The 50,145-nt window shown below is 42.8% G+C and carries 46 protein-coding genes and 2 rRNA genes (1 of these 48 running past the window's edge); 31 read left to right on the forward strand and 17 right to left on the reverse strand.

Features of this window, described 5'->3' with window-relative positions; genetic code table 11:
• The first annotated feature begins 59 nt into the window (after nucleotides 1–59).
• The 3 genes from IGJ74_RS08255 to IGJ74_RS08265 all read left to right on the forward strand — a co-directional run bounded on the left by IGJ74_RS08255 (nucleotide 60) and on the right by IGJ74_RS08265 (nucleotide 2,383).
• Nucleotides 60–1,157 carry an alpha/beta hydrolase gene (locus tag IGJ74_RS08255; RefSeq protein ID WP_430608751.1) on the forward strand — a complete coding sequence of 366 codons (1,098 nt, stop codon included), beginning with the start codon at nucleotides 60–62 and terminating at the stop codon, nucleotides 1,155–1,157.
• Nucleotides 1,158–1,281: 124 nt separating this feature from the next.
• Nucleotides 1,282–1,791 carry a cyclophilin-like fold protein gene (locus IGJ74_RS08260; protein ID WP_008381393.1) on the forward strand — a complete coding sequence of 170 codons (510 nt, stop codon included), beginning with the start codon at nucleotides 1,282–1,284 and terminating at the stop codon, nucleotides 1,789–1,791.
• A 22-nt stretch (nucleotides 1,792–1,813) separates the two neighbouring features.
• The gene (locus IGJ74_RS08265; protein ID WP_005236324.1) at nucleotides 1,814–2,383 is read left to right on the forward strand and encodes a sugar O-acetyltransferase; all 570 of its coding nucleotides are present in this window, start codon (nucleotides 1,814–1,816) and stop codon (nucleotides 2,381–2,383) included.
• A gap of 78 nt (nucleotides 2,384–2,461) precedes the next feature.
• Here IGJ74_RS08265 and IGJ74_RS08270 read toward each other — a convergent pair whose 3' ends face one another.
• Together IGJ74_RS08270 and IGJ74_RS08275 are read right to left on the reverse strand one after the other, a co-directional pair.
• Nucleotides 2,462–3,916: a flotillin family protein gene (locus IGJ74_RS08270; RefSeq protein ID WP_086372845.1), complete on the reverse strand. Its 1,455-nt coding sequence runs from the start codon at nucleotides 3,914–3,916 to the stop codon at nucleotides 2,462–2,464.
• 25 nt (nucleotides 3,917–3,941) lie between these two features.
• A complete protein-coding gene (locus IGJ74_RS08275; RefSeq protein WP_218193115.1) occupies nucleotides 3,942–4,487 on the reverse strand; it encodes an NfeD family protein in 546 nt (181 codons plus the stop codon).
• A gap of 411 nt (nucleotides 4,488–4,898) precedes the next feature.
• Here IGJ74_RS08275 and IGJ74_RS08280 point away from each other — a divergent pair, with 411 nt between their 5' ends.
• Entirely contained in the window at nucleotides 4,899–5,027 is a 129-nt protein-coding gene (locus IGJ74_RS08280; RefSeq protein WP_005236316.1) for a hypothetical protein, read from the forward strand.
• 76 nt (nucleotides 5,028–5,103) lie between these two features.
• On the opposite strand, the gene spxB is transcribed toward IGJ74_RS08280, so the two are convergent.
• The 4 genes from spxB to IGJ74_RS08300 form a co-directional block, all read right to left on the reverse strand.
• Nucleotides 5,104–6,837, reverse strand: a complete 1,734-nt coding sequence (spxB, locus tag IGJ74_RS08285; protein WP_218193114.1) for a pyruvate oxidase — start codon at nucleotides 6,835–6,837, stop codon at nucleotides 5,104–5,106.
• 127 nt (nucleotides 6,838–6,964) lie between these two features.
• Nucleotides 6,965–7,657, reverse strand: a complete 693-nt coding sequence (locus IGJ74_RS08290; protein WP_218193113.1) for an N-acetylmannosamine-6-phosphate 2-epimerase — start codon at nucleotides 7,655–7,657, stop codon at nucleotides 6,965–6,967.
• A complete protein-coding gene (locus tag IGJ74_RS08295) occupies nucleotides 7,615–7,857 on the reverse strand; it encodes a hypothetical protein (RefSeq protein ID WP_430608763.1) in 243 nt (80 codons plus the stop codon). The genes IGJ74_RS08290 and IGJ74_RS08295 overlap by 43 nt, the downstream gene beginning before the upstream one ends.
• A complete protein-coding gene (locus tag IGJ74_RS08300; protein WP_016620848.1) occupies nucleotides 7,833–8,318 on the reverse strand; it encodes a MerR family transcriptional regulator in 486 nt (161 codons plus the stop codon). Before IGJ74_RS08300 ends, IGJ74_RS08295 begins: the two co-directional genes overlap by 25 nt.
• 137 nt (nucleotides 8,319–8,455) lie before the next feature.
• Between IGJ74_RS08300 and IGJ74_RS08305 the strand changes: the two genes are divergently transcribed.
• Both IGJ74_RS08305 and IGJ74_RS08310 read left to right on the forward strand, forming a co-directional pair.
• Nucleotides 8,456–9,934 carry an MDR family MFS transporter gene (locus IGJ74_RS08305; protein ID WP_218193112.1) on the forward strand — a complete coding sequence of 493 codons (1,479 nt, stop codon included), beginning with the start codon at nucleotides 8,456–8,458 and terminating at the stop codon, nucleotides 9,932–9,934.
• Entirely contained in the window at nucleotides 9,931–10,647 is a 717-nt protein-coding gene (locus IGJ74_RS08310) for a DUF4811 domain-containing protein (protein WP_218193111.1), read from the forward strand. Before IGJ74_RS08305 ends, IGJ74_RS08310 begins: the two co-directional genes overlap by 4 nt.
• 144 nt (nucleotides 10,648–10,791) lie before the next feature.
• Here the strand turns inward: IGJ74_RS08310 and IGJ74_RS08315 are convergent, their stop codons facing one another.
• Genes IGJ74_RS08315 through IGJ74_RS08325 form a run of 3 tightly spaced genes read right to left on the reverse strand, consistent with a single transcriptional unit; the run spans nucleotide 10,792 to nucleotide 14,160 of the window.
• Nucleotides 10,792–11,946: a pyridoxal phosphate-dependent aminotransferase gene (locus IGJ74_RS08315; RefSeq protein WP_016613369.1), complete on the reverse strand. Its 1,155-nt coding sequence runs from the start codon at nucleotides 11,944–11,946 to the stop codon at nucleotides 10,792–10,794.
• 17 nt (nucleotides 11,947–11,963) lie between these two features.
• Complete coding sequence (locus IGJ74_RS08320) at nucleotides 11,964–12,686, reverse strand: amino acid ABC transporter ATP-binding protein (RefSeq protein WP_016620845.1); 723 nt, start codon at nucleotides 12,684–12,686, stop codon at nucleotides 11,964–11,966.
• Complete coding sequence (locus IGJ74_RS08325) at nucleotides 12,679–14,160, reverse strand: ABC transporter permease subunit (RefSeq protein ID WP_005236308.1); 1,482 nt, start codon at nucleotides 14,158–14,160, stop codon at nucleotides 12,679–12,681. Before IGJ74_RS08325 ends, IGJ74_RS08320 begins: the two co-directional genes overlap by 8 nt.
• Before the next feature lie 393 nt (nucleotides 14,161–14,553).
• On the opposite strand from IGJ74_RS08325, the gene IGJ74_RS08330 reads away from it, so the two are divergent.
• The 5 genes from IGJ74_RS08330 to IGJ74_RS08350 all read left to right on the forward strand — a co-directional run bounded on the left by IGJ74_RS08330 (nucleotide 14,554) and on the right by IGJ74_RS08350 (nucleotide 19,512).
• Complete coding sequence (locus IGJ74_RS08330) at nucleotides 14,554–15,216, forward strand: 2,3-bisphosphoglycerate-dependent phosphoglycerate mutase (RefSeq protein ID WP_008381373.1); 663 nt, start codon at nucleotides 14,554–14,556, stop codon at nucleotides 15,214–15,216.
• Between the two features lie 103 nt (nucleotides 15,217–15,319).
• Nucleotides 15,320–15,586 (forward strand): ACT domain-containing protein, encoded by a 267-nt coding sequence (locus IGJ74_RS08335; RefSeq protein WP_005236306.1) that lies wholly within the window; start codon nucleotides 15,320–15,322, stop codon nucleotides 15,584–15,586.
• Nucleotides 15,587–15,594: 8 nt separating this feature from the next.
• Entirely contained in the window at nucleotides 15,595–16,944 is a 1,350-nt protein-coding gene (locus tag IGJ74_RS08340) for a PFL family protein (protein ID WP_008381372.1), read from the forward strand.
• Nucleotides 16,945–17,084: 140 nt separating this feature from the next.
• Nucleotides 17,085–18,677: a TPM domain-containing protein gene (locus tag IGJ74_RS08345; RefSeq protein ID WP_430608752.1), complete on the forward strand. Its 1,593-nt coding sequence runs from the start codon at nucleotides 17,085–17,087 to the stop codon at nucleotides 18,675–18,677.
• 217 nt (nucleotides 18,678–18,894) lie between these two features.
• On the forward strand, nucleotides 18,895–19,512 hold the full coding sequence (locus tag IGJ74_RS08350) for an HAD-IA family hydrolase (protein ID WP_016613374.1): 618 nt from the start codon (nucleotides 18,895–18,897) through the stop codon (nucleotides 19,510–19,512).
• 72 nt (nucleotides 19,513–19,584) lie between these two features.
• Here the strand turns inward: IGJ74_RS08350 and IGJ74_RS08355 are convergent, their stop codons facing one another.
• Nucleotides 19,585–21,027 (reverse strand): sensor histidine kinase, encoded by a 1,443-nt coding sequence (locus tag IGJ74_RS08355; RefSeq protein WP_086317345.1) that lies wholly within the window; start codon nucleotides 21,025–21,027, stop codon nucleotides 19,585–19,587.
• Nucleotides 21,017–21,685 carry a response regulator transcription factor gene (locus IGJ74_RS08360; RefSeq protein ID WP_005236299.1) on the reverse strand — a complete coding sequence of 223 codons (669 nt, stop codon included), beginning with the start codon at nucleotides 21,683–21,685 and terminating at the stop codon, nucleotides 21,017–21,019. The genes IGJ74_RS08355 and IGJ74_RS08360 overlap by 11 nt, the downstream gene beginning before the upstream one ends.
• Before the next feature lie 170 nt (nucleotides 21,686–21,855).
• On the opposite strand from IGJ74_RS08360, the gene IGJ74_RS08365 reads away from it, so the two are divergent.
• The gene (locus IGJ74_RS08365; protein WP_144330386.1) at nucleotides 21,856–23,655 is read left to right on the forward strand and encodes a penicillin-binding transpeptidase domain-containing protein; all 1,800 of its coding nucleotides are present in this window, start codon (nucleotides 21,856–21,858) and stop codon (nucleotides 23,653–23,655) included.
• Between the two features lie 196 nt (nucleotides 23,656–23,851).
• Complete coding sequence (locus tag IGJ74_RS08370; protein WP_218193110.1) at nucleotides 23,852–24,892, forward strand: CAP-associated domain-containing protein; 1,041 nt, start codon at nucleotides 23,852–23,854, stop codon at nucleotides 24,890–24,892.
• 118 nt (nucleotides 24,893–25,010) lie between these two features.
• Here IGJ74_RS08370 and IGJ74_RS08375 read toward each other — a convergent pair whose 3' ends face one another.
• Nucleotides 25,011–26,036, reverse strand: coding sequence for an AraC family transcriptional regulator (locus IGJ74_RS08375; RefSeq protein WP_155115770.1), 1,026 nt, complete (start codon nucleotides 26,034–26,036; stop codon nucleotides 25,011–25,013).
• Between the two features lie 167 nt (nucleotides 26,037–26,203).
• Here IGJ74_RS08375 and IGJ74_RS08380 point away from each other — a divergent pair, with 167 nt between their 5' ends.
• From IGJ74_RS08380 to holA, 6 genes are all read left to right on the forward strand, one after another.
• Nucleotides 26,204–27,493: a PTS transporter subunit EIIC gene (locus IGJ74_RS08380; protein WP_218193109.1), complete on the forward strand. Its 1,290-nt coding sequence runs from the start codon at nucleotides 26,204–26,206 to the stop codon at nucleotides 27,491–27,493.
• A gap of 19 nt (nucleotides 27,494–27,512) precedes the next feature.
• Entirely contained in the window at nucleotides 27,513–30,107 is a 2,595-nt protein-coding gene (locus IGJ74_RS08385; RefSeq protein ID WP_218193108.1) for a family 78 glycoside hydrolase catalytic domain, read from the forward strand.
• 87 nt (nucleotides 30,108–30,194) lie between these two features.
• On the forward strand, nucleotides 30,195–30,836 hold the full coding sequence (locus tag IGJ74_RS08390; RefSeq protein WP_008381358.1) for a helix-hairpin-helix domain-containing protein: 642 nt from the start codon (nucleotides 30,195–30,197) through the stop codon (nucleotides 30,834–30,836).
• Between the two features lie 93 nt (nucleotides 30,837–30,929).
• Complete coding sequence (locus tag IGJ74_RS08395) at nucleotides 30,930–31,427, forward strand: ComE operon protein 2 (protein WP_218193107.1); 498 nt, start codon at nucleotides 30,930–30,932, stop codon at nucleotides 31,425–31,427.
• Complete coding sequence (locus IGJ74_RS08400) at nucleotides 31,399–33,642, forward strand: DNA internalization-related competence protein ComEC/Rec2 (RefSeq protein ID WP_218193106.1); 2,244 nt, start codon at nucleotides 31,399–31,401, stop codon at nucleotides 33,640–33,642. The genes IGJ74_RS08395 and IGJ74_RS08400 overlap by 29 nt, the downstream gene beginning before the upstream one ends.
• A 31-nt stretch (nucleotides 33,643–33,673) precedes the next feature.
• Nucleotides 33,674–34,693, forward strand: coding sequence for a DNA polymerase III subunit delta (gene holA / locus IGJ74_RS08405; RefSeq protein WP_301389368.1), 1,020 nt, complete (start codon nucleotides 33,674–33,676; stop codon nucleotides 34,691–34,693).
• Between the two features lie 52 nt (nucleotides 34,694–34,745).
• Here holA and rpsT read toward each other — a convergent pair whose 3' ends face one another.
• Nucleotides 34,746–35,000 (reverse strand): 30S ribosomal protein S20, encoded by a 255-nt coding sequence (gene rpsT / locus IGJ74_RS08410; protein WP_005230162.1) that lies wholly within the window; start codon nucleotides 34,998–35,000, stop codon nucleotides 34,746–34,748.
• A 236-nt stretch (nucleotides 35,001–35,236) separates the two neighbouring features.
• Between rpsT and IGJ74_RS08415 the strand changes: the two genes are divergently transcribed.
• Both IGJ74_RS08415 and IGJ74_RS08420 read left to right on the forward strand, forming a co-directional pair.
• Nucleotides 35,237–36,292 (forward strand): inorganic phosphate transporter, encoded by a 1,056-nt coding sequence (locus tag IGJ74_RS08415; RefSeq protein WP_218193105.1) that lies wholly within the window; start codon nucleotides 35,237–35,239, stop codon nucleotides 36,290–36,292.
• Nucleotides 36,293–36,304: 12 nt separating this feature from the next.
• Nucleotides 36,305–36,928 carry a DUF47 family protein gene (locus tag IGJ74_RS08420; protein ID WP_218193104.1) on the forward strand — a complete coding sequence of 208 codons (624 nt, stop codon included), beginning with the start codon at nucleotides 36,305–36,307 and terminating at the stop codon, nucleotides 36,926–36,928.
• Nucleotides 36,929–37,002: 74 nt separating this feature from the next.
• Here the strand turns inward: IGJ74_RS08420 and IGJ74_RS08425 are convergent, their stop codons facing one another.
• From IGJ74_RS08425 to IGJ74_RS08435, 3 genes are all read right to left on the reverse strand, one after another.
• The gene (locus IGJ74_RS08425) at nucleotides 37,003–37,836 is read right to left on the reverse strand and encodes an undecaprenyl-diphosphate phosphatase (RefSeq protein ID WP_005236259.1); all 834 of its coding nucleotides are present in this window, start codon (nucleotides 37,834–37,836) and stop codon (nucleotides 37,003–37,005) included.
• Nucleotides 37,837–37,984: 148 nt separating this feature from the next.
• A complete protein-coding gene (locus IGJ74_RS08430) occupies nucleotides 37,985–38,689 on the reverse strand; it encodes a histidine phosphatase family protein (RefSeq protein WP_005236258.1) in 705 nt (234 codons plus the stop codon).
• A gap of 34 nt (nucleotides 38,690–38,723) precedes the next feature.
• Nucleotides 38,724–39,344, reverse strand: coding sequence for an MBL fold metallo-hydrolase (locus IGJ74_RS08435; RefSeq protein ID WP_005236256.1), 621 nt, complete (start codon nucleotides 39,342–39,344; stop codon nucleotides 38,724–38,726).
• A 98-nt stretch (nucleotides 39,345–39,442) separates the two neighbouring features.
• On the opposite strand from IGJ74_RS08435, the gene IGJ74_RS08440 reads away from it, so the two are divergent.
• The 3 genes from IGJ74_RS08440 (at nucleotide 39,443) to IGJ74_RS08450 (ending at nucleotide 43,421) form a co-directional block, all read left to right on the forward strand.
• Nucleotides 39,443–39,856: a GNAT family N-acetyltransferase gene (locus IGJ74_RS08440; RefSeq protein WP_008381348.1), complete on the forward strand. Its 414-nt coding sequence runs from the start codon at nucleotides 39,443–39,445 to the stop codon at nucleotides 39,854–39,856.
• Nucleotides 39,857–40,135: 279 nt separating this feature from the next.
• A complete protein-coding gene (locus tag IGJ74_RS08445) occupies nucleotides 40,136–40,672 on the forward strand; it encodes a hypothetical protein (protein ID WP_016613385.1) in 537 nt (178 codons plus the stop codon).
• Nucleotides 40,673–40,931: 259 nt separating this feature from the next.
• A complete protein-coding gene (locus tag IGJ74_RS08450; protein ID WP_008381346.1) occupies nucleotides 40,932–43,421 on the forward strand; it encodes an ATP-dependent DNA helicase in 2,490 nt (829 codons plus the stop codon).
• A 90-nt stretch (nucleotides 43,422–43,511) separates the two neighbouring features.
• Here IGJ74_RS08450 and IGJ74_RS08455 read toward each other — a convergent pair whose 3' ends face one another.
• On the reverse strand, nucleotides 43,512–44,003 hold the full coding sequence (locus IGJ74_RS08455; RefSeq protein WP_005230187.1) for a YajQ family cyclic di-GMP-binding protein: 492 nt from the start codon (nucleotides 44,001–44,003) through the stop codon (nucleotides 43,512–43,514).
• A gap of 153 nt (nucleotides 44,004–44,156) precedes the next feature.
• Here IGJ74_RS08455 and IGJ74_RS08460 point away from each other — a divergent pair, with 153 nt between their 5' ends.
• From IGJ74_RS08460 to IGJ74_RS08490, 7 genes are all read left to right on the forward strand, one after another.
• Nucleotides 44,157–45,092 carry a YitT family protein gene (locus IGJ74_RS08460; RefSeq protein WP_005236241.1) on the forward strand — a complete coding sequence of 312 codons (936 nt, stop codon included), beginning with the start codon at nucleotides 44,157–44,159 and terminating at the stop codon, nucleotides 45,090–45,092.
• Between the two features lie 74 nt (nucleotides 45,093–45,166).
• Complete coding sequence (locus IGJ74_RS08465) at nucleotides 45,167–45,496, forward strand: metal-sulfur cluster assembly factor (RefSeq protein WP_005231940.1); 330 nt, start codon at nucleotides 45,167–45,169, stop codon at nucleotides 45,494–45,496.
• Nucleotides 45,497–45,698: 202 nt separating this feature from the next.
• On the forward strand, nucleotides 45,699–46,637 hold the full coding sequence (locus IGJ74_RS08470) for a dihydroorotate oxidase (RefSeq protein ID WP_005236221.1): 939 nt from the start codon (nucleotides 45,699–45,701) through the stop codon (nucleotides 46,635–46,637).
• A 57-nt stretch (nucleotides 46,638–46,694) separates the two neighbouring features.
• Nucleotides 46,695–47,216 carry a GNAT family N-acetyltransferase gene (locus tag IGJ74_RS08475; RefSeq protein ID WP_034872232.1) on the forward strand — a complete coding sequence of 174 codons (522 nt, stop codon included), beginning with the start codon at nucleotides 46,695–46,697 and terminating at the stop codon, nucleotides 47,214–47,216.
• Nucleotides 47,217–47,354: 138 nt separating this feature from the next.
• Nucleotides 47,355–47,540: a hypothetical protein gene (locus tag IGJ74_RS08480; protein ID WP_086299482.1), complete on the forward strand. Its 186-nt coding sequence runs from the start codon at nucleotides 47,355–47,357 to the stop codon at nucleotides 47,538–47,540.
• A gap of 542 nt (nucleotides 47,541–48,082) precedes the next feature.
• Nucleotides 48,083–49,642, forward strand: a 16S ribosomal RNA gene (locus tag IGJ74_RS08485).
• Between the two features lie 229 nt (nucleotides 49,643–49,871).
• Nucleotides 49,872–50,145: ribosomal RNA gene (locus IGJ74_RS08490) — 23S ribosomal RNA — on the forward strand (it continues 2,641 nt past the right edge of the window).
• The 16S and 23S rRNA genes sit together here, the layout of an rRNA operon.

A 50,145-nucleotide genomic window follows, 5' to 3' on the forward strand; every position in this document is an offset into this window, starting at 1 on the left:
GGAGTTGTATATGTCGCCCTAAGGTACAGGATGATTGACCATGAAAGAAGGCGAATGAAATGAAAAATTGGCAAAAAAAGGCACTTGTATCACTATTGATGCTAGCACCACTTATTTTAGGTGCTTGCAGCAGCAATAACGAGGCGGCAAACGAAGCAACACAAGCCAGTTCAGGAGGAGAAACGATGACAGAAAATGTTTCATTTACAGATGAATGGGACAAAGTTTTCCCAGAAAGTGACACGGTGAATCACCGAAAAGTAACTTTTGAAAATCGGTACGGCATCACTTTAGTTGCTGATCTTTATGAACCAATTGATGCGCAAGGACCACTTCCAGCAATCGCGGTTAGCGGACCCTTTGGGGCAGTCAAAGAACAGACATCTGGTCTATATGCCCAAACGATGGCTGAACGAGGTTTTGTTACGATCGCTTTTGATCCTTCATACACAGGCGAAAGCGGTGGGGAACCACGCTATGTGGCATCACCAGATATCAATACAGAAGACTTTCAGGCAGCAGTCGATTTTTTGTCAGTCCAAGAAAATGTAGATGAAGAAAGAATCGGCTTGATCGGAATTTGCGGTTGGGGCGGGATGGCATTGAATGCCGCAGCCATTGATACCCGTGTGAGAGCGACGGTTTCCGCCACGATGTATGACATGTCGAGAGTCAATGCTCAGGGGTATTTTGATGAGATGGGGGCTGAAGGACGTCATGAATTGCGCCAACAGCTGAACGCCCAGCGGACAGTCGATTTTGCTAACGGTAGCTACGAAAGAGCAGGTGGAGTGCCAGATACACTACCGGAGGATGCACCGGTCTTTATGCAAGATTATTTCGATTACTACAAAACGGAACGCGGCTATCATGAACGTTCGTTAAATTCCAATGACGGTTGGAACGTGACATCATCGCTGTCGTTCTTAAATATGCCGCTCTTGTCGTATATCGATGAGATCCAAAGCGCCGTTTTATTACTCCATGGAGAAGAAGCCCACTCTCTTTACTTCAGTCAAGACGCCTTTGAGCAATTACAAGGCGATAACAAAGAGGTGACGGTCATTCCTAATGCTTCGCACGTTGATCTATATGATCAAACAGACGTAATTCCTTTTGATCAAATGACCCAATTCTTCCAAGAACATTTGAACTAAATAGCCACAACGATCTTCACGACTGTTCGGTCACTCTGCCTCTGCTGAGCAGTCGTGTTTTTTTGAAAATACGCATTCAGTTGCCCGCTTCTACATAGAATCATCACCAGAAAGGAGCGAAGAGATGCTTATAAAATTGATATCCGCTATTTTGCTGTTCTTATTAAGTGCCTGTGGGACAAGCGAAACAGAGAGAACCAATATGCAATCCGCTAACGAAACTTCATCGGAAGCTAGCCAAGAGAATGTCCAGCAGTTTTCAGCAGCAACAGCTGTCGTCATTACGGTTGGTCAACAGGATTTTCTAGCGAAGTTTTATGAAAATGAGGTGTCTGAGCACCTAATGAATCAAATGCCCTTTACGGTGACAATGAGTGATTTGAACAACAACGAGAAATATTATCGTTTTTCTGAGAATTTACCAGAAATGACTACAGAACGGCCGGAGATCATTCACGAAGGAGAAATCATGAGCTGGAATAGTCATACGTTGGTGCTGTTTTATCAGACCTTTACCAATTCTTATGGTGGTTATAATCGTATCGGTGTCATTGAAGATCCGACGGGGTTAAAAGAAGTACTTGGGGCGGAAGACGTAGAGGTTATTTTTTCGTTAAGAAATCCTCGTGAATAACAAATGAATAGGAGAAAAACACATGACGATCGATCAATTAAACAAACTCATGGCAAGTGGCGAACCCTTACTTGCCGGTTCGCAAGCTTCCAAACAAATGGTAGCTCTGAGTGCTAAGGCGAGAAAAATCACGATGAAAATCAATACAGTCTACCATGAGTCTGATGAGTTACAAGAACTTTTTGCCCAATTAACAGGAAAACCAGTTGAGCCGACTTTTTCGCTGTTTCCACCCTTTTATACAGATTATGGTAAGAATATCAGCATTGGCAAAGATGTCTTTATCAATGCGGGTTGTCATTTTCAAGACCAAGGAGGGATCACGATCGGTGATGATACCCTAATTGGGCATAACGTTGTTCTAGCTACCTTGAATCATGGCCTTCACCCTGAAGATCGTAGCACGCTTTATCCAGCCCCCATTACGATTGGGAAGAATGTCTGGATTGGCTCAAATGCAACGATCGTTGCCGGTGTGACCATCGGTGACCATGCGATCATTGCTGCTGGGTCGGTGGTGACCAAAGATGTCGCTGAGCGCACGATCGTGGCTGGTGTACCTGCAAAATATGTCAAAGAGGTTACTGAGTAAGCATAATAGCAATGAGTAAGAAAAAAACTGCTGTTCGCCTTGTCGCTTGTAAAGCGATGAAGACTAACAGCAGTTTTCTTATTCTTGAGGCGGCTCGCTCGTAGTGGAACCGGCGAAGTTTTCAATCAACGATTTCACATCAAGACCGAGGGTTTCTTTCAACGTTTCTTGTGTGGTCGATAAGAGATTGGTGGCGTAATTGGTGACACGATTGGCACCGCCACCTTCACCTGATCCTGTATCAACGACTGAAATTTTATCGATATTGCCTAATGGTGCGGCTGCTTCTTTGACTAATTGTGGCAGGATCTCGACGATCATGCTCAGAATGGCTGCTTCATCGTATTTCTTGAAGGCTTCAGCGACTTTTTCTTTCGTTTCGGCTTCTGCCGTTCCTTTCGCCAAAGTGGTTTCGGCTTCTGCCAAACCGATCAAACGAATCTTATCGGCTTCGGCTTTTGCCAAGGACTCTGTTCGAAATTGCTCGGCTTCAGTGGTAGCTAAGGCAGATGCTTTTTTGGCTAGCGCTTCTTGTTCAAGCGCATAACGATCCGCATCGGCTTTTTTCTTGATCTCTGAATCAAATTGCTTCTCACGACGCAAGATTTCTTTTTCTTCCAATTCGATTTGTTTTTGTCGTTCAACGACTTCGACTTCAATCTCTTGTTCTCGGACTTTTTGTTTCATGATGGCACTTTGTAGATGATAGGCTTGATCGGCATCGGCTTTGGCGATGTCTTGTTCTTTCTTATAAAGCGCCAGCTTCAATTCTTTTTCCTTCAATGCTTCAGCGATTTCGGTCATGCGTTTTGATTCCGCTGTTTGCGATTCTTGTTCCGATTGGGCTTTTTTGATGCGGGTTTCTTTCAGTGCTTCAGCTTCCGCAATTTCAGCATCCCGTTTGACTTGGGCGATTCTAGGCTTTCCAAGAGAATCCAAATAGCCGTTTTTGTCTCGTACTTCTTTGATCGTAAAGGAGACAATGATCAAGCCCATTTTCGCTAGATCGACAGAGGCTACTTCTTGCACACTTTGGCTGAATTTGTCGCGATTTTGATAAATTTCTTCCACAGTCATCGAACCAAGGATCGAACGCAAATGGCCTTCTAACACTTCCCGCGCTTCATTTTCTAATTCTTCACGGGTTTTTCCTAGAAATTGTTCCGCTGCCGTTGCAATTTCTTCCACGGATGAGCCGATCTTAATAATGGAAGTTCCGTCACACATCACGGGAACCCCTTGTTCAGTGTAGACTTCCGGCGTTGAGACATCCAGCTTGCTGGAGAGCAAACTGATTCGATTCGATCGTTGAAACACTGGCAAAACAAAGGCTCCGCCACCACGCACGATTTTGATTTTGTTGTTGCTTTCATCGGCGTGTACATTTTTGCTACCTAGATAGCTTCCGCTGATGATCAATGCTTCATCGGGCTTGGCTGTTTGATATTTCGTGACAAAGACGATCAAAAGCATTAATAAAATGAATGCCACGATGGCGATCGCGAAAACGATTGGTGATAATAGAATATCCATAGATACACCTCTTTAGTGATTTAGTTTAGTTATCCAAAAATTTTTTTGTGTAAGGAACGACGTAGCAAACTCGTTCTTTGACTTCAATAATCAAAACCTTCGATCCAGCTGCTAATAGTTCATCGATTGGTTGGAAAGCCGTAGCTGGTCGATTGCTTGAACCAGTGACACTTGTGAGTTGAATTTCGCCCATTCCTTCACAAGGAATCGGCGTCAGCACCGTTGCGATGCGACCTTCAAAATCTTTCTCAGAACTTGACAGTGTCGCTTCCGCATTTCGCATGGGAATCAGCACGTAAAAATTCAAGAGAAAAACGAGCCCTGTAGCAAGGCAGCCGCTAATGACGAAAAGTAGGAGCGAATAGCTAGACAGAAAAGTTTCTCCTAAGTAACCGAAGAGACTTGTAAAGGCAAACCATGGAATAATTAACATCGGATCGACTGGTCCGTCGAAATCGAAGATATCCCCAAACAGAAGCAGCAAAAAGGCTAAAATAGCACAGCCAATCAAAACATACAAATAAATTTGCTCAGGTGCATAAGTGTGCAGCACATATCCACCTCCTTTCAAATAGCGTGATTTGTGAGAGCGACGAAAGTTAGGAGACAATCGGAAGAAGAACGAAGGAAACAAAAGAAAGGAACAGAGATTCTATTATAATTATACCAATAAATAATAAAAATATTCGATTTAATTAGATAAAATGATAAAATAATATAATAAATGGTGGTTTGTTATTTGGGAGAAGGCAACAAAAGCACATGGTTTTTTCAAGAGCCATTGACAAACAATCAAAATCAAAGTAGATTAAATCAGGGTAGTAAAAATGTCAAAAGGAACTGCTGACTCTAGACACGAAAATAGGCAGCGTTTGTTTTCTAACCCAATCGAAATAAAGTAGTTGTTCGCAAACATAAAAGAAGTCAGGAACACTTCTTTTCAACCGACAGATCGTATTGCTAAGAAATAGAGGTGGAATCGATGGATCAAAAAGAAAAAATGTTAGAACTAATCAAGAAAAAACAAGGCGGCGGACGTTCAAAAAAGATGGAATCCCCAAAAAATGATCGGAAAAACATGCGTAAAGGCCCGAAAATTTATAATAAGTAAGGCGATGGATTATTAATACGAAATGAGCGATTAAAAAAAGAGAAAAGGACAGGGTTGCTGTCTTTCTCTCTTTTTTTTATTCCTCAGAATTCACGTACAACTCACTCAAAGCTGGCAGATCATGGACTTGGTATTTTGCTTTAAACGTTGCGATTTCTTCAGCACTGAAGCGTTTAGGATCCAGTTTCAATTCTTCGACGGGAAGAGGTCGTTCGTTAGCGATCTTGACATCGATCACGACGGGGCCGTGGCTTTCTTTAGCTTGTGTAAAGACGGATGCTAATTCTTCTTCCTTCGTTACCGTGAAGCCTTTCGCACCTAATGCTTCCCCAACTTTACCAAAATCAGCACCGGCTAGTTGCACACCGAACTTGGTTTGCTCGGTATCTTCTTGCTCCGCTTCGATGAAGCCGAATGAGTCATTGGAAAAGACCACGTTGATGATTGGCAAATCATATTTCACTTGAGTAAGGATGTCTTGCATTTGCATCGCAAAACCGCCATCCCCACTAAAGGTAAATACTTGGCGATTCGGATAGCTCAATTGAGCGGCGATCCCACCAGGTACACCATTGCCCATTGTCGCAAACCAGCCAGACGTTGTGAAACGCTGTTCACCCGTCATTTCTAAATGACGGATACTGTGGATCGTCACATTACCAACATCTGTGACAAACAGGGCATCAGGAGCTGCGATACGGTTGATTTCTCGATAGACAGGTTCAGGACGCAAAGGTTCTTGCGCATCATGGTCAAAACTATGGCGCCATGCATGCCAATTCCGAGCGTTTTCTTGATTGGCTTTTATCCAGGCATCTGCAGGACGAGGGGCTGCCATCTCTGTCCATTTTCTAAGAGCGGTCGCACCATCTCCTAAAACGGAGACATCCGTCTGATGACGACGACCAAATTTCGAGGCGTCGATATCAACTTGGACAAAGTTGGCATCAGGATTGAAAAAGCGGCGTCCAAAAGGGAAGTCACTGCCGACAAAAACGATGAGATCAGCTTCTGCCAAAGCTTCATTGGCTGGTTTTGTCGCAACCCGTCCGGCAAATCCAAGAAAGTTTTCATAAAGATCAGGCACGATGCCTTTGGCTAAGACAGAAGCCGCTACAGGCATTGAGAAATGCTTCGAGAAAGCATCGATGGCATCAAAATGACCAAAGAGACCTTGTCCGATATAAAGGACAGGTTTTTTTGCTTGTTCAAAATAAGAAAGGGCAGCTCGTAAATCGTCTTCATCCGGCTGGAGAACACCCGTCTTATGATTTTTGGCGGTTGCAATCTCCTGTTCGTCGATTTCTGCAAACCCGTAATCGACCGGGATCGTTACTACAGCAACGCCTTTAAATTTATAGGCGGCTTTAATGGCTTCATCCACCACGTGGGGCAAACTTTCAGGGGACATGACCGTGCGATTGTAAATACTGACATCTGCAAACATCGGATTTTCATTCATTTCTTGAAAATCATTGTAGTTCATCGAACTTGAAGCCACTTGTCCTAATAAGGCAACGACAGGCACATTATCCATTTGGGCATCATATAAGCCATTGATCAAGTGGGTGGCACCTGGACCAGCAGAACCGAAAACCGCACCGACTTTTCCCGTTAGTTTGGCATCAGCCGCCGCTGCCAGCGCACCCGCTTCTTCATGACGTACTTGAACATATTTGACCGATTGCCGTTCATGGTACAAAGCATCCATCGTTGAGTTGAAAGATCCACCGGGGATTCCATAGATATGGTCGATGCCCCACGCTTCAAAAATCTTGATCATTGCTGTACCAGCATTGATTTTTGTCATTTTCTTCACTCGCTTTCTCTGTTGTCATTCGTTCTCTTTTAAGTATAAACGTTTCTCAAAAAGACAACAAAGAATGCGCCTTCTGTCACAAGGCGCATAGAAAGACTTATTTTAGGAAATGAACGACTCAGTTGCGAAGCTCTTGCACGAATCGACTGGCGATCTCTTTTGGTCGGGTGATGGCACCACCAACCACGATACCGGTCACACCCATATCCTGAATTTTTTTTGCTTGTTCCGGGGTGTGGATCTTGCCTTCGGCTATTACTGGAACCTTCGCCGCAACCAATTGCTGGATCAACTGATAATCCGGTTCCTCATTGGTAGGACTATTCGCCGTGTAGCCGGACAAAGTTGTACCAACAAAATCGACACCCGCTTCAAAGGCATTGATGCCTTCCTCATAGGTGGCGATATCTGCCATGAGTAGTTGATGGGGGTAAAGAGCTTTGATTTGCTTGATAAAGGCATTGATCGTCAAGCCATCATGACGTTTGCGCAAGGTGCAGTCCAAGGCGATCACCGCAATATGTAAAGCTGCTAATTCGTGTACCTCTTTGATGGTTGCTGTGATAAATGGTTCTTCCGGTGGATAGTCTTTTTTGATGATTCCGATGATCGGCAAATCAACAGCTGCTTGGATCTCGCGAATATCGCGAACGGAATTGGCACGGATGCCAACAGCACCAGCTTCTTGAGCTGCTTTTGCCAATAGGGGCATGACACCGCCGTTTTCGGTATATAGGGGTTCTCCAGGCAATGCTTGACAAGAAACGATCACTCCGTCCTTGATTTGTTGGATAAAAACTTCTTTTTCCATGTATATGACACTTCCCATTCTTTTAAAGGTTCGTTTCTCCCTTCGACTATATCATGAGGCTTTTTCCATGTAAATGAAACGACACCTTCTTTAAAAGGAAAGCGAACACCAAAAAAGAAGCAAGCACCGTCATCAAGGGTGCTTGCTTCATTAGGAGGTGAGGATAGGGAATCCTTTATTCCGCTTGTTTTGACGTGCATTGCTTGAACTTCTCAAAATCGATCGTTTGATTAGCCGGCAGCACTTCGTATTGCAATCGGTCTGTTTCTTCATCGTGAATGATATGGAGGATTTTTCCGTCTTCGTCTACTGGTCCCAGACTGATGATCGTAAACCGTTCATTGATGACTTCTAAATTCTGTAAAACCCCAGAAAACACTTTGCGAATATGATGGGCGGTCTTGATTTTTTTGTCTGCTTTTTCAACAGCCTTGGCTAACGTAAAGCCTTCATCTAAAAACGTTTTGATCATTTCCACTTTGACGACCGTGGGCAGTCGGTATTTTCGTGGGGCATTTTCTTCTTGTGGGACCGATTGAATAAATCCTTTTTGTTCCCAATAACGCAATTGGCGAGGGGAGATATCACACATTTGGCTAAGTTCGCTGATGCCGACCAACAAGTTTTCATTATCAACGAGTTTTCGAAAAAGATGAGACATACGGACTCCATTCTTGTAAAGGTATTTGTTAACATTGTAACTTGTTTTACTTTTATGTCAAGTAGGTTGACAAATGTTAGGGAAAGATTTAAAGTAAAGAAGGTTTTATGAAAAATATACTGAAAAGAGTGTGAAATATGTCAACGAGTCGTCCTTTAGATATCTACGGCAAACCTTACAATCGTTCCTTACTGGTTATGGTTTTGCTGATCGGTACGTTTTGTACTGTTTTGAACCAAACATTGTTAACAACGGCTTTTCCAACCTTGATGGATGCCTTTGACATCTCTGCATCTGATGTCCAATGGCTAACCACCGGTTTCTTGCTGGTCAATGGGATCATGATCCCGATCACCGCATGGCTGATCAACAAGTTCAGCTCAAGAAATCTTTACTTAACGGCAATGAGCATCTTCCTGGCTGGAACGATCGCTTGTTTTGCAGCACCGAACTTTTCTACATTATTGATTGGCCGCTTAGTGCAAGCTGCTGGTGTAGGGATCTCCATGCCGCTTTTGCAAAATATCATGTTGTCGATCTTCCCACCAGAAAAACGCGGTTCAGCTATGGGCATGTCCGGAATCGTTATTGGGTTGGCACCAGCCTTAGGCCCAACGTTATCTGGTTGGATCATTGATCATTATGACTGGCGTTATTTATTCGGAATGGTCATTCCGATCGTCGTTTTAGTCTTAGTCTTAGCGCTCTTTCTAATGAAGAGTGTGATTGAATTGTCGCATCCGAAAATCGATCTGTTCTCAGCGATTTTATCAACGCTTGGTTTTGGTACATTGCTCTATGGCTTTTCAAGCGTCGGTGACAAAGGGTGGGGCAGTATTGAAGTAATCGGTTTTCTTGCAGCCGGTGTCTTTTTCATTGCTTTCTTTGCATGGCGTCAATTGCACATTGAGCATCCGTTCTTAGAGTTGCGCGTGTTCAAATCAACGACCTTTACCTTGGCGTCGATCCTTTCAGGGGTCACGAATATGGCGATGATCGGTGCTGAAATGGTACTCCCATTGTATATCCAAAACATTCGTGGTGAATCAGCGTTCCATTCAGGATTGATGTTATTACCAGGTGCGTTGATCATGGGGATCATGATGCCAATCACTGGTGTGATCTTTGATAAGTATGGTGCAAAACGTTTAGCTATCACCGGGATGTTTATCTTGACCGCCGCAACCTTACCATTTGCTTTCTTAACAAAAGATACACCGATTTTGCATATCATCATTCTTTATGGGATTCGGATGTTCGGGATCTCAATGGTGATGATGCCAGTAACGACTTCAGGAATGAATGCCTTGCCTGGTAATCTGATCAGTCACGGTACCGCAGTAAACAATACCTTCCGTCAAGTAGCCAGCTCAATTGGTACGGCTATCTTGATCAGTGTCTTGACAAACGTCACCAAAGGCAACTTGCCAAGTGATTCTTTGCTGGATAAAACGCCTTTGGCCTACAAAGACCAAGCAATCGAAGCGACTTTATCCGGCTACCATGCCGCCTTTTATGTGGCAGCGGTCTTTAGTTTCTTAGGTTTCTTGATCGCCTTCTCCTTAAAGAAAAAAGAACCACGATTGACGGTTCTTGAAGGAGGTGCGGACAAATGATCTTGCTTTTGATCGTTCTTAGCGTGTTAGGGTTTGCGGTACTGAATGTTTTTGCCAAAAACAAGCGGCAAACAGGTTTATCATTGGTCTTAGGTCTAGTCTTCGTAGCAAGTGTCGTCGCATTGATGGCCAATTTGACTTACCATTTTGGAATGGAAAAAGAAACGACTGCTAAAACAACAGCACTGGTTTCTAGTGCCGATAATGAGAATTTTGATTTACTATTGTATCAGCCATTAGGAGATGGTACGGAAAAAATCTACCTGTATAAAACGGATACTGATCAAGAGGAACCAAAACAAACCGGTACTGATAAAGTGACCAATGTCGTGGAAACAGGGGCTGAGTCAGCTCAATTAGAAACAAAAACGACGCGCTGGGTTTATAAAAGTGACCTATCACGCTTCTTGTTCGGAATCGCTGATAACGATGGCCAATATGTCAGCCGTACCAATACGTTCTCATTACCAGATTCATGGGAAGTCTTGAGTGTGGATCAAGCAAAAAAACTGGCTTCTTTAGCGAAAGAACAAGCGGACACCATGAAAACACAAGGACAAGCGTATGTCCAAGAAAAAATGCAAGCTGCATTAATGGCTGATCCAACTATGGACGAGGCAGCCCAAAAAGCAAAAATCGCTGAATTGACAGAAGCTTATCAAAAAGAAGCGATGGCAAAACTGCTTGAAGAAGCAAAAAGTAAAAACGAGTAGATAGTCATGGGATGGAAGAATCAAATCGGATTCTTCTGTCCCTTTTTCTACATGAAACTTGTGATTTAGCGAAACAGCTGCTAAATGTTGGTCGTGTCCATCAACAATAAAAATCCCACTCACTACTAGTGTGTGGGATTTTCTTTATTCAAATGAGCACGCGGCAATCCGGTCGAAAGCTTCTTTTAACAAGTCCAACGATTGGGTGGCAGCTAAGCGAACATAGCCATCGCCGGTCGTTTCTCCAAAGGCTTTCCCAGGGATCATCAGCACACTGGTTTCCTTTAATAATTTCTCTACAAAGCTGACAGAGTCCAACCCTGTTTGTTCAATGTTGATGAAGGCATACATGCTTCCTTTGACAGGGGATAAGGAAAGGAATGGGATCTCAGCAACCCGTTGTTCAATGTAAGTCAGTCGTTCCTTAAAGACAGCAACCACTTGCGGCACGAGGGTATCATAGTGATTCAATGCGTAAATACCTGCCCGTTGTGAAGGGGTTGGTGCCGAATAGGCGATCGCCTCATTGATCAGTTTTGCCGTAAGATTGATCGATTCAGGTGCGATCATGTAGCCGATCCGCCAGCCAGTCATGGCAAAGGCTTTTGAGAAACTGCTGAATGTGATGGTGTTCTCAGGTGCGAAGGCTGCCATCGGTACAAAGGTATCATCAAAGCAAAAGGCTTCATAGACTTCATCCGAGAGGATCAGCAAGTCATGTTCAATGGCAACTGCTGCGATTTTTTCAAAAGTTTCTGGAGAAAAAACAGCACCAGTAGGATTGTTTGGTGAATTGATGATGATCGCCCGAGTTTTTTCAGTGATGGCGGATTTTAAGACCTCGACATCGATTTGAAAGCCATCTTTTTCAAAGGTCGGGATAAAGACCGGCACACCACCGACTAGTTCGACTTGTTGTTTATAAGGTGAAAAGTATGGTTCATGAATAATCACTTCATCACCAGGATCAATGATGGCAGCCAAAGCTAAGTACATGCCATGCAATGCACCGACAGTTCCTCGTACTTGGCTAGGAGAAAAAGTAAGCTGGTATTGCTTTTGATAAAAATCAACGACAGTTTGGATAAAATCAGCACTGCCGTCTGAAGCGGTGTATTTTGTATGACCCGCTTTGACGTCAGCAAAAGCTGCTTCAATGATCGTCGCATCTGTAATCAAATCAGGATCACCAATCGACAAATCAATCAAATTTGGGGTTTTCTTCGCAAGAGTGGCGATCTCCATTAAAAGATTTTCCTCTGGTTGTAAAAAACGTTCTGCAATCAACGGACGGTTCATTTTGTCATCTCCAATTTCTATAAAACTTTGCTTAAAAAATCCTGCGTCCGCGCATTTTGCGGATGCTCAAAGATTTGTTCTGGTGTTCCTTGTTCTTGAATGATACCGTCAGCCATAAAGATGACACGATCGGCAACTTCTTTAGCGAAGCCCATTTCGTGGGTAACGACCACCATCGTCATGCCTTTTTCTGCTAAAGCTTGCATGACCGTCAACACTTCTCCGACCATTTCTGGGTCCAAAGCCGATGTTGGTTCGTCAAAGAGCATTACATCAGGATCCATTGCCAACGCTCTAGCAATAGCGACCCGTTGCTGCTGCCCGCCAGAAAGGCTAGAGGGGTAACTATCCGCTTTTTCAGCTAAGCCAACTTGCTCCAGCAATCCTTTCGCTGTCTCTTCGGCAGCGGCTTGCCCTTGCTGTTTGACTTTGATCGGGCTGATAGTCAGATTTTCTAACACCGTTTTATGAGGGAATAGATTGAAGCTTTGAAAAACCATTCCCATTTTTTGACGAATCTGATCGATTTTCACACCTTTTGCCAATAAATCATTGCCTTCGAAGGTGATTTTCCCACCGGTCGGCTGTTCAAGAAGGTTCAAGCAGCGTAAGAAAGTACTTTTTCCACTTCCTGATGGTCCGATGATCACAACGACTTCACCAGGTGTCACTTCAAGATCGATTTCTTTTAAGACGGTATTCTCGCCAAATATTTTCACTAATTTTTCAACTTTAATCACTAGTTTTCATTCTCCTTTCAGCAACACCCAAGAGACGTGAGAGGGCGAAGGTCAATACAAAGTAGATCAATGATACGATAACGTATGGTAAAAACGGTTTGAAGCTGGCCCCTTGAACGACGCCTGTTTGGAAAATCAGTTCAGACACACCGATCACCGATACGACCGAAGACTCTTTAATGACCGTGACAAATTCATTTCCTAGAGCAGGCAAGATGTTTTTGATGGCTTGCGGGAAAATGATGAAGCGCATCGCTTGGATCTGATTCATTCCTAATGAACGAGCGGCTTCCAGCTGTCCTTTGTTGACGGCATTGATCCCGGCACGAATGATTTCTGCCACATAGGCGGCACTGTTTAGTGCTAAGGCAATACAGCCGGCAGCTAATTTCGAAAGCTCTAAGCCTAACACGCCTGTTCCAAAGTATACAATAAATATTTGTACTAACAAAGGTGTTCCTCGAACATATTCAATATAGACAGCGGCAATGACTTTCAGTGCTTTTGATTTAGAAAGCTTCATAAAGGCTAACAAACTGCCACCGATAGAGCCGAATAATACCCCAACCAAGGCTAGGAAGATGGTATAGCCAGTTCCGGTGATGTAAAAAGGCAGATATTTTTCCCAAAAGCTTTGCTCTTCATCGATCGTGCCATCTTCGGTAAACATCAATCGATAGGCATCTTCTTTGTATTGGCTTAAAAGATCATTACTAATAATGGTTTCAATGGAGGAATTGAGTTTTTCCAGTAAAACCGGCGCTTCTTTCGAGATGGCGATGGCGGTTTCCTTCACACCGTTTTCAAACGTGACATTTTCGGCTAATGCCAATGTATCATTCGCCGTCACATATGCTTCGGCAACGGGACCTTCCATCACGATCGCATCGATCTTGCGTGATTTTAGATTGGTTATCAAATCAGGCACCCTTTGCAAAGAGGTGACAGTCGCGCCAGTCAATTCTGTATTTGCCAGCTCTTCTTGGGTGGTTTGTCGTTGTGCACCGACAGCCACACCATCAAAATCAGCCGTCGATTGGAAACGATCCGCGTCTTCCGCTCGAACCAGAACAGTTTGTTGGACTTCCATATAGGTGTCAGTGAAATTGACTTCTTTGCGGCGCTCATCCGTAGCAGCCATCCCAGAGATGACGACATCGATTTTACCCGTTTTTAACGCCCCTAACAACGCATCAAACCCAAGTTCCTCGATTTTCAGATCGACCCCTAAGTCATCTGCAATCTTTTGGGCAATGGAAATATCGATTCCCACGATTTCATTTTTTCCGTCAACATTGGCACGGAATTCATAAGGTGCATAATCGGCAGATAAACCCACGACTAATACACCATTTTCTTTGACTTTTTCATAGATTGGATCAGTTTCTTCTGCATGTGCTTGTCCGACAAAGAAAAACGGCAGCAATGCTGTGATGATCCCTAATAAAACAGTACCCTTACTAAACCTTTTCATGTAAACGCCCCTTTAACTTTTTCTGCGCATCTATTAAAAATGCAAATAATAACTAATAAATGTATAAAAATACATATAAGTGATAGAAACTATCATAGCATAACATCAGTTGAAGTCAATAAGTCAGAGAAAAAAAGTCAAAAAATGTTGTAGAGCGTAAAACCATTTATTCAATTTTTTTGCAATCCAACCAAGAGCAATGTGAAGAAGGCACAGCGTCTTTTTTCTAAACATATATATTCGATCTTTCACTTTGAAAATAACCGATAATAAAGAAATGTGACCACACTGAATGAACAAATGGAAAATGGTCTCAGAAGAAGCCAAAAAAAACGAAACATAAGACATTTTTTTGATTTCTTGCGATAATAAAAGTGAAGAGGAGGCGGTAGGATGAAGGTCGTATTGATTCGACACGGAGAAAGTGAAGCAAATTTCGAAAATTATTGGACAGGATGGCTGGATGTTTCGCTGACCGAGAAAGGCCGGCAACAAGCATGGGTAGCAGGGGAACAGATCAAAGCAATGGGGATTACTTTTGATTTTGCCTTTGCATCTGTGCTTCAACGAACGATCATCACGTGTGATGCCGTTTTGGAAGCTAGCAATCAGCTTTGGGTCCCTGTACACAAAACATGGCGCTTAAACGAGCGTCATTATGGGCAACTGGTTGGGGTCAATAAAGATGTGATGGTGGCACAATATGGAAAAGAACAGGTGCAAAAATGGCGTCGTGGATATGATGAACCGCCTTTATATGTGGAGGAAAATGATTTCGATCGACGCTACGATTCTTTGGATCCTCGCTTGATTCCTAAGGGAGAAAATCTGGGAATGGTCGTGGCCCGAGTGGTTCCATTTTGGCAAGATCAGGTGGTTCCGTTACTTAAAGATCATAAGAATATTCTCATTACTGGTCATGGGAACAGTTTGCGGGCGTTAGTCAAATACTTAGAGGACGTGCCCAAAGATGACATGGATACGATCGATATTCCTAACGCACAGCCGATCATTTATGAGTTTGATAGCCAAGCAAACTTGATTGAACGGGCGTAATAACGAACATTTAAAGAATAAACCACATTTTCGTTTGATGTTACATCGAAAATGTGGTTTTGTTGTGCTATAATAAGAAAAATTTAATGAAAGGCGGGAGAATATGAAAGCCGTATTAACCGTTATTGGAAAAGACAAGGTTGGGATCATCGCCGGTGTCAGCCAGAAATTAGCAGAATTAGAAATCAATATTTTAGATGTGTCCCAAACGATCATGGAAGATTACTTCACGATGATGATGCTTTTAAACATGGATGCCAATCAGGATTTTGACGGTGTTCGTGAGGAGCTTCACCAAATAGGTCAGGCATTAGGTGTGAAAATCAGCATTCAAAATCAAGAGATTTTTGATACCATGCATAAATTATAGGAGGCACTATGGAGACAAATCAAATACTTGAAACCATTCGCATGGTGGAAGAAGAAAACTTAGATATTCGTACGATCACGATGGGGATTTCATTATTGGATTGTATCGACGCCGATATTGATCGTACCTGTGAGAAAATTTTTCAAAAAATTACAACAAAAGCGAAAGATCTTGTCAAAGTCGGCGAAGAGATCGAAAGTGAATATGGCATTCCGATTATTAACAAGCGGATTTCGGTTACCCCTGTAGCGATCGTAGTGGCAGCTTGCCAGCCGACACCCGCAGACTGTATCAAAGTTGCGAAGACCTTGGATCGAGCGGCGCAAGAAGTCGGAGTAAATTTCATCGGCGGCTATAGCGCACTAGTAGAAAAAGGCTATCAAGGCGGCGACCTTGCATTGATCGAATCGATTCCAGAAGCCTTGGCTCAAACCAATTTTGTCTGTTCGTCGGTCAATATTGGATCAACGAAAGCTGGGATCAACATGGATGCAGTACGTCTGATGGGAGAAACAGTCAAGAAGACGGCTGAGGCATCAGATATGGGCTGTGCGAAGCTCGTCGTCTTTGCGAATGCAGTGGAAGACAATCCCTTTATGGCGGGGGCTTTTCATGGGGTCGGTGAAGCTGATGTGGAAATCAACGTCGGTGTCAGCGGACCTGGTGTCGTCAAACGTGCCTTGGAAAAAGTCAAAGGCGAGTCCTTTGATGTCGTGGCGGAAACAGTCAAAAAAACAGCTTTCAAGATCACGCGGATGGGGCAATTGGTCGGGCGCGTGGCTTCAGAGCGCTTGGGCGTTCCATTCGGGATCGTCGATCTTTCGCTGGCGCCAACTCCTGCTGTTGGTGATAGTGTGGCATTGATTTTAGAAGAAATGGGCTTAGAATCTGTCGGTACCCACGGAACGACAGCTGCTTTGGCATTGTTAAATGATGCAGTCAAAAAAGGCGGCGTAATGGCCTGCAACCATGTTGGTGGTCTGTCGGGTGCTTTTATCCCCGTTTCTGAAGATGCAGGAATGATCAAAGCAGTAGAAGCTGGTTTATTGAATTTAGAAAAACTTGAAGCCATGACGGCGATCTGCTCTGTCGGCTTAGATATGATTGCGATTCCGGGAGATACTTCGGCTGAGACGATTGCCGCAATGATCGCGGATGAAGCAGCGATCGGTGTCATCAACCACAAGACGACAGCTGTCCGAATCATTCCAGCGAAAGGCAAAGAAATCGGCGATCGCATCGAGTTTGGTGGGTTATTAGGGACAGCGCCAGTGATGAAAACCAATCCTGCGAAGTCTACTGATTTCATTTTGCGTGGCGGCCGTATTCCCGCACCGATCCATTCATTTAAAAACTAGCTCGTGTTCATTTTGTAAGAAAATATGATAAAGTGACCTTTAAAAGACTAATCAGAATGCTGTCTTTTAAAGGTTTTTTGGTCCTGTTACTATTTTTTTCATTCCTAAGGCGGATGTTTTTTTGTTTGGAATCGAATACAATGAAAGATAACACGATAAAAAGGGGTGGTAAAATGAAGAAAATCTTCCAACTTGGGATGTTGGTTTTTGTTGGTTTGATGGGATTTTTTGTCCTTCAACCATCAATTGCATTCGGACAGACATTTGTTCGCGATGATGCCGGGGTCCTTTCACAAGAGACGATCGAACAGATCGATGCCTTGAATAAAGAGGGGTTCCAATCATTGACTGGCGCGCCAGAATATGCTGTGATCACGATCCCTTCCTTAGATGGGCAATCGATTGAAGAGCGTAATTTGGAACTGTTCAATGAATATGGTTTAGGAAATCCAGAGGACAATAATGGACTATTGTTTCTCTTTGCCATTGATGATCGTGAATTTCGTCTGGGTTATGGCGATGGACTATCCTATGTCTTCAGTGAGCTATCGGAAGATGATTTAGTGGATGAAGATGCCAAAGACGCATTACGAGATGAAGATTATGATACAGCGATATTGGCAGCTTCTAATGAAGTCTATCAGCGAATGAAAGAAGCGGATGAAACGATTGGATTAGGGACGATTTATCAAGATGGCAATCAAATGTTAGCAGAAAAACAGGCACAAGAAGCAGAATCCACTAAGCAAATGTGGTTCACTATTGGAAAAATCGTCAGTGGTGTTTTAGCGGCAGCAGCTGCAAGCCTTGTCGGGTTCATCAGTTTTCGCCATCTTAAAACCAAACGGCGATTTGAAGAGCACCTGCCGTTGCCGAAACATCTGTTAGAAGATAGTCACTTCCAACAGAAAGATTTCTTGAAATGGGCTAGCAATAGAAAGAACTATCAGCGTTACCATCAGTATCAGACAGCAAAAGATTGTCAACAAGCATTTACGCAGTATGTGACGAGTACTTACGTGCCAGCGAAATTGAGCTCGATCACCGGATTGTCGACTGCGGATAAACGAGTTATCCAACATGCCTTGACGAATCCAGCAATTGGCTCTTATTTTTCAAACTTGCTGATGAAGAAAAAAACCACGGTCAAACATTTCGGTCAGGTGATCCTTACACAACATGACACCTTAAAAACCTATGAAGCCCAATTAGGCAGGGAAGTGACTGAACGGATGGCAGACTACGATTTGACTGATGCGGTGTTACCCGAAAATCTGCCTTTAGCAGATGCTTATCGAGCAGAAATAGCCAAGCAAGCTAAAGAAGAGATCAGAAGACGCAATGAGCAAGGGCGATACTTAGCTCAACTTGTGACGGAAAAAGCGACCTATCCTGAGATGGTACAAGCCATTCCGAAAGAAGTTTCTAATGTTCTAGCGGAAGTGAAAACAGATGCCTTGTTCCAAGTTGACTTGAAACAGGTTTATCAAAATCACCCAGATTTAGCAAACAAATTATCCTCATTTGATGCTTCTGATCGAGCAGCAGTTTTAAATAATGCTCGCCAAGAGTATGACCCGCATGGGATGAATATGGCGTTGTTCTTTGTGATGATGAATAATCACGTGTCCCATCAAGAACAAGTCATTGCCGATACACAAAGTTCTTCGAATGATTTTGGCGGTTTTAGCGGAGGAAGTAGCAGCGGTGGCGGTGTTTCTGGTAGCTGGTAATTTTTTCGTAAGGAGGAACGTTCATTGTTCTGCAATACATTCGCTTGCATGTAGGTTTGTGCAAGCGGAAGGATTGTATAGTCAATGGCGTTTTTTCTTGTGGAGGAAATCCCTTGATAAATAAGACAAACCAAACAAAGTGTGGTAAACTTTTTAGAGTTACAGAAAATGAATGGAACTTTCATTCATTTGAAAAAGGGAGAAAACGAGGGATATCATGTACCAATCTTACATATGGGATTTTGACGGAACACTTTACGACAGCTACCCAATCATGTTAAAAGCTTTTATTAAGACATTGAAGGAGTATGGCTTCGATCCAGATCCAGCGGAGATTTATTATATATTGAAAGATTCATCTTCCAAAAAAGTTGCTGAAAAATACAACTTAGATTTTCAAGAGTTCACTAAAGCATTCAAAGCAAATGAAGCGCTGGATGATCGTTTGCCGCTTTCCTTTGTAGGAACCAAAGAAACATTAGAAGCCGTGGTTGCTGCTGGTGGCAAGAACTACATTTTGACCCACCGCGATGTCGTTTCAACAAAAGAGCTGTTAGAAAAAGAACAGATGGCAGACCTGATCGTTGAGATCGTAGGACCGGAAAACAACTTTCCCCGTAAACCTGATCCAACTTCATTGATTTATCTTGTCGAAAAATATCATTTAGACAAAGATCAGACCGTCATGATCGGCGATCGTACGATGGATGTTTTTGCAGGACAAGGAGCAGGTGTCAAGACGATATTTTATGATATAGAAGGTCTCTTAAAAGATGTATCCGCCGACCATACCGTCCAATCCATGGCTGAAATACAAGAAATCATTAAGTCTTGAGAAATCAAGGCTTTTTTTGTGCAAAGAAAGTAAGACATTCATTACTTATGATGAACGGTATAAACGTGGTTCTCATTGGTCTTCTAGTCTCGGCACAACAAACCAAAAAGAAGTCACGCCATTTTTCGACTCAGCGCCATAATCGAAGGCGTGAGAAGTCAAAATGGTTTTCACGATCGCTAAGCCGATGCCGGTTCCTTCTTTATGTCCTGCTTGATGTTGGACGCGTTGGTATCTTTCCCAAATGAGTTCGAGTTGTTCTGGAGGGATATCTTTTCCGGGATTGATGACAGCAACTTTTGTTCTTGTAGATGTATTCGTTAATTTGATCAAAAGACGCTCGTTTTTAGGTGTATGGTTGATGCCATTGTTTATTAAATTACGCAAAACCTGTTCCATTTTGATGCGATCAAAAAGAGCAATTCCATTCTTACTATCTGCTTCAAAATCGACAGTGATGTCATATTGATTGGCGATCCCTCTTGCGTAGGCAACGACGGAGGAAACCACCTCGTATGTATTCCAGATTTCATTTTTAAGTTGTGTGTAGCCTGCTTGCATGATAGAGAAATCCATGATGTCATCAACCATGGCACTCATACGGTGGGCTTCGCTGATAATTAGTTCCATATGTTCTTTTCGAAGGCGTTCGTCACTTCCAGAAACATCACGTACCATCTCCCCATAACCCGTGATCAACGCGAGGGGGGATCGTAGTTCATGAGAAACATTGGCAATCACTTCTTTTCGCAACACGTCTACTCGCTGAAGTTCTGTGCTTAAGTCCGCAACAGATTCAGAAAGTGTACCTAATTCATCGCCACGGTTTAGTTTGGGTACGGAATAAAGCTCTCCGTTGGTTAAGCGGATGATGGCTTCTTTGATGGTTTTGATCGGGCGAATAAAATGCTGTGCTAAAAAAAAGGAGATCGTTGATGCAAAAATTGTTAATATGATGGTGAATAGAAAGAGTTGCTGTCGATTCATGCTTTGAAGCGCTTCGATTTGAGTGATCGTATTGGAGAGCAAAAGGGCAGCTGGGCGTTGGAAAAGAGTCGTAGGAACGCCAATAAGAATGGCAGAAGACTTTTCAAAGTCTTCTACAGCACTAAGGCTCTCACCGTTAAGGACAGTGGGTGCATGAGATAACAACCAGCTGTATTCGTTGCTCAACCCATCTATGTTTAATTGTTGTCCATTGTTAAATGCCGCCAGAATTTCGCCATACTCGTCGACTAAAAAAAGAGTCCCAACGATCGTTTTACTGAGGAAAAGCAATGGATCTTCTGGTAAATCATCTGGATCTACTGCCATTTCTTCAACAGCGGCAGCTGTTTCTTGAACTGTTTCTAAAAGTGATTCTTTTGTTACATTGATATAATTTGGTTCAAAGAGCAAAATTTGAACAGTCCATAAAAAAGCAATGCCAATGACGACCAGCAGCATATTGGCGGACCAAAGCCGCACGAGTAATTTACTTTTGATGTAAGTAAAACCTAACCGACTAGTCTTCATAATCAAATTTATACCCAACGCCCCAAACCGTTTGGATCAACTCTCGGTAATCCCCTAGACGCTCTCGCAAGGACTTGATGTGTGTATCCACTGTTCTGGTATCACCGAAATAATCGAAGCCCCAGACACCTTCTAAAATTGATTCTCGGCTCAAAGCAATATGATTATTTTTTGTCAAATAGACCAGCAGATCGAATTCTTTTGGCGTAAGCGGCAGAGGATTCCCTTTGATCGTTACAGTATGAGAAAAAACATTGACTTCGAGATCGCCATAAACGATCTTTTCGAACTGAAATTGACTACTTCGTTTCAACACAGCTTTGATGCGAGCCATCAGCTCTTTAGGGCTAAATGGCTTGGCGATGTAATCATCGGCACCAAGATTGAAGCCAAAGAGTTTGTCATACTCTTCCTTTCGAGCGGTAATCATGATGACTGGCGTGTTACAGCTACCTCTGATTTCCGAAAGCGTCTGAAAGCCATCTTTTCCCGGCATCATGACATCTAGGAGAATCAAATCGAATGAATGATTGGTTAATTTTTCCAAAGTTTCTTTTCCATCTGATGCTTCAAAACATAGATACCCTTCGATCTCCGCATAAGTTTTCACTAGGGCACGCATATGAGTGTCATCATCGACAATCAATATTTTTTGCAATTTTATTCACATCCTTAAAAATAATTTATATTTTTTAAAGTATATCACAGCATAATCGCTGAATTAATAAGAAAATGACTCTTTGAAAAATAATTGTTCTTTCCCTCACAAGATCATCACAAATACCCAATACTATAGAGGTATATTCGATCGAAAGGGGCGCTTTGGCGATGTATGACTATCATATAGTCAAAAAGAAAAAAGCGAAGAAAAATCGTAAGCTAGTCGGTCATTGGTTATACATAATCAGTCTTGCGCTTTTTATGGGGTTTTCTGCACGTTTGATTTACATTGTTCAAGTCGGCGTGATTGCTGGCGTCTCTTTGTCTGAAAGAATAGAAAGTTTGTATTATAGTTCACGATCCATCGAAACAAGTCGAGGGGCGATTTTTGATCGGCAGGGGACAGTGATCGCACAAGATATTCTTTCCTATACTGTTCGAGCGGTTCTTTCTGAAGATTACATTGATAATGGCCGACCCATGTATTTAGACAGAGCGCGCTTTGAGGAGACCGCAACGATTCTTTCGGAGTATTTACCTATTTCTAACGAGCAAGTTTTGTCTATCTTGACAGACGGTGCGAATCAAATAGACCCGCCTGTCTTTCAAGTGGAATTTGGCAATGTTGGCAGTGGTCTAAGTGTGACCACTCGAAATCAAATCGAAGCGGCGTTTGATGCAGCTGGAATCAATGGTATCTATTTCGATGCTCGTTCAAGTCGCAGCTATCCGAATGGCATCTTTTCTTCACATTTGATAGGGACAACGTCAGATGATGATGAAATTCGAGTCGGAGTTTCTGGATTAGAATATGTACTGAACGACTTTTTGAAGAATCAAAATGGGCGAGAGTCTTTTCAAGTCAATGCTTCAGGGAATCCTGTTCCTGCAACCAATCAAATGGTAGAAGAAGGCGTAGATGGGAACGATGTTTGGACGACATTAGATGCTCATCTGCAGTTATTCACTGAATCAGTGATGGATGAGGTTATGGAACAAACACGACCAGAGAATCTGACGGCTTTATTAATGGATGCGAAAACTGGAGAGATTTTAACGATGGCTCAAAGACCTAGTTTTCATCCAGAGACCCAAGAAGGAATTGCGGATGAGCACTTTATTTGGCGTAATCTTTTTACGGAAGAGATGTATGAACCAGGTTCGACCTTGAAGCTGGCAACCGTTGCGGCAGCGATTGATGAAGGTGTTTTTGATCCGACGGAACGCTACAATCCTGTGAGTATGCAGATTGAAGATCGAGTCATCAACGACCACGACTCAGGAGCAAATGGTGAGTTGACGATGCGGCAAGCGTTAGCTTGGTCAAGCAACACTGGGATGGTTCGACTTCAGCAACGGATCGGTTTTGATGCATGGGCGCAGTATTTAACTGATTTTGGACTAGGGAAAGTTACAGGAAGTGAGCTTCCCGGTGAGGTGCCTGGTATCTTACCTTCAAGAAATCGGGTGGATTATGCCATGAGTTCTTATGGCCATGCGATTGGGGTCAATCAGATGCAGATGATGCAGTTATTTAGCGCATTTGCCAATGGTGGCGAGATGATTCGTCCGCAATTGATTCGGCAAGTGGGAGAAGAGACCCAAGTTTTTCCAGAAGTCGTTTCTCAGCCTATTTCACAAACAGCGGCTGATGCTGTATTGGAATACATGACCGATGTAGTGACGGATGAACGCTATGGCACCGCTTATGATGTATACCAACTGACGAACCATGAGATTTCTGTCAAAACTGGGACTGCTCAGATCGCCAATGAGAATGGTCAAGGTTACATGACAGGAGAGTTTGATTATATTTATTCGGCGGTCTCGATCTATCCAACGGATGATCCACAGTTTATTCTTTACCTCACTATCAAGCGACCAGAGGAATACGATCGTCATACCTTAGCTAAAATTGCCAATCCATTGATGGAGCGTTCGATGGCGCTGCAAAGTTTTCGTGAGTAAAAAAGTTTCTTAACAGGAGCTTAAAAAGACATAGACCATCTAAGAAGTTTCATGCTGCAGCTGGTCAATTTTCCACAGGAATGATAGTCTTTAGAAAAGGCAGGACGGTTTATCAGCGATCCAATCTAGGGATGAATGAGTGGATAAACGATCGCGCTACAGCTAACACATAATGATTCATTGACGGAGGTGTCATATGAAAAAAATAAAATTCTTAATCAAAAGCATTTTTCTCATCGGGCTTCTTTATTTTGTAAGCCAGATGATTACATGGCAAGACGGGCGCTTGGCATTTTGGGATGCTCGACTCAACGAGATCACTCAATCTCTCTCGTCCCAATTTTCTCCTTCACAAGACACTTCAGCCAGGCCATCGGCAGAAACACCTGCCCAGACATATTTATATAATGAATCACGACAAGTGATCGAAGAAACCTTTGGAGAAGCGATCAATGAATCAGCGAATCGATATGGACTGAACTGGACTTCCTATCACGATGATTTTCGTAACTTCATGATGGTGATGTACGATGAACATGATATTGCGCAAGGGATCTATACGAATCAAGACACGATTCTTATCGATGACACGCTAGGTATCGGGTCTTCAAAAGCCAGCGTTCGTAATCAGATGGGTACGAGCCAAGAAAGTCTACAACGAGGATCAAGACGGTATCGCATCGATTCCGATGCCGACTATGATCTGTTCCTACAAGACGATCAATTGATTACTTTTTTCTATGATGTTCATGCCGAAGATACAGTGACTGCGATTCAAATCATCAATCGCTCGTTAGAAACACGCCATGCGAATGATTTTCGCCAAAATCAAGCCGCCATTTTAAGCGGCTTACGAACACAGTTATTTGAATTAACGAATGCCACCCGAGTGAAATTTGGTTTGTCGCCCCTTGGATTCAGTGAAGCAACCAGTGAGACTGCCGTGAAGCATAGCCAAGACATGGCAGAACATCGATATTTTGACCATATTGGGTTAGATGGATCGACTCCATTTGATCGGATGCAAGAAGACGGGATCAGCTTCACTGCTGCAGGGGAGAATTTGGCATTTGGCCAAGCCAGCAGTATTTACGCCCATCAAGGTTTAATGAATTCAGAGGGACATCGGGCAACGATTCTAAACGATGAGTATCAATTTCTCGGGATCGGTATTGCGATCGATACCAGCGAACAGCCATATTATACAACGTTGTATCACCGAGGATCGGCGTCGTGAATTCCTGAATTGCTTGAAACTGATTAGTTAAAAAACACTGCTCATTTGAGATTGTTGCGTTAGCAGCATCAAGTGAGTAGTGTTTTTTTGTCGATAAAATGGTGTGCAGCAGTATTGTTTAGTTTTGACGGTAGGCATGAGGAGAGCACTGATACTTCTTTTGAAATAGCTTATAGAAGAATGAGACATTTTTATAACCGACTTGGTGTGCGATTTGTTCCACAGGAAGAGAAGAGCTTCTCAACAATAAACTGGCTTGATTGAGTTTTAATTCTTGAAGGATCGTCACAAAGGATCGACCAAGCTGCTGACTGATACGGCGACTCAAATAGCTCGGGTTGTATCCAAATGCCTCCGCAACCGAAGCTAGTGTGCAAGTAGCGAAATGTTTCTCCAGATAGTCCAACACTTCTCCGAGGTACAGTTGGTCACTTTTTTGCGACTCGATCCGTTGTTTTTCTTGGAAGTTACGAACGAGTTCGGAAAAAATAATGATCATATAGGAATGGATGACCTCATGAGAACCGAAGGAGGGATTGAAGAACTGGGCCAAGACCCCAAAAATCGCATCAATCAAATAGTCGTTGTTACTCGTTTCAAACACTAGGTATTGATTGTGCTTTTGGCTTTCAGATAACGCATTGATGGCAAAATCGGCGATCATGCTATTGGATGCCAACCGACTGAGCATCTGGGTGGAAAAGTACTCTTTGCTGATCAAAAAGTTAATAACAATGTCGTCTTGATTTGTTTCGATAATTTGGTGGATCACCCCTGTATCTAGTAAGCAAAAGTCACCTGCCTTTAGGATCACTTTTCTCTCATTGATCATAATCGTGACTGTTCCAGAAAAAACATAATTCATTTCGATAAAATCATGCTGATGTAGTGGCGTAGAAGAAAAGCGTGCATGTTTTAAAATTAAGAGCTGGCTTGTCTTAAGAAATCCGCTATCTTGCGGCCGTTTTCGTATGAGACGAGAAAGGTGTTTTTCGAATGTATATTGGTAGATTGGCTCATTTTTTTCAGTGTAGACTTTCTTAAAATCCTCATAATTGTATGGAAGGGATTGCGTCTTTTTAAGGGCTATTTCTTCGGTAGTCGTCAATTGTTGTAACTGCTGCAGAATGTTCTGTTTATCCATCGCTTTCTCCTTAGGTAAAAAATAGTCAATGAAATAGTAGAGTATCGTCATTGAAGACAGGTAGAGATAGTATATAATACTTGTATGATAGCGTTATCAATTATCATAATCCGGATGATAATAATAGTCAATAGTACCAGCAAATTCGAAAGAAATGGGGAATCACCATGAACCACGACAAACCATCATTAGGGGATAAGATCCAAAGTACCCTTGGTCCATTTGCAAGTAAAGTTAATGGGAATATTTATATTACTTCAGTTAGGGATGCAATGTTAGCTTACATGCCATTCACCTTTATTGCGTCGATCTTTTTAATTATTGCTTTTTTTCCGATCCAACAAGTGACCGATTTTATTACTATGGTGTTGCGAACAGAAGATGCTAGTGTCTGGCAAGAGAAATTGCTCTATGTCAACAATGCCACACTCGCAATCGGTGGTTTGCTAGTTGTCATTTCCCTCGCAAAATCACTCGCAGAAAAACTTGAAACAAACGTTTTGCAATGTGTCTTAACTGCTTTTGTTTCCTTTTTACTATTAACACCGTTTGATGCAATGGAAGCAGGGACTTTTTTAGATATCACCCGCGTTAGCGCGCAATCGATGTTTTTAGCGATTATTGTCGGTATTTTTAGTACAGTTCTTTATAAAAAAATTGAGGGTAAAGGAATCAAAATCAAAATGCCAGCAGCGGTACCACCAGCTGTTTCTGGTCCATTCGAATCGGTGATTCCATCTTTTCTTGTCATCACGACGATTTGGGTCATCCGACTCATCATCGAAGCCTTATTTAACAGTGATGCCATGACGTTGATCAATGGGACCCTTGGTATTCCATTAACTATGTTAGGTGGCTCCCTAGTTGGAATGGTCGTTGTGAAAATTTTCGAGCAATTCCTATGGTTTTTTGGCCTTCATGGAACCTCGATCATTCAAGCAGTGATGGACCCAATCCATCAAGTCCTTGAAGACCAAAATCGTGTGGCATCAGTGGCGGGAGAGATTCCAACGAATATTATCAGTATGAGTTTTCGGAATCATTTTGCTTCGATTGGCGTCGTTGGTGCGATCATTGCTATTTTGATCGTAGCAAAAAGTAAACAGTACAAAGAGGTTGGAAAAATTGCTAGTGTTCCTTATATTTTCAATATCGGTGAACCAGCGTTGTTCGGGATACCGTTGATGTTGAATTTCAGTTTTATCATTCCTTTTGTTTTTGCAAATGCCGTCACAACGATCGTCGCTTACTTTGCTTTTTATTTCGGGCTAGTCCCGATCCCAACTGGGCTTGCGCAAATTCCGTGGACGACTCCGCCGATCATTAGCGGCTATTTTGTCACTGGTAGTATCATGGGCGCATTGTTACAAATCGTCTTGATCGTGATCGCAACGATGATTTGGTTGCCATTTATCAAAGTTGCTGATAAGCAGATCTGTGTTGAAGAAGCACAATAACCCACGAAAGGAGCAGCTTATGAAAGAAACGATAACCATCAACGGAATGACAAAGCCATTAACAGTGGATTTAAATGATCCGATCCTTATTGAATGGTCGATGACCAATCACCAAGGCTACCGATTGCAAATTTTCAATGAACAGCAGCAAGCAGTGTATGACGTTTCCAACATAGCCGCTTCTGAGAATAAAATGGCGGTCCACTTGCCACAGCATCCGCAGCGAAAAAAATATCAAGTCAAATTGACCGCCGGAGCAGGAAACGATGTCACCAGTTACAGTAGTGTGTTTTTCACGATAGCAAAGCGTGAGAAACCTAAAGAAACTATGGGCAAGTGGATCACTCGCTTAGATGATCCTATTAAAAAAGAACGTTTTTACTTTTCAGAAGAGAAAAATAGCTGCTTGTCTCGCTCTTTCACACTGGAAAAGTGTCCTTCCTATGCAGTGATTGATTGCTGCGGGCTTGGTTTTTATCGCTTGTCTGTTAATGGAAAAACGGTATCAGATGTTTATTTAAACAGTGATGTAACGAACTATGATCGAGTCGTCTACTATGATACTTATGAGTTAACTGATTTTTTACAGGAGGGAGACAATCGGATCGAAGTTGAACTTGCGAATGGCTGGTACAACCCTGCTCCGATTGAGATTTTAGGTCGGTATAACATCCGCAAACAACTAGCGATCGGCAAACCCTGTTTCTGGGGGGAGCTTCAGTTAAATGATGGAGGAGAGAATCGCTACATTTACTCAGACAATCAGTGGCAAAGTAGTTTTGGGCCTTATTTGCAAAACAATCTTTATATAGGAGAAATCGTTACCGATGTACCTGATCCTCGTCCAGAAGGAAAAACGGTACAAATTGCTGGACCCGCGGGACGTTTTAAGCCAAGCTTTATTCCAAAAATCAAGCGCACACAATCGATCGTTCCCCAAAAAATGACCGAAACTGCAGCGGGACTGCTCATTGACTTCGGTCAAATCATCAGCGGTCAATTTACTTGTACTCTTGAGGAAGATTTCATTGGTCAGATCAGAATCAGCTATGCAGAAACATTAGACGAGCAAGGCAGCCCTGATTATACGTCTACGATCAGTGGAACTTATGGCGTCTACAATCCCTATGAAGGGAAGCAGCCAGATGATCCTATCGTTCAACGAGACATCATTGAGAAAACGGCAGCGAAGACGTTCGTTTTTGAAAACCGTTACACGTATCATTCCTTTCGCTATGCGTTGATCGAGACGAAACCTGCTGACAACCTTCAAGCGATTGTAGGAGCAATCAAAGCCTATCGCTTGCATACGGATGTGAAATCGTTGGTGACACTTGAAACCTCCGATCCTTTCTTGGATCAGTTATGGGCGGTTGGACAAGCCACGCGGTTGAACAACATCCACTCGTATTTTGAGGACTGCACTCGTGAGCGCTTTGGTTATGGTGGGGACATCGTTGCGTTACTACCAACGCAGATGGCAGATCTGGCGATTGAGCCGTTGTTGGAAAAAGTGTTGCGGGATTTTGCCAACGACCAACGATCGGATGGTGCAATGACTGCAACTGCGCCATTTGTAGGAATCATGACAAATGGTCCATCAAATGGTGGTGGTGCGTTAGGGTGGCAATTGGTAGTTCCAGAGCTTGCTTTGGCCTTGGTGAAGACCTATGGGAAACAAGCAGCGGTTGCCAAGCTGCGTCCACAGTTGGAAAGGCATCTCAACTATTTACTCGCTTTTGATTTTGATTATATCGCCCAGTGCTGTCTCGGCGATTGGGGAGCAATTGATGAAACTCAGCAAAACGGGGTTATTACTTCGCCAGATCAGTCCTTTTGCTCTGCCTGCATGTATCTGCTTCTACTACAGCGTTACCAAGAATTGATCGACTTGAGGATCATTGGTAACGAGGACTATTGTCAGCGAGTGACAGCAGCGATCCAGTACGCGACACTGCAAATCAAACAGAAGTTTTCTAAAGGAAATGAGCAATACGGTGCGGGCACCTTGTCTAGTATGGTCTTTGCAATGAAGACAGGACTCAGTGAGAAAAAACGAATATTGCCAAAACTAGTACAACGGATCAAGCAGCAAGAGGGTATTTTCTCTTTCGGCATCTTCGGGATGGCATGGAGTTATCAGTTGCTGGCTGAAGCTGGCTATAATGATATTATTTTTGATTGGTTAACGAGGAAATCTGCGCCTAGTTATGCAGCAATGCTGGCAAGCGGAAACGGCACTTTGATGGAACATTTTCCAACGCCGCAACATTCAGCCACTTACGAGGGTTCGTTGAATCATGCCATGTTTGCTTCTTATGGGTATTGGTTTGTCCGTCATTTATTAGGCATTCAGATGACAAGCGCTGGGATACTGATACAACCAGCCTTCGATGTACCTATAGCCCATGTCAAAGGCTCCTTACAAAGTACGTTTGGATTAGTAGCTTTAAGCTGGGAAAAGACTGATCGTACCGTTCGCTTAACGGTGGAGTTGCCACGAACATGTGGCTATGAAATCAGTCAGATGAAAGGTTTTAGAATAGTCAGTGAGAAAATAGAAGATGAGGGGGGGCGAAAAAAAGTTTCCTGCTTATATACGATTACTACTTAGCTAGTGAAAAAGTCGACACGTGGAAAGTGTTGACTTTTTTTCTGTCGTTTACTATCTTTTGCGTATTTCATCTATGAGGTGGTGAAAATGGATCGATGGAAGCTGTTCAAAGACTATTGGCGATTTGCAGTTGGTGGTGCTGTTTTGATGGTGTTGCTGATCATCTGGTTTGTACCGTTCTCGCAAAAAAAAGAAACAAACTGGCATTCAATGGCAGATGCAGCAGGTCAATCGTCTGAAATGGGGGAAGGTGGAGCCCTTCAAGAAGATAGTCTTCACGATGAAGAGTATGAGATCGTTATAGATGTCAAAGGGGAAGTGCACCAACCGGGAATTTATCGCTTGAAATCAGGTGCGCGGATGTATGAATTGATCGAACAAGCAGGTGGTCTGACAGAAGAGGCGTTAGAAACAGCCATAAACTTAGCACAAGTGCTGCAAGATCAACAGATGGTGATCGTCCCTCATAAAGAGGATCAAGCGTTTATGGAGATGAATGCTTCAGGAGTAGGTGGCAGCCAAACAGCAGTGACACAAATCAATCTGAATCAAGCCAATGCGCAGCAACTGCAAGAACTGCCAGGTGTGGGTGCCAAAAAAGCAGAAGCAATCATCGCTTACCGAGAAGAATATGGCTTTTTTAAACAGATTGATGACCTAAAAAAGATCACAGGCATCGGAGAGAAGACCTTTGAGTCCTTGAAAGAGATGATTACAGTGGCGGACTGAACCAAATAAATGTAAGAAATACTAAGAAATGACGGTTGAAAATTCAAGAAATTCGATTAGAATAGAACTAATCAATGACAAAGGAGCAAACGAATGAGCAATACGAGAATCCCATGGGACCAGTATTTTATGGCACAAGCTGTATTACTGTCTTTACGCAGTACGTGTTCCCGACTTGAAGTCGGCGCTACATTAGTCAAAGATCGCCGAATCATCGCTGGAGGCTACAATGGGTCCGTCAGTGGCGATGTACACTGCATTGACGATGGCTGTTATGTTGTCGATGACCATTGTATTCGGACGATTCATGCAGAAATGAATGCCTTATTGCAATGTGCAAAATTAGGGGTTTCAACAGACAATGCGGAAATCTATGTGACGCATTTTCCCTGTCTTCCCTGTACGAAAGCAATTTTGCAAGCAGGGGTCAAAAAGATCCATTATTTGAATGACTATCGCAACAATCAGTATGCAATGGAACTGATTCAACAAGTAGGTGCTTCCGTCCACCAAGTTGAACTCGATCAGGTGTATTTTGAAAAACTTTCGTTTGGTGTGCTGAATGATGCACAACCAACAAAAAAGAACTGATTCATTTTTATTTCTTAGTATTATTTTTGCTTGTTCGGTGACTGCTTACTATCGGCAGTCCATCTTACTGGGACTCATTGCACTTTATTATTTCGGGATGCTTGTCTTAAAACGACAAGCATTTTTGTGCATGATTTGTTTTGTCGGACTGTTGCTGTTAAGTGTCCGCGTTTCTCTTTCTCGGACTGGGAACATACAAGAAGGTGAGTATCAAGGGGTAGTCAATGTGCTGCCAGACACGATCAAAGTCAATGGCGATCTACTTACATTTGAAGCAAAATCCTCTGCAGGTAAAGTGATTGGCCGTTACACAATTTCTTCAGAGACTGAAAAACAGCAATGGCAGGATCGATCCGATTGGGGGAGAAAGCTGCTGGTGAAAGGATTTTTTTCTCTTCCTGAAAAACCACGAAACCGCCATGGATTTGACTATTCTGCTTATCTGGCTAGTCGATCAATTATTGGCACAGTCCATATCGAGCAAATGGTAGGGATGGAAGAAGCAGATGCAGGCTTTTCACTTGCAAAAGTTCGAGCAGATGTTATTTCTTCTGTTCAACGAATCTTTCCTGAACGCTCTGCTGCCTATATCAATGCGTTGCTCTTTGGTTTTAAAGACCATGGCTTTCAAGAAGTACGTCAAATGTATCATGCTAGTGGCTTATTGCATTTCTTTACGATCTCAGGAATGCATGTCGTCTTATTTTTCAAATGGTTTCGCGGATGCTTCTGCCGATTGGGGTTTACGCAAAAAGAAATGCTGTTGCCAATGGGGATCTTTTTCTTAGCCGTAATTGGTCTTTGTGGCGGCGGCATTAGTGTCTGGCGTGCTGTCTTGGCATTATCGGTTACTCAAGTAACAACTCTTTATCAACAACGGCTATCGGCAAGTGATCATTATGGAATCGTCTTAACGGCTCTTTTATTCGTTGATCCCAAAGTATTGCTTCAAACATCGGGGCAACTAAGTCTTTTGATGACCTTCCTGATAGTAATGCAGCGACCGATCAAATTGACGTGGTTTTGGCGTAGTCAGTTCCTCACGGTGCTGGCTGCGCCTGTCATTGCCTCGCTCTTTTATGAATTCCCATTATTTGGGGGCTTTTTGACGTTTGTCTTTTTACCATTTTTTCAAATGGTTTTGCTGCCAGCCTGTTTCTTAATGTTCGTTGCTGGGACTCTGTTTCCAACCATCAGTGGGCTGATTGCCCTTTTTGAAGGGCTTTTGCTGCTTGTGGAAGTTGTCGTGGGCGCTGTAGGAGGCGTATCGATAACGGTGGGTGCCGTTCCTGCAGGATTGGCTGGCAGTTGTTGTTTATTCAGCATGCTCTTTTACCAAAAGAAAAGGTGGCTGCTGGTGATCTGTTTTTCGCTTGTTGTACCAATCGTCTTTCAGCAGAATCGCGTTTTATCCACCATTAGTTATGTCGATGTTGGTCAAGGCGATAGTATCGTTTTGCAGGCAGAAAAAAATCGCGAAGTTTATGTGATCGATACTGGAGGTTCACTGTCTTTTCCGAAAGAAAACTGGCAAGAGCGCAATCGACAAGCTGCCGCGGAATTTACATTGATTCCTTTTTTGAAAGGGGAGGGAGTCAGGAAGATTACTGGTTTGTTTCTAACTCATGGGGACACGGACCATATGGGGGACGCACTAGCCTTGATGAAGGTGATCCCCGTTGAAACGTTATATCTCGTGCCAGGAAGTGAACAAGATCACCGCATCGCCAAGCTATTAAACGAACTGCCTAAGCAGACAAGTGTTGTTTGGACGACGGTTGGCCAAGTGGTGGGTGATTTCCTTCAGTTGCAAGTATTGGCACCAGATTCAGGTGCAGGACAAAACGAAGATTCGATGGTGATTAAAACCAAGGTAGGGGATAAAACATTTTTGTTTACTGGCGATCTCGAACAAGCAGGGGAAAGAAAGTTGATTCATGATTATCCGAATTTAAAAGTCGATGTATTGAAATTAGGGCATCATGGCAGTCGAACCTCGACGGCACCTGAGTTTGTTGCGGCAATAGATCCCCAATTCGGGATCGTTTCAAGTGGACGGAACAATCGGTACGGGCATCCTCACGAAGAGGTGCTTCAAACATTGGCAAATCAGACCGTTTTGCGAACGGATCAGCAGGGCATGATCCAATTTATTTGGTCTGAAAAACAACAAACATTTTTGATAAAAACGCTGCTAGACTATCCGATAGACTAATGGTAGGATAAGAATGAAAGCGGGGGGGACGATGGAATTACAAAAAGCGTTGCAAGCAATTCGAACCAAGGAGTTGCAATCGATTTATCTAGTCATCGGCAGTGAAATGTTTTTACAAGAGCAAGTTCGCACGGCCTTTTTGGAGCGTTTTTCCGTTGGGAAAGATGATCTGAATTTTGCTTCCTTTGACATGGAGAAAGATCCCCTTGATATGGTGATCCAAGAAGCTCAATCGTTGCCTTTTTTTGGCGATCAGCGATTACTTTTCGTTGAGCGGCCATTTTTCTTAACGGCTGAAAAAAAGAGCAATGCACCTGAGCATGACCTAGATGATTTTTTGAATTACATCAAAGACCCATTGGAATCATCGGTAATGGTGATTTTTGCAGATGTCGATAAATTAGATGAACGGAAAAAAATTACTAAGCAGCTGAAGAAAGCCGCAGTTGTGATTGATGTCGCACCTATGAAAGAAGCCGACGTGCGTCAGTATCTCCAACAGTCGTTGGCCAATGATGGCATCGAGATGAGCCGAGAGGCGTTTGATTTGTTTTTACGGTTAACGGATCTGCAACTATCAAAAGCGATGCAGGAGTTACAGAAACTACGATTGTATGCAGGAAACGGCAATAAAATCACGAAAGAGATCGTCTTGCAGTTGATCCCTAAGACGTTGGAACACAATGTCTTTGAATTAACCAGTGATGTCTTAAAAGGGAACGTATCGGATGCGTTGCGCTTGTATGACGATCTATTATTGCAAGGGGAAGAGACGATCAAGATCAATGCTATTTTGATCAGCCAAGTCCGTCTACTGTTACAGGCAGCGATTTTGATGAAAATTGGCTACCAGCAAGCCAATATCGCAGAAACGTTGGGGATTCATCCGTACCGAGTGAAGTTAGCGATGCAGCAAGCGCGAGGCTTTGGAGAAAAGCAATTAGCGGCGCTCTATAACGAATTGATCGAAAATGATTACTTAGTAAAAAGTGGCCAGATGGACAAAGAGTATTTGTTCCAGCTATTTGTTTTAAAACATGGCAAACAGTAAGTCAAAAAGAAAGGCGCAGCAATCGATGATTGCTGCGCCTTTCTTAATTTGCTTATTTTGCAATTTTTTTACTTAAACGAGATTTGTCGCGACTAGCTTTGTTCTTGTGGATCAATCCTTTAGTCTCAGCCATATCGATTGCTTTAACAGCATCTTTATATAACGCATCTACGTTATCAGCACCAGCTTCAACAGCTTGATCAAATTTTTTGATTGCTGTACGCATTGTGCTTACTTGAGATGAATTCTTAGCATTAGCCGCTTCGCTTGTGCGAACACGTTTGATTGCAGATTCAATGTTTGGCATGTATTTCACCTCCGAAAAAAAAGTTCAATTACGTTTAGAAAACGTATAAATCAACACTAGTCATTATACCTAATGCCAAGAGTGATTGCAATAAAAGTTGTAAAGAAATTTTACTTAACACAAAAATTTGTTTTTTGGCCGTGCTATTTTTTGCTTTATGGATTTTAAAAATGCTTCTTTACACATTTTTTACTGAATAGTTATAAAAAGTTTACACAGAAAGAGCTTTCTATGCTATGATTACTTCGGAATTTTTAAATGGGGGAATCTATGTGAATATCGCTTTGTTTCTAACGATTGTGTTGTCATTAGGGGTGATTTTCGTCAACGGCTGGACGGATGCGCCGAATGCTATTGCAACCGCTGTCTCCACGAGAGTCTTACGCCCGAATATCGCCATTGGCATGGCTGTCGTCATGAATTTCTTAGGTGTGTTAGTGATGACGTATTTTAATGCGCAAGTTGCAGAAACCATCAGCAACATTGTGACTTTTGATTCAGGCGGGAGTTTTCGGGTCTCACAGATCGCATTAGCCGCTGCCTTATTTTCAATTGTTGTTTGGACGGTCGCAGCTTGGTATTTTGGGATCCCAACCAGTGAATCCCACGCGTTGATCGCAGGACTGACTGGTGCAGCCATGGCCCTTGGTGGGTTACATGCAGTCAATGGCGAGGAGTGGCTGAAAGTTTTGATCGGTCTTGTCGTTTCTACGTTGATGGGCTTCATTGGCGGCTTTCTGATCACGAAACTGATCGTATGGCTCTTTCGCGATACCCAACGGCGAAAAGCCAACAAAATTTTTACAGTTGGTCAAGCCATTGCGGCTGGTGCCAATGCCTTCTTGCATGGTGCCCAAGATGGACAAAAATTCATGGGTGTGTTCATGTTAGGCCTTTTCTACAACAATCTTGCTGAAAAGACCGGCAATGGCTTTTCGATCCCACTCTGGGTGATGGTTCTTTGTTCCTTGACCATGGGGATCGGTACTTCTGTCGGTGGGATGAAAATCATTAAATCAGTAGGGATGGATATGGTACAACTGGAAAAATACCAAGGCTTTTCTGCAGATGTTACTGCAGCAATCTGTTTGTTCTTGTCTTCCGTATTTGGTATCCCAGTTTCAACAACGCACACGAAAACGACCGCTATCATGGGCGTTGGAGCGTCTCGGCGTTTTTCTAGCGTTGATTGGCGCATTGTAAAAGAAATGATCTATGCTTGGATTTTAACCTTTCCTGGCTGTGGATTGATTGCGTTTCTAATGGTCAAATTTTTATTGCTAATTTTGTGAGGAGAGAAAGTAATGGCACGAAAAAAAGGATTCGATTATTTTGCAGCAATGGAGCAGTTGGCGACGAACGGCCATTTAGCTGCCAAACGTTTTTCGCTTTTGATCAACGATTATTCTGAACGAGCATTGACCGAAGCAGCAGCTGAGATTCATGCTTTGGAAAAAGAAGGGGATAAAGTGATCGCTGAGCTAACCAATGAGTTATATGATTCATTTATCACCCCTATCGATCGCGAGGACATCCTAGTCATTTCAGAGCGTCTAGATGATATTTTGGATGGCATTATGGGACTGACTTATTTATTTGAGAATTTGGTCATTACGAAGATCCGCCCTGAAACCAACTTATTTGCTGGAATGATCGTTCAAGCGACACAAGGCGTTGAAACGGCCTTAAAAGAATTTCCTAAGTTCAAAAATTCAAAAACATTGCGTCAAATGATCAATGATGTGAATACGATTGAATCAGAAGCAGACCGTTTGTATTCAAAAATGAAAAAAGCGTTATTCACAGACGAAACGGACGTTCTTGAAATCATTAAATGGAAAGATGTTTTTGATCGTTTTGAATCAATTATCAACGACACCGAAAGTGCGGTTGATATTATCGATGGTATGGTAATCAAAAACACGTGAGGAACTAGAGACCTTTCAAACAAAAAAAGAGCAACTCTTGGGCAGGTAAGTGCCACAAGAGTTGCTCTTTTTGCTTATAATTGGATCAGCCAATAGCCGATCAAAATGATTCCTAATACGATACGATACCATCCAAATACGGTAAAATCGTTACGCTTGATGTAGTTCATCAAGAAACGGATCGCGATGATCGAAACGATGAATGAGACGATGGTTCCTGTTAATAAGATGACGGTTCCTTGGAAATCAAAGGCATTGCCATCTTTCAAAAACTTGAAGATTTTCAAGGCACTGGCACCAAACATGGTTGGAATACCTAAGAAAAATGAAAATTCAGCAGCAACATAACGAGAAGCGCCGATCATGATAGCACCTAAGATAGTAGCACCAGAGCGAGAAGTTCCTGGGATCAATGCCAATACCTGGAACATGCCGACAATCAAGGCCGCTTTGTAGGTGAATTTGTTCAAATCGGTACATTTCGGTGCTTTATTCTTGTTTCGTTTTTCAACTACGATAAAGCCGATCCCATAAACGATCAAGACGATCGAAACGGAGAAAAAGTTGTAGAAGTGCGCATCTAACCAATCATCTAACGGCAATCCGATAATAACCGATGGCAAGACCGCAACAATAACTTTAAACCATAACGTCCACGTATCTTTTTTCTCTATTTCATTTTTTTGTGGGGAAAAAGGGTTCAGTTTATGGAAATATAAGTAGACGACCGCTAGTATCGCGCCCAATTGAATGACAACATTGAACATCGTCATAAATTCGGGGGTAACATTCAAACCGATAAATTCGTCGGCAAGAATCAAGTGACCAGTGCTGCTAATTGGCAGCCATTCCGTGATCCCTTCAATGATCCCAAATAAAATCGCCTTTATAAAATTTGTAAAAAACATTGGTCCAGTCCTTTCTATGACAAAATACAACTCTTAGTATACCGTTTCCTGATTCGAATACCAATCTTTTTCCTAAAAAAAGAGGGCAGTTTTTAAAACAAAAACTGCTCCTTTCTTGAAGAAATTGATTAGCCGTCAGAGGTTTCTCTTAGGACAAAAGCTCTTGAGAGAGCGCTAAGCCTTTTTTGATGTATTCTGTGTTACCAACTTCGGCGATGGTAAAGCTGCCGTCTTCGTAGATCAGTCGAGTGACCGAACCATTTTCAATATCCATACGAACATTGTTCTCATCATTGATCAGATGCAAAAGAAAAGCGATCGTTAAGCCGTGAGACACAACTAACGCATTGCCGCCGCCTTTTTTCTCAACGCGATAGGCGATATCTTCAAACCCTGTTTTGACACGTTCGGTCAAAACATCAAAGGTTTCCGCCCAATTGGCTGTATCGGCGTGGTAGATCGCATTGGCGATCGCCTCAAACGTGACATGATTAGCAATCATCTCATCATAATCAGGAAAATCAAGAATCCGCGGCAGAACGCCCCACATTTCTGCATCATAGGCCCCTTCAAGTGAGCCAAAGCACCATTCACGAATCCGTTTGTCGATGTGATAAGGGATCTCCGGTCCTCTGACATGTTCACCCAGTATCAGACGCATGGTTTCAATCGCGCGACCGCTGTCACTGGATACTGCTTCTACAAAATCCACATCGCGTAACCCAAGGCCTAAATAGTGGATGCCTTGTTCACCGGTTCGAGTCAATGGTGTGTCACACCAGCCTTGCACCCGCTGCAATGTGTTAAACATTGTTTTTCCGTGACGCACGACATACAATTCCGTCTTTGCCATAACTAGTTATTCCTCCTTTTGATTCGTCATACGTTTATGCGTTAAAAAACGGATTGGTCCGTTTCTCAATTTCGATCGTTGTTGGTTCTCCGTGGCCAGGATAGACCGCCATTTGATTCGGTAAAACAAAGAGTTGCGTTTGGATGCTGGTCAGCAATTGTTCCAAATTTCCGGTTGGCAGGTCTGTCCGACCAATGCTACCTTTAAATAAGGCGTCTCCGGAAACGACAAAATTGTCAAAAATAAAACTGACGCTGCCAATGGAATGACCCGGGGTTGCAACAACCTTAAAGGACATGCCAGCTATCTCGTACTCTTTCAACTCTAGCTCGAATTCAGCTGGACGTGCGGTGATGGTTCCTAATTCAGGATGACGGCCAGAAAGGTTTTTCATAGGATCACTTAGCCATCCTTGCTCAAGCGGACTCACGTAAACGGGGATCTGATAATAATCCCGCAAATGGTCAACTGCGCCGATATGGTCATAATGAGTGTGGGTCAATAAAATCGCTGCTGGTTTTGCGCCTGTTTTTTCGATCTCAGCGATCAATCTCGCTGCTTCTGCTCCAGGATCAATAATCAACAAAACATCTTCTTTCCAAATTAGGTAACAATTTTCTTGAACGGGTCCTGTCACTAAACCAATGATTTTCATGCTAAAACCTCCTAGGATCACAAATACTTGTGTCTGACTATAAGTATAGCTTAAAGTATAAGAGGAAACAAAGAAAGGTTTTTAGGAGTGAAAAATTAATGATAAAAACGATAAACGCAGAAGACAATCGTCAGGCAGTCTGTCAATGGCTAAATCATTCAACGAAAAAAACAGAGGCAGTGAGTGCCTTTTCCGATCAAGAGCAGCTTTCATTTGCTTTTTTTGACAATCAGGATCAACTTGGTGGGGTGATTGGAAAACGGACAGGCAATACGATCCATATTCAATTGTTAGCAGTTGATCCAAGCCATCAGAATCAGGGGATCGGGAAACAATTGATAAAAGCACTTTTTGATCACGGTAAAAAAGCGGGGTGTCGTTCCGTGACGGTTACCACCCAAGACTACCAAGCGCCGCAATTCTACCAAGCAGTCGGCTTCGAACCGTTTGCTGTGCTTACGGATACACCTGTGCTTGGCACGGATAGGCTTTACTTCGTGAAGATGCTGTGATCAACCTTTGGCAGGCAGGTGATAAGGCTAACCAATAGTTTGATGAGAGAAAAGCTTAGAATTATTGTGGGAATTCGAAAATTTTTCTAAGAAACCGCATTAGCAAAAAACTGCTGTTATACTAATTAAAATAAGAAAGCGTTGATTCGTTTGAAACGGGTCTAGTTTTTGACAAAAGCATGAACATTCTTCGTGACCAACTTCGAGGAAAGTGTGTGATCTGTATCTTGCGTTAGTTTTGATTGGTATACCTCAACTTTTTGTAAGAAGGTGTTTTTTATGAAAAAATCCCTGCAATTTTTTTTCACTCTATGCTTCGCCGCGCTCGCTTTAGTGAGCTGTGGCCAAGAGGAGCTAACCATCAACGATTCGAAAGAAGTTTCTGAAACTGTTACTTCCGCCTCAAAAACGGTTGAAAATGGCGACCTTGATTTGATGCTGATCCAAGATGAGAGTGTCATCTTTCCGCAAAGCCAAGGGGTTTATGATTTTCATGAGAATGAGTTGACGATCGTTAAGCAGTATTTGCCGATGGCAGATTTAGAAGATAGTTCAGCCAGCTCTAGCGATGTTGCCTTGTATGAAGGACAAATCGAAAGTGATTTTCAGCGTCATTTTTCCCATTCAGAGGTACAGTTGTCCAACGACCCTTATCAAATTTATGAGATCACCTATCAAGATGCATCATACACGGTTGAAGGGAAGCATTTGACGATCAAAGCAGATGGACGGACCTTTGAGTTCACCTTAGATCTAGATAATCAACAAGCTTTTGACCAAAATGGTGTCAGTTATGATATTCAAGTCGATCAATAAATATCTTTCAAAAAATAGCGCTGCTTTACTTGCTTAGGTGAGTAGAGTAGGCTTTTTTGTAAATCCTTCGCCAAACCCATTTTCTGGAAGAAAAAATGAAGTCAATTATCTGATGAGTAGGTGTTTTGTTGCAAGTGGTTTTTTCATGGTGATAAAACCTGTTTGGATAGGATACTCTCCGCAGAGGATGAAAAGCTGTTTCTGTTCGCTTTTCCAAAAGTAATCTATCCGCTATAATGGCAAACGAGAAGGTGAACACGTGTATAAAGGAAAAGTTGCGGTTAGAAAAATCGTAGAATTTATTTTGCGCCGAGGCGATATTGATAGCCGCAAAGTCAGTAATCATACCGCGCAAGAAGGCGCCCGTATCCATCGCCAACTACAAAAAGAGGCTGGGGATGCGTATCAAAAAGAAGTCTTTTTCAAACGAGAAAGCCAAATTGAGAAAGATTCGATCACTGTCGAAGGACGTGCCGATGGTCTCTTTTTTGATGCAACTCTTAATTCTTGGGTGATCGATGAGATCAAAACTTCAGAACCAGCGTTCGAAGATATCCCTGAAGATCAAATCGATTTGTTTTTTGCCCAGGGAATGGTTTATGCTTATTTGTTTTTACTACAAGAAAATGAACAAGCAGCGCTTAGTGACAGTGAAAATCAAGAGAAACCAGAAGCGGAACCTATTGCTGAAGGTAATGATCCGAAGAGACCCATCGATCGAATCGCCGTACAATTGACTTATTATCAAACCACTGAAAAGCTGACCACCCGTACGAGAAGAACATTTCAGTTTTCAGAATTAGCTGTTTTTTATGAAGAATTACTTCAGGAATATCATAAATGGTTAGTTTTTCAAGAGAATTGGCGCCGTGTCCGCAATACGTCTTTGCAGCTGCTGTCTTTTCCCTTTGAAACCTTTCGCAAAGGGCAGCGAGAGTTAGCAGCAGCGGCGTATAAAACACTAAAAAATGGCAAGCGACTTTTTGCGGAAGCGCCAACTGGAACTGGAAAAACCATGTCAACGCTGTTTCCCGCATTAAAAGTGCTAGGGGAAGAAGGGGCTGATCGGGTCTTTTATCTGACGGCGAAGACGATCACCAGACAAGTGGCCGAAGATGCACTGAGCAAGTTAGCAGACAACGGTAGTGAAACCAAAAGTGTCACGATTACCGCCAAAGACAAAATCTGTTTTTTAGATGAACGAAACTGTACGCCAGAACACTGTGCGTATGCGCAAGGCTATTACAATCGAATCAACGAAGCATTATGGGATCTGTTGCATCACGAGAACCAAATAACCCGAGAAGTGATCGAGACCTACGGAAAGAAACATACGGTCTGTCCCTTCGAGCTTTCACTGGATGTCAGTGTCTTTTGCGATGTCATTATTGGTGATTATAATTATTTGTTTGATCCCACCGTTTATTTGCGAAGATTTTTTGAGGAGCCGGATGAAGAATATTTCTTTCTAGTGGATGAGGCCCATAACTTAGTCAACCGTTCCAAAGAAATGTATTCGGCAACCATTACCCGGCAGCCATTTAAGGAATTAAAGAAGAAACTATCCAATGACCAGCAAAAATTAAAACGCGCCCTAAACAAAGTTGACAAAGAATTTGCGGCTATTGCTCAAATAGCAAAAGAGGAAGAGTGGGAATATCACCATCAAGCAGCTCCCCATGAAACGATGGTCAATCAGCTCTACAAAGTAGCTGAATTGATGAAGGAATGGTTGCCGGCAAATCCTGAGCATGAATTGCAAGAAGAAGTGCTGCAAGTGTATTTTGAAGCTAACCATTATTTGAAGATCAGTGAATTTTATGATGATCACTACGAAACGACGGTGGAGATCGACCGCTATGATATCAAACTACGGCAATTTTGCATCGAACCAGCGCCGTTTTTGGAATCTGTGTTAGATAAGGGCAAGGCCAGCCTGTTGTTTTCTGCGAGCTTTACTCCTTTGTCCTATTATCAAGAGGTGTTAGGAGGCGGCAATGAAGCTTTGCGCTATCGCCTGCCAAGTCCTTTTGATCCGAAAAATCAGGGGATTTTTATTGCAGACTATATCCAAACAACGTATCGCCAACGTGAAGCCAGCATTCCTGCAATCGTTGATGCAATCCAGCAAATGACCGCAGCGAAAGCGGGAAACTATATGGTCTTTTTCCCTTCTTATCGTTACTTGGATGATGTGGCGGCAGCATTTTCCCAACAGGCGCCAGAGGTGGAGGTCTTGATTCAGGGGACAGCCATGAACGAAGTAGAGCGCGAGGCGTTTCTTGCACAGTTTCAATCTCTTGAGCGGCAACGGTCATCCTTGCTAGAAACAAGTCAAGACGGACAAGAGAGCCAGCCAAAAACATTAGTGGCATTTTGTGTCCTTGGTGGAATTTTTTCTGAAGGGATCGACTTGAAAGGCGATCGCTTGATCGGTGCGGCAGTGGTAGGAGTCGGACTGCCGCAAATCAATCACGAGCAAGAATTGATTCGGGAATATTACGATGAGAAAAAGGCAGCTGGCTTTGCGTATGCCTATCAGCTGCCCGGGATGAATAAAGTCCTGCAAGCAGCCGGTCGAGTGATCCGGGATGTCAGCGATCGCGGCGTGGTGTTATTGCTGGATCAACGCTTTCGGACACCGCGTTACCAAGAACTTTTCCCACTGCACTGGCAGCATGCCTTAAACATTCGTCGGCCGCAAGAGTTATCAAAGGCATTGACTCATTTTTGGCAAGAAAAAAACTAGAAGCAGAGCTTTCAGGAGAGGTTGTGCAAAATCAGCGGGTAAGGCCGATTTTGCCTAACCATCACGTTAGACTCTGTTCTAGTTTTTTGATTAGCGATAATTTGTAAACTGTAAATCGATCGTCAGGGGCAGTTTACGCAACAATTGGATCACTTCTTGCAGATCGTCACGACTTTTGCCGGTTACCCGAATTTGATTGTCTTGAATTTGAGTTTTAACTTTTAGCTTGGCGTTTTTGATCGCTGTCGTTATTTTTTTGGCGTTTTCTTTATCGATCCCATTGATCAATTCTGCCGTTTGACGAGCTTTTGCCCCCAAGGCATGCTCCGTTTCGCCAAATTGAATATTTTTCGTTGGTACATTCCGTTTGATCAGCTTCGCAAAGAGCACATCTTTGATTTGCTCCAACTTAAATTCGTCATCTCCAACGATCGTCAGTTTGCCCTCAGTCATCTTGATTTCTACCGTGGAGCCTTTAAAATCAAATCGGTTTTTCAATTCTTTTTCCGCCTGTTGAATGGCGTTTTTCACTTCTTCTGTGTTGATCTCAGATACGACATCAAAACTTGCTTCTTTTGCCAAAATCAATCACTCCTCTCATCTCTTACCTATGATTTTAACATGGAGGCGAACGATGCGGGAATCAAAAGTAAATTTTTGCAAATAATTGTTTCATTTTTTCACACAAACTGCTATTCTTTGGAAGGAGATTTTTAGTGAAGGAGCTAGATCATTGTGAGTAAGTTATTAACGAAGCACGAACAATCAGAACGATTGAAAAAAATAGGGGTTATTTTGCTGTCAGGTATCACCGCAGCCATTGCTTTAAATTTCTTTTTGATTCCCGCAAACGTTCTTTCTGCTGGGATGAACGGGGTCGCCCAATTGATCGTGGCACTTGCCTTGGAACATTTTGGCGTTCACCTTAGTACAGGGCTGTTTATTTTCCTATTAAACTTGCCTATCTTTGTTCTCGGGTTCATCAAACTCGGGAAATCATCGACACTATTGAGCTTTATCAATGTCGTTGTCGTTTCTGTCTTAACGATAATCCTTCCACAAGGAGCAATCACTGACAATATTTTGGTTAACGCTTTGCTCGGTGGCGTACTATTAGGCGTCGGCGTTGCGTTTTCACTGAAAATGGGTTTTACCACCGGCGGAATGGATATCCTTTCGTTGATATTATCAAAAACGACTGGAAAAACGGTCGGTAAATATATGTTTATTTTAAACGGCATCATTGTCATGGTCTCAGGTTTCGTCTTTTCTTGGGAAAGTGCCTTGTACACGATCATTTCGATTTTCGCAATGAGCTACGTGGTGGACATGCTGCACACAAGTCATCAAAAGGTAACGGCGATGATTATTACGACCAATGCGGAAGCTGTTGGGAAAAATATTTCTAAGCATGTGTTTCGCGGCATGACTTTGTTCCCCTCAGTCGGAGGCTATTCAGGCGTACCGGGCAATATGATCATGATGGTCGTGACCCGCTACGAGATCTACGATTTAGAACAAGCCGTTTTAGAAGCAGACGGCAATGCGTTTATTAACTTTGTGCCGACCCAATCGATCACAGGTCGTTTTGCGACAGATGATGAACAACGGACCTTTAAAACGACGGGGGTCTTCCCAGAACTGAAAATACACAAGAAAAGCCGTCCATAATCAAGGATCGTCCATTTACAAATCTTGCAAAAGAAGGTATTATTTGAAACAAGAATTAAAGGAGGTCTTCAACCGTGGCATATACTGAAGTAGAAGCAGAAGCAATCAAAGAGCGTGTCTTGGCTGCCTTGGAAACCGTGATTGACCCTGAGTTGGGGATTGATATAGTGAATCTAGGCTTAGTTTATGAAGTCGAATTTGATGCAGAAACAGGCAATACCGTAATCAAAATGACCTTAACAACAATGGGCTGTCCCTTAGCCGACGTATTGACTGAATCGATACACGAAGCATTAAGCGATATTCCAGAAGTCAAAAATCCAGAAGTAAAACTAGTCTGGTATCCCGCTTGGACGACTGATAAAATGAGTCGTTATGCACGGATTGCTTTGGGGATTCGTTAAGGATTTTATCGTAGAAAATAAATGTCTTAGACTCTTTTATCAGCTGAATAAAGTTGATAGAAGAGTCTTTTTGGATTTAAGTTGGATGCGTGTCTTTAACTATCTTGCTTTTAGTCAGTGCTTGCAGAAAGTTTGCGAAGATTGCATTGCATTTTCAGAAATGAAACGGTAAACTAGTTGAAAAGATTGGAGGAATGAATCAATGTTAGCTACGAATTTTGGGAAATATACATACAAAAATCCGTTTATGAACGCCTCAGGAGTCCATTGTATGACGATCGAGGAATTAGATGAATTAGCGGCATCAGCAGCTGGGGCATTTGTCACGAAGAGTGCAACGCTAGAAGCACGTGCGGGAAATCCAGAACCACGTTATACCGATTTACCGTTAGGAAGCATCAATTCGATGGGATTACCAAATCTAGGGGTGGACTACTACTTAGACTATGCTATCAAAAAACAGCAGGAAATGACCCAGCAAGCGCCCTTCTTTTTCTCTGTCGCTGGTATGAGCGTGGCTGAAAACATTGAGTTATTGAAGAAAATCCAAGAAAGTGATTTTGAAGGAATCACAGAGTTAAATCTTTCTTGTCCAAACGTGCCAGGAAAACCCCAAGTTGCCTATGATTTTCCTTTGACCGATCAAATTCTGGAAACAGTCTTTGGTTTTTTCACAAAACCTTTAGGTGTCAAATTGCCGCCATACTTTGATTTGGCGCACTTTGATGAGATGGCTAAGATATTGAACAAGTATCCGTTAACTTATATCAATTCAATCAATAGTATTGGGAATGCTTTATTCATTGATCCTGCTACTGACTCAGTAGTTATCAAACCAAAAGATGGTTTTGGCGGTTTGGGAGGCGAATATGTGAAACCAACGGCATTAGCCAATGTGCGGGCTTTCTATACACGTCTCAAGCCAGAAATCAAAATTATCGGTACTGGTGGGATTCGTAATGGTCAAGATGCGTACGAACATTTGTTATGTGGCGCTTCTATGTTGCAGATCGGCACAGAGCTGCAAAAAGAAGGACCGGTGATCTTTGAACGATTGACGAAAGAATTAGCAGCGATCATGAAAGAAAAAGGGTATCAATCAATCAGTGAGTTCCAGGGGAAATTAAAAACGATTGATTAAGAACGACTTTGAATGCTTTACTATCCGCTTCTTTTTATAGAAGAAAGGTGGTTTTTAATGGAGAAGTTTCGTAAAACAACGGAGGATGATCTGGTTGAGTTGATGGCGCTTTTTGAAGAAGGCATTGCTTTCTTAAAAGCACAAGGATCTCCGCAATGGCAAGATGGATACGGTCCTAAAGAAAATCAAATCAAAGCAGATATTGCAAACGATGAGAGCTATGTGTTGGTGATAGATGGAAAAATTGCGGCATCGGCAGCGTTAGTATCCGGTGAAGATCCTGTCTACAACGCAATTACCGGCGCAGGGTGGGATGGAAACGGTCCATATCTATCCATTCATCGCGTCGTTGTCAGTTCTCATTTTAAAGGGCAAAAGTTAAGCGCCAAATTGCTGCAAGCTCTTGAAGTGGTTGCATTAGAGCAAGGAATCGTTGATTTACGTATCGATACGTATAAAGCCAATATTGGTATGCAAAAGAATATCCAAGCAGCTGGCTATCAATACAAAGGAGAGGTAACATTCCCTTTTCCGAACGGAGAGCGATTGGCTTTTCAAAAACGTTTGACCGCAAGCTAAACATTCTATTCCATGAGTGTCACTTGGCTGAATTAATGGAATAGTTGTGTCAAAGTGAATTTTTGGTATGAAAATGCGGATAATGGTTGTCAGAATCCTTTCGGCTTGCTAAGATAAGCACGTAAAGGACGGTGCCAAATGAAGAAAAGAGTCAAAAAGAAAAAAGCGTATAAAAAATATATCCATGATATTTTTGCGGGTTATGAAGAAATGCTTGAGAATCCAGCGATCAATGAGAAGAAGTTTTCTTATCTGAAAGAAGAAACAACCTTAAAACGAGACGATCAAAACCAGATCCGTTTTCGTACGATCGATATTGATTAAACTACCTATTTTGGGTAGTTTTTTTGTTTATCTCGACTTAGTTGAAAATATTTCAGAAAAAAGCTTGCTCTTTCATTCTTAGAATGATAAAGTATTCAACGTTGGCAATTGAGCCAGCAGGTCAAAAAAGCTTTTGAAAAAACTTCAAAAAAGACTTGACCAAAAATGAAACAGATGATATTATAACGAAGTCGCAACAATAAAATAGTTAATCGATGTTGATACATCAACAAAATTAATTAAAAAAAGTTGTTGACAAATAACAAATCATTTGTTATTCTAATGAAGTCGCTGAGACAGCCGCTGCGAAGTTGAAAAACAACGAGCGAAAAAAACTTTTAAAAAAGAGTTGACAATCAATTGTCGCTCTGATATGATATAAAAGTTGCTAACACAGCACTGTAGACCTTTGAAAACTGAACAAAGCAAGCAAACGAACCAATGTGTAGGACGTTTCAATTTATTGAAACAAATACATGCAAGCAATAGCTAGCAAAGTTAATTTTTATGAGCTTAATGACCGTATGGTCATTCAAACAAATCATTATGAGAGTTTGATCCTGGCTCAGGACGAACGCTGGCGGCGTGCCTAATACATGCAAGTCGAACGCTTTTTCTTTCACCGGAGCTTGCTCCATCGAAAGAAAAAGAGTGGCGAACGGGTGAGTAACACGTGGGTAACCTGCCCATCAGAAGGGGATAACACTTGGAAACAGGTGCTAATACCGTATAACACTATTTTCCGCATGGAAGAAAGTTGAAAGGCGCTTTTGCGTCACTGATGGATGGACCCGCGGTGCATTAGCTAGTTGGTGAGGTAACGGCTCACCAAGGCAACGATGCATAGCCGACCTGAGAGGGTGATCGGCCACACTGGGACTGAGACACGGCCCAGACTCCTACGGGAGGCAGCAGTAGGGAATCTTCGGCAATGGACGAAAGTCTGACCGAGCAACGCCGCGTGAGTGAAGAAGGTTTTCGGATCGTAAAACTCTGTTGTTAGAGAAGAACAAGGATGAGAGTAGAACGTTCATCCCTTGACGGTATCTAACCAGAAAGCCACGGCTAACTACGTGCCAGCAGCCGCGGTAATACGTAGGTGGCAAGCGTTGTCCGGATTTATTGGGCGTAAAGCGAGCGCAGGCGGTTTCTTAAGTCTGATGTGAAAGCCCCCGGCTCAACCGGGGAGGGTCATTGGAAACTGGGAGACTTGAGTGCAGAAGAGGAGAGTGGAATTCCATGTGTAGCGGTGAAATGCGTAGATATATGGAGGAACACCAGTGGCGAAGGCGGCTCTCTGGTCTGTAACTGACGCTGAGGCTCGAAAGCGTGGGGAGCGAACAGGATTAGATACCCTGGTAGTCCACGCCGTAAACGATGAGTGCTAAGTGTTGGAGGGTTTCCGCCCTTCAGTGCTGCAGCAAACGCATTAAGCACTCCGCCTGGGGAGTACGACCGCAAGGTTGAAACTCAAAGGAATTGACGGGGGCCCGCACAAGCGGTGGAGCATGTGGTTTAATTCGAAGCAACGCGAAGAACCTTACCAGGTCTTGACATCCTTTGACCACTCTAGAGATAGAGCTTCCCCTTCGGGGGCAAAGTGACAGGTGGTGCATGGTTGTCGTCAGCTCGTGTCGTGAGATGTTGGGTTAAGTCCCGCAACGAGCGCAACCCTTATTGTTAGTTGCCATCATTTAGTTGGGCACTCTAGCGAGACTGCCGGTGACAAACCGGAGGAAGGTGGGGATGACGTCAAATCATCATGCCCCTTATGACCTGGGCTACACACGTGCTACAATGGGAAGTACAACGAGTTGCGAAGTCGCGAGGCTAAGCTAATCTCTTAAAGCTTCTCTCAGTTCGGATTGTAGGCTGCAACTCGCCTACATGAAGCCGGAATCGCTAGTAATCGCGGATCAGCACGCCGCGGTGAATACGTTCCCGGGCCTTGTACACACCGCCCGTCACACCACGAGAGTTTGTAACACCCGAAGTCGGTGAGGTAACCTTTTTGGAGCCAGCCGCCTAAGGTGGGATAGATGATTGGGGTGAAGTCGTAACAAGGTAGCCGTATCGGAAGGTGCGGCTGGATCACCTCCTTTCTAAGGAATATTTCGGAAGACTACACATCGTTTGCCTTTGTTCAGTTTTGAGAGGTCTACTCTCAAACAAAATTTGTTCATTGAAAACTGGATATCGAAGAAAAAATCAAAACAAGTAACACACACCGAGTTGAAATGTTAAAAGAGTTTTTTAATAAGTTCAACGCTTATTTTCTTGAGCAACCTTCTATCGCTAGAAGAAGTACTCAAAACCGACCGTAAGGTCAAAGGTTAAGTGAATAAGGGCGCACGGTGGATGCCTTGGCACTAGGAGCCGATGAAGGACGGGACTAACACCGATATGCTTTGGGGAGCTGTAAGTAAGCTATGATCCAGAGATTTCCGAATGGGGGAACCCAGCATCTTTTATAGGATGTTACGTCTGCGTGAATACATAGCGCAGTCGAGGTAGACGCAGAGAACTGAAACATCTAAGTACCTGCAGGAAGAGAAAGAAAATTCGATTCCCTGAGTAGCGGCGAGCGAAACGGGAAAAGCCCAAA

The organism is Enterococcus sp. AZ009 (genome assembly GCF_050548785.1).
Lineage (GTDB): Bacteria > Bacillota > Bacilli > Lactobacillales > Enterococcaceae > Enterococcus_D > Enterococcus_D entomosocium.

Bases quoted from the DNA above. Each gene is read 5' to 3' on its own strand.
- IGJ74_RS08255 (WP_430608751.1), top strand. From the start codon at position 60: ATGAAAAATTGGCAAAAAAAGGCACTTGTATCACTATTGATGCTAGCA.
- IGJ74_RS08260 (WP_008381393.1), top strand. From the start codon at position 1,282: ATGCTTATAAAATTGATATCCGCTATTTTGCTGTTCTTATTAAGTGCC.
- IGJ74_RS08265 (WP_005236324.1), top strand. From the start codon at position 1,814: ATGACGATCGATCAATTAAACAAACTCATGGCAAGTGGCGAACCCTTA.
- IGJ74_RS08270 (WP_086372845.1), bottom strand. From the start codon at position 3,916: ATGGATATTCTATTATCACCAATCGTTTTCGCGATCGCCATCGTGGCA.
- IGJ74_RS08280 (WP_005236316.1), top strand. From the start codon at position 4,899: ATGGATCAAAAAGAAAAAATGTTAGAACTAATCAAGAAAAAACAAGGC.
- spxB (WP_218193114.1), bottom strand. From the start codon at position 6,837: ATGACAAAAATCAATGCTGGTACAGCAATGATCAAGATTTTTGAAGCG.
- IGJ74_RS08290 (WP_218193113.1), bottom strand. From the start codon at position 7,657: ATGGAAAAAGAAGTTTTTATCCAACAAATCAAGGACGGAGTGATCGTT.
- IGJ74_RS08295 (WP_430608763.1), bottom strand. From the start codon at position 7,857: ATGCACGTCAAAACAAGCGGAATAAAGGATTCCCTATCCTCACCTCCT.
- IGJ74_RS08300 (WP_016620848.1), bottom strand. From the start codon at position 8,318: ATGTCTCATCTTTTTCGAAAACTCGTTGATAATGAAAACTTGTTGGTC.
- IGJ74_RS08305 (WP_218193112.1), top strand. From the start codon at position 8,456: ATGTCAACGAGTCGTCCTTTAGATATCTACGGCAAACCTTACAATCGT.
- IGJ74_RS08310 (WP_218193111.1), top strand. From the start codon at position 9,931: ATGATCTTGCTTTTGATCGTTCTTAGCGTGTTAGGGTTTGCGGTACTG.
- IGJ74_RS08315 (WP_016613369.1), bottom strand. From the start codon at position 11,946: ATGAACCGTCCGTTGATTGCAGAACGTTTTTTACAACCAGAGGAAAAT.
- IGJ74_RS08325 (WP_005236308.1), bottom strand. From the start codon at position 14,160: ATGAAAAGGTTTAGTAAGGGTACTGTTTTATTAGGGATCATCACAGCA.
- IGJ74_RS08330 (WP_008381373.1), top strand. From the start codon at position 14,554: ATGAAGGTCGTATTGATTCGACACGGAGAAAGTGAAGCAAATTTCGAA.
- IGJ74_RS08335 (WP_005236306.1), top strand. From the start codon at position 15,320: ATGAAAGCCGTATTAACCGTTATTGGAAAAGACAAGGTTGGGATCATC.
- IGJ74_RS08340 (WP_008381372.1), top strand. From the start codon at position 15,595: ATGGAGACAAATCAAATACTTGAAACCATTCGCATGGTGGAAGAAGAA.
- IGJ74_RS08345 (WP_430608752.1), top strand. From the start codon at position 17,085: ATGAAAGATAACACGATAAAAAGGGGTGGTAAAATGAAGAAAATCTTC.
- IGJ74_RS08350 (WP_016613374.1), top strand. From the start codon at position 18,895: ATGTACCAATCTTACATATGGGATTTTGACGGAACACTTTACGACAGC.
- IGJ74_RS08355 (WP_086317345.1), bottom strand. From the start codon at position 21,027: ATGAAGACTAGTCGGTTAGGTTTTACTTACATCAAAAGTAAATTACTC.
- IGJ74_RS08365 (WP_144330386.1), top strand. From the start codon at position 21,856: ATGTATGACTATCATATAGTCAAAAAGAAAAAAGCGAAGAAAAATCGT.
- IGJ74_RS08370 (WP_218193110.1), top strand. From the start codon at position 23,852: ATGAAAAAAATAAAATTCTTAATCAAAAGCATTTTTCTCATCGGGCTT.
- IGJ74_RS08375 (WP_155115770.1), bottom strand. From the start codon at position 26,036: ATGGATAAACAGAACATTCTGCAGCAGTTACAACAATTGACGACTACC.
- IGJ74_RS08380 (WP_218193109.1), top strand. From the start codon at position 26,204: ATGAACCACGACAAACCATCATTAGGGGATAAGATCCAAAGTACCCTT.
- IGJ74_RS08385 (WP_218193108.1), top strand. From the start codon at position 27,513: ATGAAAGAAACGATAACCATCAACGGAATGACAAAGCCATTAACAGTG.
- IGJ74_RS08390 (WP_008381358.1), top strand. From the start codon at position 30,195: ATGGATCGATGGAAGCTGTTCAAAGACTATTGGCGATTTGCAGTTGGT.
- IGJ74_RS08395 (WP_218193107.1), top strand. From the start codon at position 30,930: ATGAGCAATACGAGAATCCCATGGGACCAGTATTTTATGGCACAAGCT.
- IGJ74_RS08400 (WP_218193106.1), top strand. From the start codon at position 31,399: ATGATGCACAACCAACAAAAAAGAACTGATTCATTTTTATTTCTTAGT.
- holA (WP_301389368.1), top strand. From the start codon at position 33,674: ATGGAATTACAAAAAGCGTTGCAAGCAATTCGAACCAAGGAGTTGCAA.
- rpsT (WP_005230162.1), bottom strand. From the start codon at position 35,000: ATGCCAAACATTGAATCTGCAATCAAACGTGTTCGCACAAGCGAAGCG.
- IGJ74_RS08415 (WP_218193105.1), top strand. From the start codon at position 35,237: ATGATTACTTCGGAATTTTTAAATGGGGGAATCTATGTGAATATCGCT.
- IGJ74_RS08420 (WP_218193104.1), top strand. From the start codon at position 36,305: ATGGCACGAAAAAAAGGATTCGATTATTTTGCAGCAATGGAGCAGTTG.
- IGJ74_RS08425 (WP_005236259.1), bottom strand. From the start codon at position 37,836: ATGTTTTTTACAAATTTTATAAAGGCGATTTTATTTGGGATCATTGAA.
- IGJ74_RS08430 (WP_005236258.1), bottom strand. From the start codon at position 38,689: ATGGCAAAGACGGAATTGTATGTCGTGCGTCACGGAAAAACAATGTTT.
- IGJ74_RS08435 (WP_005236256.1), bottom strand. From the start codon at position 39,344: ATGAAAATCATTGGTTTAGTGACAGGACCCGTTCAAGAAAATTGTTAC.
- IGJ74_RS08440 (WP_008381348.1), top strand. From the start codon at position 39,443: ATGATAAAAACGATAAACGCAGAAGACAATCGTCAGGCAGTCTGTCAA.
- IGJ74_RS08445 (WP_016613385.1), top strand. From the start codon at position 40,136: ATGAAAAAATCCCTGCAATTTTTTTTCACTCTATGCTTCGCCGCGCTC.
- IGJ74_RS08470 (WP_005236221.1), top strand. From the start codon at position 45,699: ATGTTAGCTACGAATTTTGGGAAATATACATACAAAAATCCGTTTATG.
- IGJ74_RS08475 (WP_034872232.1), top strand. From the start codon at position 46,695: ATGGAGAAGTTTCGTAAAACAACGGAGGATGATCTGGTTGAGTTGATG.
- IGJ74_RS08480 (WP_086299482.1), top strand. From the start codon at position 47,355: ATGAAGAAAAGAGTCAAAAAGAAAAAAGCGTATAAAAAATATATCCAT.